The organism is Staphylococcus caprae (assembly GCF_002902725.1).
In the GTDB taxonomy this organism is placed as follows: domain Bacteria; phylum Bacillota; class Bacilli; order Staphylococcales; family Staphylococcaceae; genus Staphylococcus; species Staphylococcus caprae.
Window position 1 is genome coordinate 57,672 of record NZ_PPRT01000031.1, and the last position, 48,293, is coordinate 105,964.

The 48,293-nt window shown below is 33.9% G+C and carries 45 protein-coding genes and 3 pseudogenes (1 of these 48 only partly in view); 25 read left to right on the top strand and 23 right to left on the bottom strand.

The features are described 5' to 3' along the window. Positions 1-243 carry the 5' end (the start) of an FAD-binding dehydrogenase gene (locus tag CD155_RS06750; protein ID WP_103212874.1) on the bottom strand. 1,416 nt of this gene lie to the left of the window's left edge, so only the first 243 of its 1,659 coding nucleotides appear in the window; its start codon is at positions 241-243; its stop codon lies beyond the left edge, outside the window. Positions 244-470: 227 nt separating this feature from the next. On the opposite strand from CD155_RS06750, the gene CD155_RS06755 reads away from it, so the two are divergent. The 3 genes and pseudogenes from CD155_RS06755 to CD155_RS06765 all read left to right on the top strand — a co-directional run bounded on the left by CD155_RS06755 (position 471) and on the right by CD155_RS06765 (position 2,957). Next, positions 471-893: a MarR family winged helix-turn-helix transcriptional regulator gene (locus CD155_RS06755; protein ID WP_002444802.1), complete on the top strand. Its 423-nt coding sequence runs from the start codon at positions 471-473 to the stop codon at positions 891-893. A 69-nt stretch (positions 894-962) separates the two neighbouring features. Next, a pseudogene (locus CD155_RS06760) lies at positions 963-2,346 on the top strand (NAD-dependent succinate-semialdehyde dehydrogenase). 122 nt (positions 2,347-2,468) lie between these two features. Then, positions 2,469-2,957 (top strand): MepB family protein, encoded by a 489-nt coding sequence (locus CD155_RS06765; protein ID WP_103212875.1) that lies wholly within the window; start codon positions 2,469-2,471, stop codon positions 2,955-2,957. Between the two features lie 8 nt (positions 2,958-2,965). Here CD155_RS06765 and CD155_RS06770 read toward each other — a convergent pair whose 3' ends face one another. Beyond that, the gene (locus tag CD155_RS06770; protein WP_103212876.1) at positions 2,966-4,114 is read right to left on the bottom strand and encodes an MFS transporter; all 1,149 of its coding nucleotides are present in this window, start codon (positions 4,112-4,114) and stop codon (positions 2,966-2,968) included. A 127-nt stretch (positions 4,115-4,241) separates the two neighbouring features. Between CD155_RS06770 and CD155_RS06775 the strand changes: the two genes are divergently transcribed. The 4 genes and pseudogenes from CD155_RS06775 (at position 4,242) to rarD (ending at position 7,247) form a co-directional block, all read left to right on the top strand. Further along, entirely contained in the window at positions 4,242-5,093 is an 852-nt protein-coding gene (locus CD155_RS06775; RefSeq protein ID WP_103212877.1) for a LysR family transcriptional regulator, read from the top strand. Between the two features lie 98 nt (positions 5,094-5,191). Beyond that, the gene (locus CD155_RS06780; protein ID WP_103212878.1) at positions 5,192-5,701 is read left to right on the top strand and encodes a YfiT family bacillithiol transferase; all 510 of its coding nucleotides are present in this window, start codon (positions 5,192-5,194) and stop codon (positions 5,699-5,701) included. 257 nt (positions 5,702-5,958) lie between these two features. Then, positions 5,959-6,168 carry a zinc ribbon domain-containing protein gene (locus CD155_RS06785; protein ID WP_002444793.1) on the top strand — a complete coding sequence of 70 codons (210 nt, stop codon included), beginning with the start codon at positions 5,959-5,961 and terminating at the stop codon, positions 6,166-6,168. A gap of 180 nt (positions 6,169-6,348) precedes the next feature. Then, positions 6,349-7,247: pseudogene (gene rarD / locus CD155_RS06790) on the top strand (EamA family transporter RarD). Between the two features lie 102 nt (positions 7,248-7,349). Here rarD and CD155_RS06795 read toward each other — a convergent pair. Together CD155_RS06795 and CD155_RS06800 are read right to left on the bottom strand one after the other, a co-directional pair. Next, the gene (locus CD155_RS06795; protein ID WP_103212879.1) at positions 7,350-9,827 is read right to left on the bottom strand and encodes an MMPL family transporter; all 2,478 of its coding nucleotides are present in this window, start codon (positions 9,825-9,827) and stop codon (positions 7,350-7,352) included. 12 nt (positions 9,828-9,839) lie between these two features. Beyond that, entirely contained in the window at positions 9,840-10,919 is a 1,080-nt protein-coding gene (locus tag CD155_RS06800; RefSeq protein ID WP_103212880.1) for an amidohydrolase family protein, read from the bottom strand. A 203-nt stretch (positions 10,920-11,122) separates the two neighbouring features. Between CD155_RS06800 and CD155_RS06805 the strand changes: the two genes are divergently transcribed. After that, positions 11,123-11,848, top strand: a complete 726-nt coding sequence (locus CD155_RS06805) for a TetR/AcrR family transcriptional regulator (protein ID WP_256605022.1) — start codon at positions 11,123-11,125, stop codon at positions 11,846-11,848. On the opposite strand, the gene CD155_RS06810 is transcribed toward CD155_RS06805, so the two are convergent. Together CD155_RS06810 and CD155_RS06815 are read right to left on the bottom strand one after the other, a co-directional pair. Further along, on the bottom strand, positions 11,746-13,164 hold the full coding sequence (locus CD155_RS06810) for an anion permease (RefSeq protein WP_070873472.1): 1,419 nt from the start codon (positions 13,162-13,164) through the stop codon (positions 11,746-11,748). The genes CD155_RS06805 and CD155_RS06810 overlap by 103 nt on opposite strands. A 179-nt stretch (positions 13,165-13,343) precedes the next feature. Next, positions 13,344-13,808 carry a DinB family protein gene (locus CD155_RS06815; protein WP_103212881.1) on the bottom strand — a complete coding sequence of 155 codons (465 nt, stop codon included), beginning with the start codon at positions 13,806-13,808 and terminating at the stop codon, positions 13,344-13,346. Between the two features lie 157 nt (positions 13,809-13,965). Between CD155_RS06815 and CD155_RS06820 the strand changes: the two genes are divergently transcribed. Continuing rightward, positions 13,966-14,535: a tubby C-terminal domain-like protein gene (locus tag CD155_RS06820; protein ID WP_103212882.1), complete on the top strand. Its 570-nt coding sequence runs from the start codon at positions 13,966-13,968 to the stop codon at positions 14,533-14,535. Between the two features lie 209 nt (positions 14,536-14,744). On the opposite strand, the gene pcp is transcribed toward CD155_RS06820, so the two are convergent. The 4 genes from pcp to trhO form a co-directional block, all read right to left on the bottom strand. Further along, positions 14,745-15,383 (bottom strand): pyroglutamyl-peptidase I, encoded by a 639-nt coding sequence (gene pcp, locus CD155_RS06825; protein WP_103212883.1) that lies wholly within the window; start codon positions 15,381-15,383, stop codon positions 14,745-14,747. A 22-nt stretch (positions 15,384-15,405) separates the two neighbouring features. After that, the gene (locus CD155_RS06830) at positions 15,406-16,332 is read right to left on the bottom strand and encodes a DUF979 domain-containing protein (protein WP_103212884.1); all 927 of its coding nucleotides are present in this window, start codon (positions 16,330-16,332) and stop codon (positions 15,406-15,408) included. Beyond that, positions 16,325-17,029, bottom strand: coding sequence for a DUF969 domain-containing protein (locus CD155_RS06835; RefSeq protein WP_103212885.1), 705 nt, complete (start codon positions 17,027-17,029; stop codon positions 16,325-16,327). Before CD155_RS06835 ends, CD155_RS06830 begins: the two co-directional genes overlap by 8 nt. Before the next feature lie 354 nt (positions 17,030-17,383). After that, positions 17,384-18,346, bottom strand: a complete 963-nt coding sequence (gene trhO, locus CD155_RS06840; protein ID WP_103212886.1) for an oxygen-dependent tRNA uridine(34) hydroxylase TrhO — start codon at positions 18,344-18,346, stop codon at positions 17,384-17,386. Between the two features lie 315 nt (positions 18,347-18,661). Between trhO and CD155_RS06845 the strand changes: the two genes are divergently transcribed. Beyond that, complete coding sequence (locus tag CD155_RS06845) at positions 18,662-19,639, top strand: SMP-30/gluconolactonase/LRE family protein (protein ID WP_103212887.1); 978 nt, start codon at positions 18,662-18,664, stop codon at positions 19,637-19,639. A 59-nt stretch (positions 19,640-19,698) separates the two neighbouring features. Then, the gene (locus CD155_RS12795; RefSeq protein ID WP_256605086.1) at positions 19,699-19,755 is read left to right on the top strand and encodes a type I toxin-antitoxin system Fst family toxin; all 57 of its coding nucleotides are present in this window, start codon (positions 19,699-19,701) and stop codon (positions 19,753-19,755) included. A gap of 147 nt (positions 19,756-19,902) precedes the next feature. Here the strand turns inward: CD155_RS12795 and CD155_RS06850 are convergent, their stop codons facing one another. Next, positions 19,903-20,418, bottom strand: a complete 516-nt coding sequence (locus tag CD155_RS06850; protein ID WP_044466649.1) for a YceI family protein — start codon at positions 20,416-20,418, stop codon at positions 19,903-19,905. A gap of 261 nt (positions 20,419-20,679) precedes the next feature. Here CD155_RS06850 and CD155_RS06855 point away from each other — a divergent pair, with 261 nt between their 5' ends. Next, complete coding sequence (locus tag CD155_RS06855; RefSeq protein WP_037541758.1) at positions 20,680-21,204, top strand: VOC family protein; 525 nt, start codon at positions 20,680-20,682, stop codon at positions 21,202-21,204. A gap of 984 nt (positions 21,205-22,188) precedes the next feature. On the opposite strand, the gene lqo is transcribed toward CD155_RS06855, so the two are convergent. The 4 genes from lqo to CD155_RS06875 form a co-directional block, all read right to left on the bottom strand. Further along, positions 22,189-23,682: an L-lactate dehydrogenase (quinone) gene (gene lqo, locus CD155_RS06860; protein WP_103212888.1), complete on the bottom strand. Its 1,494-nt coding sequence runs from the start codon at positions 23,680-23,682 to the stop codon at positions 22,189-22,191. A gap of 192 nt (positions 23,683-23,874) precedes the next feature. After that, positions 23,875-24,369, bottom strand: coding sequence for a tubby C-terminal domain-like protein (locus tag CD155_RS06865; RefSeq protein WP_232019002.1), 495 nt, complete (start codon positions 24,367-24,369; stop codon positions 23,875-23,877). A 259-nt stretch (positions 24,370-24,628) separates the two neighbouring features. Beyond that, positions 24,629-25,219, bottom strand: coding sequence for a DJ-1/PfpI family protein (locus CD155_RS06870; RefSeq protein WP_103212889.1), 591 nt, complete (start codon positions 25,217-25,219; stop codon positions 24,629-24,631). A 16-nt stretch (positions 25,220-25,235) separates the two neighbouring features. Beyond that, on the bottom strand, positions 25,236-25,643 hold the full coding sequence (locus CD155_RS06875; protein ID WP_103212890.1) for a YjdF family protein: 408 nt from the start codon (positions 25,641-25,643) through the stop codon (positions 25,236-25,238). Positions 25,644-25,974: 331 nt separating this feature from the next. Here CD155_RS06875 and pbp4 point away from each other — a divergent pair, with 331 nt between their 5' ends. The 3 genes from pbp4 to CD155_RS06890 all read left to right on the top strand — a co-directional run bounded on the left by pbp4 (position 25,975) and on the right by CD155_RS06890 (position 28,748). Next, a complete protein-coding gene (gene pbp4, locus CD155_RS06880) occupies positions 25,975-27,153 on the top strand; it encodes a penicillin-binding protein PBP4 (protein WP_103212891.1) in 1,179 nt (392 codons plus the stop codon). A gap of 135 nt (positions 27,154-27,288) precedes the next feature. Further along, positions 27,289-28,482 carry a formamidase gene (gene fmdA / locus CD155_RS06885; RefSeq protein WP_044466642.1) on the top strand — a complete coding sequence of 398 codons (1,194 nt, stop codon included), beginning with the start codon at positions 27,289-27,291 and terminating at the stop codon, positions 28,480-28,482. Then, a complete protein-coding gene (locus CD155_RS06890) occupies positions 28,482-28,748 on the top strand; it encodes an FmdB family zinc ribbon protein (RefSeq protein WP_002444755.1) in 267 nt (88 codons plus the stop codon). Before fmdA ends, CD155_RS06890 begins: the two co-directional genes overlap by 1 nt. 85 nt (positions 28,749-28,833) lie before the next feature. On the opposite strand, the gene CD155_RS06895 is transcribed toward CD155_RS06890, so the two are convergent. Together CD155_RS06895 and CD155_RS06900 are read right to left on the bottom strand one after the other, a co-directional pair. After that, positions 28,834-29,421: a TetR/AcrR family transcriptional regulator gene (locus CD155_RS06895; protein WP_103212892.1), complete on the bottom strand. Its 588-nt coding sequence runs from the start codon at positions 29,419-29,421 to the stop codon at positions 28,834-28,836. A 212-nt stretch (positions 29,422-29,633) separates the two neighbouring features. Then, positions 29,634-30,218: a TetR/AcrR family transcriptional regulator gene (locus CD155_RS06900; RefSeq protein ID WP_103212893.1), complete on the bottom strand. Its 585-nt coding sequence runs from the start codon at positions 30,216-30,218 to the stop codon at positions 29,634-29,636. A gap of 658 nt (positions 30,219-30,876) precedes the next feature. On the opposite strand from CD155_RS06900, the gene CD155_RS06905 reads away from it, so the two are divergent. The 8 genes and pseudogenes from CD155_RS06905 to hisF all read left to right on the top strand — a co-directional run bounded on the left by CD155_RS06905 (position 30,877) and on the right by hisF (position 37,799). Continuing rightward, a complete protein-coding gene (locus CD155_RS06905) occupies positions 30,877-31,692 on the top strand; it encodes an ATP phosphoribosyltransferase regulatory subunit (RefSeq protein WP_103212894.1) in 816 nt (271 codons plus the stop codon). A gap of 28 nt (positions 31,693-31,720) precedes the next feature. Next, positions 31,721-32,335 carry an ATP phosphoribosyltransferase gene (gene hisG, locus CD155_RS06910; protein ID WP_103212895.1) on the top strand — a complete coding sequence of 205 codons (615 nt, stop codon included), beginning with the start codon at positions 31,721-31,723 and terminating at the stop codon, positions 32,333-32,335. Then, a complete protein-coding gene (gene hisD / locus CD155_RS06915) occupies positions 32,328-33,572 on the top strand; it encodes a histidinol dehydrogenase (protein WP_103212896.1) in 1,245 nt (414 codons plus the stop codon). The genes hisG and hisD overlap by 8 nt, the downstream gene beginning before the upstream one ends. 13 nt (positions 33,573-33,585) lie before the next feature. After that, on the top strand, positions 33,586-34,590 hold the full coding sequence (locus tag CD155_RS06920; RefSeq protein WP_172605798.1) for a pyridoxal phosphate-dependent aminotransferase: 1,005 nt from the start codon (positions 33,586-33,588) through the stop codon (positions 34,588-34,590). Continuing rightward, a complete protein-coding gene (hisB, locus tag CD155_RS06925; RefSeq protein WP_103212897.1) occupies positions 34,568-35,146 on the top strand; it encodes an imidazoleglycerol-phosphate dehydratase HisB in 579 nt (192 codons plus the stop codon). The genes CD155_RS06920 and hisB overlap by 23 nt, the downstream gene beginning before the upstream one ends. Beyond that, the gene (hisH, locus tag CD155_RS06930) at positions 35,143-35,721 is read left to right on the top strand and encodes an imidazole glycerol phosphate synthase subunit HisH (RefSeq protein ID WP_103212898.1); all 579 of its coding nucleotides are present in this window, start codon (positions 35,143-35,145) and stop codon (positions 35,719-35,721) included. The genes hisB and hisH overlap by 4 nt, the downstream gene beginning before the upstream one ends. Beyond that, positions 35,714-36,418, top strand: coding sequence for a 1-(5-phosphoribosyl)-5-((5-phosphoribosylamino)methylideneamino)imidazole-4-carboxamide isomerase (gene hisA, locus CD155_RS06935; RefSeq protein WP_044466635.1), 705 nt, complete (start codon positions 35,714-35,716; stop codon positions 36,416-36,418). Before hisH ends, hisA begins: the two co-directional genes overlap by 8 nt. Next, positions 36,415-37,799, top strand: a pseudogene (hisF, locus tag CD155_RS13100) (imidazole glycerol phosphate synthase subunit HisF). Before hisA ends, hisF begins: the two are co-directional and overlap by 4 nt. A gap of 89 nt (positions 37,800-37,888) precedes the next feature. Here hisF and CD155_RS06950 read toward each other — a convergent pair. Then, entirely contained in the window at positions 37,889-40,147 is a 2,259-nt protein-coding gene (locus tag CD155_RS06950) for an ATP-binding cassette domain-containing protein (RefSeq protein WP_103212901.1), read from the bottom strand. Between the two features lie 49 nt (positions 40,148-40,196). Next, on the bottom strand, positions 40,197-40,982 hold the full coding sequence (locus tag CD155_RS06955; RefSeq protein WP_172605799.1) for an arylamine N-acetyltransferase family protein: 786 nt from the start codon (positions 40,980-40,982) through the stop codon (positions 40,197-40,199). A 404-nt stretch (positions 40,983-41,386) separates the two neighbouring features. Between CD155_RS06955 and lip the strand changes: the two genes are divergently transcribed. Further along, complete coding sequence (gene lip, locus CD155_RS06960; RefSeq protein WP_103212903.1) at positions 41,387-43,609, top strand: YSIRK-targeted triacylglycerol lipase; 2,223 nt, start codon at positions 41,387-41,389, stop codon at positions 43,607-43,609. A 204-nt stretch (positions 43,610-43,813) separates the two neighbouring features. Here lip and icaC read toward each other — a convergent pair whose 3' ends face one another. The 4 genes from icaC to icaA are packed head-to-tail and all read right to left on the bottom strand — an operon-like array spanning position 43,814 to position 47,244. Then, positions 43,814-44,887, bottom strand: a complete 1,074-nt coding sequence (icaC, locus tag CD155_RS06965; protein WP_103212904.1) for a polysaccharide intercellular adhesin biosynthesis/export protein IcaC — start codon at positions 44,885-44,887, stop codon at positions 43,814-43,816. Next, positions 44,874-45,743 (bottom strand): intercellular adhesin biosynthesis polysaccharide N-deacetylase, encoded by an 870-nt coding sequence (gene icaB / locus CD155_RS06970; RefSeq protein WP_103212905.1) that lies wholly within the window; start codon positions 45,741-45,743, stop codon positions 44,874-44,876. The genes icaC and icaB overlap by 14 nt, the downstream gene beginning before the upstream one ends. Further along, positions 45,740-46,045 (bottom strand): intracellular adhesion protein IcaD, encoded by a 306-nt coding sequence (gene icaD / locus CD155_RS06975; protein WP_037541753.1) that lies wholly within the window; start codon positions 46,043-46,045, stop codon positions 45,740-45,742. The genes icaB and icaD overlap by 4 nt, the downstream gene beginning before the upstream one ends. After that, complete coding sequence (gene icaA, locus CD155_RS06980) at positions 46,009-47,244, bottom strand: poly-beta-1,6 N-acetyl-D-glucosamine synthase IcaA (RefSeq protein WP_103212906.1); 1,236 nt, start codon at positions 47,242-47,244, stop codon at positions 46,009-46,011. The genes icaD and icaA overlap by 37 nt, the downstream gene beginning before the upstream one ends. A gap of 165 nt (positions 47,245-47,409) precedes the next feature. On the opposite strand from icaA, the gene CD155_RS06985 reads away from it, so the two are divergent. Next, positions 47,410-47,982, top strand: coding sequence for a TetR/AcrR family transcriptional regulator (locus CD155_RS06985; RefSeq protein WP_002444719.1), 573 nt, complete (start codon positions 47,410-47,412; stop codon positions 47,980-47,982). The last annotated feature ends 311 nt before the right edge of the window (positions 47,983-48,293 follow it).

Sequence of the window (48,293 nt, forward strand, 5' to 3'; positions counted from 1 at the left end):
GTCAAATTGTGCAGATCCCATCCAGTCATTAAGTGCTAAATCATATGAATCTTTAACACCATATCGACGTTGTACCTTCGAATTAACTAAGAATAGACCTCCAAACGACCAGTAAGCCTGTCCTCCAATCGCTTGTCTAGGTTCTTGATCGATTACAGTAACGTGGAACCCTTTCTTAAGCAGTTCCGTAGCCGCTACAAGACCACTTAAACCTGCACCGATAATATGCACTGTTTTATTCATGAATATACTCCCTTTTTATTTTGCTAAATTTTTATATGTAAAATGCTAACAAACCGCTATATATTTTATCATTAACTTCAATTCAGCGCATGAGTCATTTTATGATATTAAATAAACATAATCTCATAATTCATTTTCAAAAACAGAAATAAATGCTGTATATTTCTACAAAACGAGCATCAATGTATAATAATAAGTGAGAATAAGTCAGCTGAGGAGGTGCAAGAATGACACAACAGAATGGTATAGATGAATGGATTGAGGTTACAGAATATTTCAGATATATAGAAGATATGATTGAACGTAATTTTAAACAGAACTATGGCATAAGTTTAAGAGAATTCTATGTGCTTTATGAGTTATATAAGGCGAAAGATAAGAAATATAAAATTAATGACTTAATTAAAGAAGTGAAATTGAGTCAGAGTGCTATGTCTCGTCTTATAGACCGACTGAGATCTCCAAAGAAAGCATTCATTTGTAAGGATATGAGTAAAGAAGATCAACGTGCGACATATATTTATTTAACGGAAAAGGGTAACAATATCATACAAACGTTAATGAGTGATTATAGAAAGTTAATTGGTAAAGTAAATATTGAAGACATCGAAATGCTTGTACGAAAGGTGAAGGATGCCAATCCATCTTAAAAGTTAGCGAATGAAGATAGAGTGGTATACAATCGGAAGTGTAAAATATTACCAAAGGGGTGGATTTAAATGACAAAATTAGATGTTTTGAATCCAGCAACAAATGAAGTGATTAAGATTTTAGAATATACTGACGAACAAACCGCACATCGTCAAATTGAACGTGCACATGAAGCATTTCAATCATGGAAACAAGTGGATGCACATGAACGTTCAGCAAAGTTATTTGAATGGGCACGTTTAGTTGATGAACATAAAAATGAATTAGCAAAATTGATTACACAAGAAGGTGGCAAACCTTATAAAGAAGCACAAGGCGAGGTCGATTATGCTAATTCTTATATTAAATGGTATGCAGAAGAAGCAAAACGTATCTATGGTCGTACAATTCCTGCCAATTCATCATCTAAAAAGATTATTGTACAGCAATTCCCAGTAGGTGTCGTAGGTGCAATTACACCTTGGAATTTCCCAGCAGCAATGATTACACGTAAAATGGCGCCTGCTTTAGCCGCAGGTTGCACGATTGTTTGTAAACCAGCAACGCAAACACCTCTAACGACAATTCGATTAGTTGAATTAGCACATGAAGCGGGTATTCCAGAAGATGCGATTCAATATGTGATTTTATCCGGTAAAGATGCTGGAGAAATCTTTAATGAGAGTCCAATCATTCAAAAAGTTACATTTACTGGTTCAACTCAAGTTGGTAAAAAATTAATTGAGCAGGCATCTCAATCTGTTAAAAATGTGACGATGGAATTAGGTGGCTTAGCACCTCTAATCGTACATGAAGATGCGAATGTGGATTTAGCAGTTGATCAAACGATTGCTACTAAATTCCGTAACGCAGGCCAAACTTGTATTTGCGCAAATAGAATTTATGTTCACGAATCAATTGAACAAGAGTATATTGAAAAGTTAACAGAAAAAGTTCATGCATTGAAAGTAGGTAACGGCATGGATGAGGATGTCGTTGTGGGTCCACTTATTAATCAAGAAGGTGTTAATAAAGTAATTGACCAGATTAAAGACGGCAGAAGATAAGGGTGGCCAATTATCGCGTTCATTATCAGACATTCAAGAATTAGGTGGTAATTTCTTAAAACCTGTAGTTATTTCAAATGCTAACCAAGAAATGAAAGCCATGCATGAAGAAACATTTGGCCCTATTGCACCAGTAATGACATATTCAGATTTAGAAGATGCGATTCAAATGGCGAATGACACTGAATTTGGACTCGCAGCCTATTTCTTCACTAACGATTATCATACAGGATTCCACTTATACGAATCTTTAGATTATGGCGTTATTGGTTGGAATGATGGAGGACCATCAGCTGCACACGCACCATTTGGTGGCATGAAACAAAGTGGTTACGGTCGAGAAGGTGGCATCGAAGGCATAGAACCATACCTTGAAACGAAATATTTATCAATTGGAGATATGTAGATTAAGAATAAAAAGAAAATTCCTATGGCTCAAATACATGATTGTAATGAAGTGTCATAGGAATTTTTATTGTATTGAGACGTGATGTTCTTATAAAAATAAATTTAAAGGTGCTAATAAAAATGAAATGGAAATCAGTTGAAATTTTGAATCACTTATCAAAGTGTATGGATTTAAACTATAACATCATCTCCGAAGAACAATGGAATACAGAGTATGAAGCAATGGATCTTAAGTTAAATCATACATGTTGTAAAAGTAGATTAGCTAAAAGTACGCCTAAAAAATCAGGATACTTTGTAACACTCTGGATTAAAGATAAAACTCACATCAATCAACCGTTTGATTATCAAAACTTTCCCGAGAAATTAATTGTCAATGTCATCGATAATGATAAACGTGGTCAATTTGTATTTTCTAAGGATCTCTTGTTGAAAAAAGGTATCTTAAGTCATGATGAAAAGAAAGGCAAAATGGCATTTAGAGTTTATCCAGTTTGGGAAACAAATTTGAATACTACTGCGCTTAAAACTCAAAAATGGCAATGTAATCATTTTATAGATTTAACGAAAAACATCAAAAAGGAACTTGTATTAAGTCTATATGAATAAAGATAACTTTATTGCGTTTTCTTTACGTTTAAAATTGTATTTATTAATTGTACCAATACCCCCATGCTACAAAACAAAATAGACAGAATTATAAGTGCGTTGATATTCCGAGTTATCAATAATAGAGAACCATATAAGGCTGAGCCAATACTACTTCCTAAATAGTTAATCGAACTATTTAAGGCAACAGCAGTACTTCCATAATCTTGATGTTGCTTAATTAATATATGTTGTTGAGGTGCTTGTGTTGCCCACCCCATAGCTCCCCATATTAAAAAAGGAACGCTACTCAACAGAGGTATTTGAATAATAAACGGTAAAAGTATAAAACTGATAAGAAGGAAAACCATTATACTTAACATAATTAAATTAGTAGATTTAAATTTATCTAAAATAAAGCCAATACCAAAACTCCCAATTAAGCCTCCAATACCCCATATTGTTAAATAAATAGGTATTGAGTAGACACTAGGATATTGATCAACTAAGTTACTTAAATAGGTATAAAGCCCTAAGCTAGATATTGCTGCACAAACCGTAACTGTTATCACTCTAATAATATTGGGATTTATAAATAAATTAAAACGCGCTTTAATGCTTGGAGGAGAAGGTACAAATATTTGTTTGAAATGAATAGATATGAGCAACAGAGCCACACTACTTAATAAAGCTATACATACCAGAGTGAATCTCCATGAACTTATATTAGATATTTGAATACCTAGTGGTACGCCTACTACAGTTCCTACGCTCATGCCTCCAACAATAGTTGCTAAAGCCTTTCCTTTATGACTATTCTCTACCAATTGACTACTTGTGCTTACAGCCATGGGTGAAAATATACCAGCGCCTAAGCCAGCAATAGCTCTAGCAATCAAATAAAAAGGTAAGCTAAATGATAATGCTGTTAAGATGTTCGCTATAATAAAAATGAATAATGCTACCATAAGCGTATACTTCACATTAATTTTTGATAAAAATATTGAAAACAACGGAGCAGAAATTGCAAAAACTAGTGTAAAGACTGTTACGCCTTGTCCGATAGCTGTACTTGTATGATTTAAGCTTTTACTTATTTCTGGGATTAATCCAGCTACGATGTATGTATCCATTCCTAGAGCAAACATACCTAAAGCTAAAATAAGAATTCTTTTCATAATAACCTCCATTTAACTGGTTCAAATAGTTTTTAATGTTGTAAATTAAGGTTAATATTTAAATAGATTACTTTGAATAATGAATACGTTTCAAGACGTGTGAACTAAAAGTTTCAAGGAGAACGAAATGGAAACGGATTATATTAAAGATGTACTAGAAGTTGCTAAATATAAAAGCTTTAATAAAGCTTCTGAAGTAATGAATATAAGTACCCCAGCGATTAGAAAAAGAATTACAGCAATTGAAAATGAATTAAATCAAAAAATTTTTGTTAGAAATAGCAAGGGGGCTTTTTTAACAAAAGAAGGGCGATTAATTTTAGAAAAACTAAAATTAGTTTATGAAAAAATTGAAAGTATAAAGGTATCTGAATCTAATCTAAACGGCAATACTATTAGACTGGGGATATTACCTAGCTTTTATCCTATTAACATTAAGGAAATTCAAAATAGTGATTGTTATAACTTTCAGATTTTAATTAACGACAATACTATTAGTTTGATAGATGCGTTAAAAGATAAAAAAATAGATGTAGCTATTGGCGATATTACTAACTTGAGAATCGATGATTTTTATACTGAAGAATTATATGGTGAAGATTATTTTGTCATTTACTCTAAGGAGAGAGGAGAGTTGAATAATTCGGACATAAATATTTCAGCAGAACAGATTTATGTCCAAACACCTCCATGTGATACCCTACGATTTATAAAAAGTAATTTCAAAAATACAAGAGAACATTTGGTTTATAATAATTACTTTGAAACAATTTTAGCTAATGTTGCTACGAATAAAGGTATTACTCTTTTGCCATATTCTTATTTAGATAAGATAAATTTAAAGCTTAATTATACTAGACTTGAAAATCACGTGCGTAAAGTGGGACTAATTTCTTCAAGTAAATCACTGAATTCACGTGTATATGACATACTTAATAATCTAACTAAGACAACTCCCTCCTCTAAATATATGAATTGAAGTAGAATGACTACTCAAATTATAAATGTGTAAGTTTTTCATTCTCTGAAAATTAAATTATACTGAAGTTGTATTGATAAAATGTGGGGGTGGATAAAATGGATGTAAGATTTCCTATAGGAGAATTGGAATTACCTAACCAAGTGAGTTTAGTCGACGTGAAACGATGGATGAGTGAGGTAGAAAGATATATTGACCAACTCAAAAACGTCGTAAATGGAATTTCAGAGGAAGAGTTGAAGAAAAGATATCGTGAGGGTAGTTGGACGGTGAGACAACTTGTCCATCATATTGCAGATTCTCAGTTACAGTTATTCAGCCGTTTGAAATTAGCGTTAACTGAAGAAAATCCGTCAGCACCTGAGTTTGATCAAAATCAATGGGTAGATTTGGCGGATTCAGAATTACCAATTGAAGTATCTATTCAATTGCTTGAGGGGTTAAACAAACGTGTAGTAGCAATTGGAGAAAATGTCACAGAAGAACAACTTGATAGACAAGTTAATTTAGTAGGAACAGGTGAGCTCACAGTTGGATTCTTATTAGCTAAATTATCTTGGCATGAACGTCATCATCTTGAACATATTAAAATTGCGCTATCTCAATAAACAAGAGGGTAGGCAGTCTAAAATTGAAGAACTTGATTTAAGCATTGGTAAATTTTCATCTTTATCAATGCTTTTTCACTTTGAACGAAATACCCTCATTAGATGCAATTATTTTACGCTTTAATCATAGAAATGCCTATAATTTGTAAGAAAAAGTGACAACACTGTTATACCTAATTGTGTTTCATTCAGTATCCAATGTGTAATAGTTGAGTGTGTAATCAATGAAAAGAAGGTAATTGTAAGGAGGAAAATATATGTCTGAAGAAAAAGGTTGCGTAAAGTGCGGTCACACTGAAATCGAGGAAGGAACACTTTCGGCGACTGGATCAGGTTTATCGAAAATGTTCGACATTCAACATAATAATTTTAAAACAATTACATGTACAAATTGTGGTTATACTGAGTTTTATAAAGAAAGTGCAAATCGTACAAGTGACTTTATAGATTTATTCTTTGGAGGATAAAACTTCATGGTTTAGATAATCGTATTCATTTATGACGAATAAAAATTTAATCACTCAGTCTGTACTCACAAACAGATTTGTATCATTCATTGAGTAGAATTAGTAAACTAAATAAGCATACTATCAAATGAGCTGAAATAATGCTCATTTTTTATTTTACATAGAGTGAGGGGGCTTATCATGGCATCTGAGTATAAAAAGGGAATATTTTTTGCATTAGGCGCGTATGTATTATGGGGTATTCTTCCTATGTACTGGGAGCTCATCAATCATATTGGCGCTTTCGAAATACTTGCTTTTAGAATCATTTTCTCAATGATTTTTATGATTCTTGTACTTATCGTAGGACGCAATCAACGACAAGCGTTCATCAGAGATGTGAATCAGTTATTTTCACATCCTATACAACTCATCGCAATTATTGTGGCTGGATATGTGATTACGATTAATTGGGGAACCTTTATCTGGGCCGTAACGAATGGTCATGTACTTCAAGTCTAGGTTATTATATTAATCCTCTAGTCAGTATTGTGCTTGCACTTATTTTCTTAAAAGAGAGATTCAACAAATTTGAATGGCTAGCAATTATCTTTGCATTAATCGGTGTACTCTATATGACAATTAAAATTGGAGAATTTCCATTCGTATCTATCATGCTTGCACTATCGTTTGGCGTCTATGGTCTCCTTAAGAAGGTTGTTCACATTGATGCGATTAGTAGTATAGCTATCGAATGCATTGTAACTGCACCAGCGGGTATTATATATGTCATTTATTTATGGCAACAACATCATATGACATTTGGTTTCAACATGTCATCGTTTTGGCTTATCTTTTTAGGGGCAGTCACAGCGATTCCATTAATACTGTTCTCTGCAGGAGCGAAACGTATACCTTTATCACTGACAGGATTTATTCAATATGTAGGACCAACGATTATGTTTATACTTGGTATCTTTGTATTTAAAGAAAAATTCGATATCAATCAACTTATTACATTTATCTTTATCTGGATAGGAATTATTTTATACAGCATTTCTCAATATATGAATATTAAAAGAAATCCAATTGCAAAATAATGACTTCATTATATTTTCTCAGTAAAAGGCACATATATTTAAAAAACAGCACCCTCACATTCATTTGAAGTGTAGGGTGCTATTTCTATATCTAGCGATCATTTATTTTTCTTTGTTATTCATCTTAAATGGCCACCAATTTCCTTTACCAAATGTAGCCACCATAGACGGAATGAATAAAGGTAAGATGAGTAAGTTATAAATAAGCAATCCAATAATTAATACGGTAGCGATTTGCATTAATGTGAGCGCACCAGATGTATAAAGTGCTGCCACCGTTCCGATAATAATGACACATGCTGTAATAATAACTGTACCCATTTTCTTCATAGCAGTAATCAGTGCAGTATGAATATCATCGTTTTGAACCTCTTCGTTAAATCGATTGAGTAAGAAAATAGCATAATCGATACCCAGTGAGAAGAGAGTAACTAAACTAAAGAATGGTACGACAAGTAATACGCCATTACCACCGAATGCATGATCGAATATGAGATTAGCAATACTCATTGATACATAGTATGTGAGGAGTATTGAGAACATCATATATAGTGGCATAATAATTGAGCGTTTAAATATAACGAGTACGATAAATGTGATTAATGACATGAGTATAATCACTTTTTGCATATCTGAATTAATTGTGTGGTCTAAATCAGAGTTTTGTGACGTAATCCCACCATATTCAATTTTACTGTGATCAAAGCTTGTATCATTCGTTTGATTTGAAACTGTATCCTTAATGTCATTTAATGTTTTAAACGCAGACTTAGAATAAGGATTTTTATCAAGCTCTACGTTGAGCAGTACAACTTTTCCATTATCATCACTGTACTGATGAATGGCTTGTTTCATATCTTTGTTTTTCATCATGTCATCAGAGATATACATACCAGATTGATTCACGCTCTTATCGTTGGCCATACCGTCTAAGTAAGATTGAATCTCTTTTTGACCGTTCATTACTTTTTGGTTACCTTGTTGGGCTTGTTGTAAGCCTTGAGATAATTGACCAGCTTGTTGCGTGATACTTTGTGATGCAGCTTGTGGATTTTGAGAACCTTGTTGCATTTGTTGTTGAACCTTTTCAGAGTTAGTATAAGGCTCAACTTTACTTTGCATATCTCCTAAGCCACTATTCACTTGTCCTAAGCCATTATTAGCTTTATTTAATTTCTTCTGAATCGTATCAAGTTGATTTGTTGCTGAAAGTTGTTTGATTGGTGTACCTGTAGGACGAGTGACTGTGTTTACGCCTTTCACACCATCTATTTTATTAATACTTTTAGAAAGTGATTCGAGATCTCCTAATCCCTTGCTCGTTGTTAATTTGTGGTCGTCTTTAATGGCAATAGTGACAGGGAAGGCTTCACCAAGTTCAAATTTATCTTTAATGATGTTGATGGCTTTAACTGAGTGATAGCTATCACTAATTTCATTTGTGTTATCGTAAGTGATTTTATTAGGTGTAAAGTAAATTAATGGGATAAATACTGCGAGTATCACTAAGATAGTGAGGAATGCATTTTTAATTGAAAATGAACCCAACTTACCCCAGAACTTGTTATCTTTGTGGCTTGTAGATTTCTTACTAGGCCAAAAGATTTTTTCACCTAACAATGACATAATCAATGGTAATAATGTGTAAATAACGAGCATTAAACAAATAACACCAATACCAATGCCAATGGCAGATTTAAATAAGTCGAATTTAGCAAATAAAATGACTAAGAAACTTACGAAAATTGTAAGTCCACATAATAAGATGGTTTTACCACCACTTACAAACGTGTTATAAACAGCAGTTATTTTATCATTTTTACCTAGTTCTTCTTTGAAGCGGTTGAGTAATAAAATACAATAATCTGTGCCAATACCGAATAGTAAAGCTACGAGGAACGGCTGAATATATACGGACACTGGGAAATCAAAGTATTTTACTAATATCGCTACAATTGCAGAACTAAATACATATGAAATACCCACAATAAATAATGGGATGAATGGTGTGACTACTGAGCGGAACACCGCAAATAAAATAATTAAAATGAGAATGACCGTAACAATTTCAGTTTTTTGTAAGCCTGCATCAGCACTTTTATTAATATCTTTGGTCATTAAATCATTATTTGTTAAATACACACCTTTGAAATGTTGGTCGATTTTGTTGATATTGTTTGCGACTTTTTCAGAGTTACTAGATTTTAACTCTATCGGAAGCATGACCGTTTTCTTATCTTTAGAAACGACTTTATTGAATGTTTCTTTATTAGTATATGGTGAGATGACGTTATCAACGTTATCTACTTTTTTAATTTTTTTAATATAAGATTCTAATTGGTCGTTTCCATTACTGTTAATCGGTTTCTTCAAGTCGATGACAGCGACCATAGAATTAGAGTTTGCACCGACATCTTTTAACATTTGTTCATATTTTTGTGATGTAGTATCACTCGGAGGCTTAATTTCACCTTTCTCTTTTGCAAGTTGAGATAAATTAGGTGAGAAAATAAGGGATAGAGCGATAACAATAATCACTAATATGGATATCGGCCATTTAAATTTTAATAAAGCCTTCATCATTTTTTCCTCCTATTTCAAAATTTGAGCAGTATTTCCTTGGAAAATATTTTGTTTATCATTTTCATTAAAATACCTAGATTCTTCAATATTTTTCTCCATTTTGGCAATCCAATCATTTGGGGCATAATGTGCATCTGAACCAAATAAAATATGTGATTTGTCCGTTACTTCATTTAAACTGGCGAATGCCGATTCACCTGTTGATAGTGCTGTATCATAATAAAATTGACGCATATAATCTTCAGCAGATTGTGATAAAGTGCTCCAACGATCCAACCCTTTTTTATATGTTTTGAACATTTTAGCGTATCGAATTGGATGTTTGGCAACTTCTTTAGCTAAATCTGATTTTTTACCAGTAATAAATGATTTAAGTCTATTTTTAGGATCTTCCATTACATATTTTTGAGTATTTAACGTTTCATTAATACGCCATTTCAAATACGGTAAGGTTCCACCAGCATGCGCTAAGATAAATTTAATATTTGAATAGCGCTCCATCGTTCCACTGAAAATTAAATTCGAAGCAGCACGTGTTGTATTAAAAGTAAATTCTTCAATAAAGTCAGCAAATACAAATTGAGGTGCTTTAAACCGAGATGATGCAGAACTTGGATGGACGAATACAATGGCATCACGTTGATTCAAGTTAGCCATCACTTTATCAAATTCATCGTCACCTAAATAAGATTGATCATAGTTTGAAAGCAAACCTACACCATCTAGTTTTAAAACATCTAAAGCATATTCGATTTCTTTAATCGTTTCTTTAACGTGAGGCATAGGAAGTAATGCTAAACATTTAAATCTTCCTGGATAGGTGCGCTTAAGTTCAGCTTGATACTCATTAACTTCACGTGCGACTTTCGCTGCTTGTTTTCTTTTAAAAGGTAATGTCGCTGGTTCTGAGATAGATGTGACACCAACTTGAATGTTCAATGCATCCATCATTTGAATACTATCTTGAGGTTCCCAATTTTTGATAGGGTAGCCACCCGCAGTGGTAACGCCAATTTTCTTTAATGCATCTTTATAAATTTTGGGAATAATATGGTGATGAATATCTATAATCTCTCGTTTATTATTCATAATAAGAACCTCCCTTTATTAATTACCGTTGATTTCTGATACAATATAATCAAACTTAATAGACGATGTGTCTATTAGATAAAATAGCACAGAAGAATAAGAATGTCCTCCTTAAAATTTTGAGGAAAACGACTTAATAAACAAATTAGGATGAAATGTTAATTAAATTAGATTTAATAGACTTAAGTTAGGAGTTGTCTAGAATGGATAAACGTCAAATTAGAACAAATAAGTATTTGAAAAAGGGATTAACACAACTAATGAATGAGGAAAGTTATTCAAAAATTACGATTCAGCAACTTGCGAATGCAGCAAATATCAACAGAAGTACTTTTTATTTGCATTATAAAAGTAAAGATGACTTCCTTAACTCAATTATTGAAGAAACAATCAATGAAATGATTGAATATGTGAAAAGTAATCCAATGAATGAAGATGAGATTTTCAACATTGATTTTGAAATTTCATTTTATAGATTATTAGAATTTATTGAACTTAACTTTGAATTTATCAAAGTGCTAATTATGAATATGAATAATACGTATTTCAGGGCTTTACTTGTTCAAAAAGTAAGAGAGGAAATCTATTACCCTTTACTGGAGAAAAACAATGTGAACATTGACTTTAAAAAGGATATTATATTGAACCATACAATATATGGACATTTAGGGGTTATTGAACGCTGGATGAATAGTGAAGTGGAATATGGATCACATTATATAGCTAAAGTACTCGTGGAAATTTCAAACCATCCCGTCCACCAAATGTTAGGAATAGAAGCCGAGTGTAATGAAAAAAGAATCGCCCTAAAAAGAGCGATTCAAAACTACATAATACCAATTAATTTCATCCATAGCGAACCTAAACCAATCCAAATGATAAAGTACACGATACCGAGTACGAGGTTCATCAGCCACCAACGTTTCTGAGATACATAACCTGATGCATAAAGGATTGGTGCCGGACCACTACTATAATGCGTTGTTGAAGCAAGTAAGTTACCAAAGAAACCTAACATTAATGCGCTAAATAATGGTGGTGCTCCAGCTGCTACGGCTACACCTAGGAGTGCGGCATACATTGCACTGACGTGTGCCGTTGCACTTGCGAATAAATAGTGTGAATAGAAGAAGAATAAGATAAGTAAAATAAGTACGATTGGCCAACTAAATCCACCTAAACTATGTGCGATGATTTTACTTAACCAAGGAATAAATCCTAGTTTATTTAACTGATCAGCCATAAGTACAAGAACTGAGAACCATACAAGTGTATTCCACGCCCCAGTTTCATTTAAAATATCTTTCCAATTTAATACACCAGTAAGTAATAGAAGTGATAACGCAATAAATGCTGTGAGCGTTGCGTCAACATTGATAAAGCTTCCTGTTACCCATAGTGCTAATGCGATGATAAAAATCGCAATCATAAATTTCTCCGCTAAAGATATTTTGCCCATTTCATCTAATTGTTCGTTTGCCCATTTTCTAGCGTTAGGCGTTTCTTTAACAGTTGGAGGGTACATCTTATAAATAATGAATGGAACAACAATAAGTGAAATAAGACCAGGCACGATAGCTGCAATAAACCAATTCATCCATGTGATGTGAACATGTGCAGTCTTCTCTGCTAAACTTTGAGCAATAGGGTTACCAGCCATTGCCGTTAAGAACATGGCTGCAGTAATTAAGTTGCCTTGGAATTCTGTGAAAATTAAAAAGGCACCCATCTTTCTTTCAGTACCATCTTTAGGTGTTGAACCAAATGATTCTGAAAGAGATTTGATAATAGGGAACATAATTCCGCCTGCACGTGCAGTGTTACTAGGTGTTGCTGGTGCTAAAATTAAATCAACACCAACGAGTGAATATGCTAGTCCTAACGTTTTCTTACCGAATAATTTAACGAATTGGAGTGCAATCCGTCGTCCAAGACCAGTTTTAACAAACCCTCTTGAAATGAAAAAGGCCATAGCGATTAGCCAGATACTACTATTACCAAATCCTTGAACAGCCGATTTAGTATCCATAATGCCAACGAGTACCATAATCGTAAAGCCAATGATAGATACAGCACCGATGGTCATAGGTTGTGTAATACATGCGATAATCGTAGCAACAAAGATTGCGAACATGTACCAAGCTTGATCATTTAAGGCATCAGGTTTAAAAGGGGTAAGCGCCCAAATAATCAAACCTACGACAATTGGTAGGATGAATTTACGATATTTTACCGTATTCTCCATAATAACTTTCCTTCTTTCTTTTAATGTTCTTTTTTACATTTCAATCATAGTCTTCTGAAAATGATATGTACAGACCTAAAAGAATTTTAATGATAAAGATTATCAATAAAGGTGCTACACTTTTGAAAACATAAAAATTCCGACAGCTTAATCATAAGCCATCGGAATAATCAAACGGTTTATTGTGCAGATATTAACACACGTGTCATTTCTTCGATTTTACCCGCATGTAATGGGATGTGTAATGCGTTCAGTACAAGAAATTCTTCTAAAGTTTTACATCCTGCGACAGGTTGATCTACTTCTTTTTCAAGGTCCTTATCAGTTAAATGTCTCGCACGTTCAGGTAATGTTTTAATATCATTTAAAATACTTTCAATGGAAGGAACATCTTCATTTCCCCAGTCAGCAGGCTTTGTGCCAGTACCAAATAATCGGCCATACTTTTCAACATCTACAACTTCTTGGTTACCCATAGATAACGCTTCTTCGAACACAGTTAACACATGTCCATATTGCCAATGCAATGTATTTGGAAATACGCTATCATCTTTATCTAATACTTCCACCACATCCCAGTCGTCATAAACACTTCTGATATAATTCACACCGAAATCTATAACATCATAAACTGTTTTAGTCATTCTCTATAACACCCTTTCAAGTGATTACTTAATCATTCTTACAGGACTTGTCTACCCGCTTTGGAAAATGACTACTCATATAGGATAGAAACGATTTGAATTCATTATAAAGGTTTGTTTATCATAAAAGTAAGACATATTGAATATAGGTGAAAGCATGTATAAATACTTTAAGCGAAATCGATTTTCTACAAAATCTTCCGACATTAAAGGGAATTCAGAAAAACATATTGGTACGATACAGAAAAAATATAGTAATGTTTTCCAACGTATCATTAGCTTCTTCACTATGGGCTTTAAATTTAATCAATTCACGATTTATGATAACCAACAACATTTGATAGCGCATGTTAAAGTAAAGACCCAAATGACACAAAAGCATTTCGAGGTAACCTACTATTCGAGTAGCGGGGAATCTCAAATTCTATTCGACAAACAAAGTAATGGTCGGGAAGAAACATATGGAATAATGAAATATAATGGAGTCATTTACAATATTCATTCAGATGAAAATAGATATACGGTAATTAAAGATACGAAAAGAGAAAATGAAATAGCAAGTTGGAAACAAATTGGTGACTATGCACACGTGGGAGGGAAACATGAAGTATTTAATGAGAATCAATTATTATTTATACTGATTTTACATTCCTTCGCAAATGTTCATGTGACACGAAATGTATGGAATCCATTTAGTCCAGACACCACAGGGCCACCAATCATTTAAAAACAAATAGTAATTTTTAAAATAAGAAGAGGTTGGGAACATTATAGTTTATGCTCTGGGAAACCGATTAACGGCGTCCCAAAAGCAGGATTTTCGGCAGTAACACTCACAATTCGACAAAATTTGAAAATCAATTTTGCTCATCGTTCGGTTCTGCTCAAATCCTAAACACTTTTGTCCCGACCTCTTGTTTGTTGTTGAAAATATAATTAATGTGTTTCTCCTAATGCGACTTTTTTATCTTCAAGGGTATCAATTGCTTTGATTGCAGCTGTTAATCCTTTAACAATTGTATGAATAGATATTGAAGGTTTGTCCGGTTTATTAATCGTTTGTTCTGGAATAAATGGTACATGAATGAAACCAAATCGCAAACCTGGATATGATTTGTCAGCTAAATAACCTAATTGATATAGAACATGATTACATACAAATGTTCCTGCAGTATTTGATAATCTACCTGGTACACCGGCATTTTTAATTGCTTCTGTCATCTTTTTTACAGGTAAATTTGAGAAGTAAGCTGGTGGGCCATCTCTTTGAATGACTTCATCAATAGGTTGATTTTCTTTATTATCTGCAATACGTGCATCATCAATGTTAATACCAATACGTTCAGGTGTGATTTCAAATCGACCTCCCGCTTGGCCAATTGCTAAGACGACATCGAAATCATTTTCAGCTAAGGCTTTAGAAATGACCTCTTTCGATTCATGAAAGACTGTCGGGATTTCTAACTTTGTGATGCTATGATCGCCGATAGTTTCGTCTAATTGTTTGACTGCTTCTAAAGCTGGATTCATCTTTTCTCCTCCGAAAGGGTCAAATGCTGTAACTAGAATTTTCATAATTTGTGACCTCCTTTAATATTTAAAATGCCCAAAAATACATCAATGCAATATGAATGACAATTAATGCGAGCGCGATAGGGGCTTGTGCTTTAATGACGCCAAACTCTTGTTTCATCTCTAATAATGCAACGGGTAAGGTGTTAAAATTTGCGGCCATAGGTGTGAGTAGTGTTCCACAGAAACCAGCTGTCATTGCGAGTGCACCAGCAACAATTGGGTCGCCACCTTGTGATATAACGAATGGAATACCGATACTTGCGGTAATCACTGTAAAAGCAGCAAAGGCATTACCCATCAACATTGTAAAGAGTACCATACCCAGAATATAGGCAATGGCACCGATAAGATGATTGCCTTCAGGTAAGAATGATGAAATTCCTTTTGAAATTACTTGTCCCACACCGCTTGCAGTAAAGAGCACACCAAGCGCTGCTAAGAACTGAGGTAGGATGCCAGTTGTACCAACTTGTTGGGTTAAACGATCACTATCATATAATGTGAATGAAAGCTTGGGCTTAATAATCAATAACGCTGTAATCAATCCAACTACAGATGACACGCCAAGACCAATGGCTCCACCTAGTGGCGTCCAGTTCGAGACGATGACCGCTACCACTGCTAAGACAACCGCAGGAATAAAGAGTTTATTGCCATACTTGGCAGATCCCTTTTCTGCTTCCTTATCTGTGACGTCGATAATATTTTTAATTTTTACTTGCTTGAAAAGGGTCAACACGCCCATAGATAGAACGAGCATACCGTTAATCACGTTTGGAATATAAGGACCACCTATGAAAAGTACAGCCAGTATCGTCCAGAATGCTGCAGTACCTAAACTTTTAGATTTATCAGTTGAGCGTAAAGAACGATAAGCAGTATATAAAAATTGTAGCCCGATAAGGATGTAGAAGATTTCTAAAATATGATTTAAAGTTGTTTCACTCATGATCTTTTACCTCTTTATGTCCATATTTTTTATTGAAATAGCGATCGAGCAGAATATTTTTAATCCACACGAGAATCAAAGTGATAATAGCAATTGGAATTGACGCGAGTACTAAGCTCAACGCGTTGACTTTGATGTTGAGTGTTTGGAATGTGCCAACCATAAGTAAAACACCAGCAGCTCCCACGAATAAGTTTTGTCCGAAGAAGTTACCATAGTTCTCCATTGCCGAAGCTTCAGCTTTTAACTTTTCAATGTCTTTATTATCAACGTCTTTGTCGGATAGGTTGTAACGCGTACGAAGGGCACCTTGAACCATTGGGTTAATTAAAGGTCTAACGAATTGAGGATGACCTCCGACACGAATTGAAGCAACACCAGCAATTTCACGAATAATTAAATATAAAGTAAGAAGTCGCCCGGTGGTAATTTTCTTGACGTTACTAATGAGTTTTGATGCTTGTTGTTTTAATCCAAAACGCTCAATCAAACCAACCATCGGGAGAGTAAGTATAAATAGCGTTACGAGACGTTGATCGACAAAGGCTTTGCCAAGTGTATATAGCACTTCGACTATATCCATACCAGCAACAAGACCTGTCGTTACAGCTGCAATTAAAATAATAGCGATAGTGTCGAACTTAAGGATAAAGCCAATAATAATGATTAAAATACCAATTAATTTAATCCATTCCATAAAAACGCTCCTTTGTTACGATGATCTCTTTCCGCTTTTATACATTATTTAAAACAAAAGCTACGGAAAGAAATTAATAAATAAGTTTTAATTTTCTTAATATTAGCATAGCTATATTTATTGAAAAAGAGAAGATAAAACAAATTAGAAAAAGTGTAATAATTTGTGACAAATTAAAGTAATAAAACTTTCAAATTATAAATAACAAGAGGGCGAAATATCGAATTCTTGGATTAATGTAAAAAATTTATGACGAAATGTTTAATTCTAAATAGCGCATCGGAATATGGTTATAAAATAAGCCCTTAAAATGAATTCTAGTCAACTCATTTTAAGGGCTAAAGTAATTATCACTTAAGCATGTGCATGTTCTGGAACATCTTTAAAGTTTTCTAAACGACGGTTCCATTCTTCATCACTAATATCATGTTTTGCAACATAACGATTACGTTCATGTTTTGCGCAGTCATATGAGCATGCGCCTAAGTATTTTTCCTCGTTTTCTTCTGAAACAAGAATTTGTTTATTACATTCTGGGTTTGCACAGTTAATATAACGCTCACAAGGTGTGCCATCGAAGTGTTCTTTACCGATAACAGTTTTTTCAACTTGGTTCACATCAACACTAATACGTTCATCGAAAACGTACATTTTGCCATCCCAGTATTCACCTTTAGTCTCAGGGTCTTTACCGTAAGTTGCAATACCACCATGTAATTGTCCTACATTTTCGAAACCTTCCTTAACTAACCAACCTGAGAATTTTTCGCAACGGATACCGCCAGTGCAATATGTCACAATATTTTTACCATCTAATTGATCTTTATTATTACGGATCCATTCAGGTAAGTCGCGGAAACGTGTGATGTCAGGACGAACTGCGCCACGGAAATGGCCTAAATCGAATTCATAGTCATTACGTACATCTAAGATAATTGTATCTTCATCTTCTAAAGCTTCTTTAAATTCTTTAGGTGAATAGTATTTACCTGTTGTTACGCGAGGGTCTACATCATCTTCTAAACCTAACGCAACGATTTCTGTTCTTGGTCGAACGTGCATTTTTTTGAATGCATGACCTTCAGCTTCGTCAATTTTGAAAGTTAAATCAGCGAAACGTTCATCTGCATGCATATGTTCAATATATTTATCTGTATCTTCTTTTGTACCAGATAAAGTACCATTAATGCCTTCTGTAGAAACTAAGATTCTACCTTTTAAATTATTTTCTTTGCAGAATTCTAAGTGTTCTGCAGCAAAAGTTTCGGGGTCATCGATAGTTACGTATTTATAGTATAAAAGTACTCTATAATCCATTCTTACATTCTCCTCTTTCAATTCTTCTCTATATAGGGACGATGATTTATATAAATGTCATAAGCTTATAAATATTGATGCTGTTTACATTTTTACCATTATAATATTGTACCAAAATGATAAAGAGTTTCAATATACTAGCACATAAATCATTCTTAAAGACGATATTTTTTGAAAATGTAAGCCTATATTGCACGTCATTTTCAGAGAGAATATATTTAAATGTAAGCGATATCATGTCGCTGTAATGACAATTAGCATAAGTTCTTATAAAATAGTAACAAAGTGTTAAAAAGAGAAAGAGGGGTTTGAATAATGAATAATCAAGACTTGCCTACATTAAAATATATTGGGAAATCTGCAAGTGTTGCGCCAATTGTATCTGAAAATGAGTTGCAAACCGTTACAGCAGAGCCTTGGGTGAAAATTTCAGATAGAGGGTTACAGTTAGAGGGATTAAACTTTAATCGCGAAGGCCATTTATTTTTATTAGATGTCTTTGAAGGAAATATTTTTAAGGTAGATCCTTCTACGAAAGAGGTTTCACGTTCATTTGTATCTGAAAAAACAAATCCTGCAGCAATCAAATTTCATAAAGACGGGCGTTTATTTGTATGTTATTTAGGCGATTTTAAAACTACTGGGGGCATCTTTGCGACTAATGAGGAAGGAGAACAATTTGAAGAAATCGTTTCTGAATTGAATACAGAATATTGTATTGATGATATGGTCTTCGATAGTAAAGGCGGCTTTTATTTCACTGACTTCAGAGGATACTCTACGAAGCCTCTTGGGGGCGTATATTATGTCTCTCCGGACTTTAAGTCAATCACACCAGTGATTCAAAATATTTCCGTAGCAAATGGTGTAGCGCTAAGTACTGATGAACGCGTACTATGGGTTACTGAAACAACTACCAATCGTCTACATCGTATTGAATTAGAAGAAGATGGAGTGACTATCGCACCGTTTGGAGCGACGATTCCATATTATTTCACAGGACACGAAGGTCCAGATTCATGCTGTATCGATAGTGATGACAACCTTTATGTAGCAATGTATGGTCAAGGACGTGTCTTAGTCTTTAATAAAAAAGGTTACCTGATTGGTCAAATTCTAATGCCAGGCCGTGATGAAGGTAAAATGCTACGTTCAACACATCCACAATTTATTCCTGGTACGAATCAATTGTTAATTTGTACGAATGATATTGAGAATGGTTCTGAAGGTGGTTCAATGATTTACACAGTAAATGGATTTGCCAAAGGACATCAGAGTTACCAATTTCAGTAGGCCTAGATTTGTTTGAAAGAAAAAGTAAATTAAAAAAGGCGTAAATTAAAAATTGGGCTATAGGATGCATTGTTACGATGTTTAAGTTTTGGCTAGACAATCGTAATAAAAAATAGGCGACATGCTATAGCCCACCACTAAATAACCCCTCACTAGATGCAATATTGAGGGGTTTGGTGTTGCTAATGGAACTAATTTATAAATGTATTATAACACCGTGTGTAACATATTGCAATGTAAAATGATAGTGATGTTGTATTCTATTAATCTTCTAAACTGAATTCAGCAGATGCTTCGAATTTTACGTCTTTACCTAACATTACGCCACCAGTTTCTAAAGCTTGGTTGAAGCTGATGCCATATTTTTCACGATCGATTGTACCAGTAACGATGAATCCAGTTACTTGCGCACCATTCATAGGATTTTTGCTTACGCCATTAAATTCAACGTCAAATGTTTCTTCATGTGTTTCACCTTTAATAGTTAAATCGCCAGTTACTTTATTTTCTGATATTTCCTTAGTTTCAAATGTCCATTTATCATTTTCATCTGTAGCGAAGAAGTCTCCAGATCTTAAGTGATTGTCTCTATCTTCATTTTGAGTATCGATTGAGCTTGGAACGATAGTTGCAGTTGCTTTTAGTGAACTTAAGTCATTAATGTCTCCATCTAATTGAACATCGAATTGCGTGAATGTACCTTTTACTTTAGAAACCATTAAGTGTTTGATTTGGAATTGAATGTCGCTGTGTACTGGATCAAATGTAAATTGTGTCATAAAATAATTGCCCCTTTTTTTATTATATATAGGTATAATTTTTATACCTGATATAAATATTATAATGATCGGATGGTCAAGTTGCAATAGATAAGTATGATGTTGGATAAATTTTTTTAATGTCTTCTATTTATTAATTACCCTTTTTGGATATAAATTATCAATTGTGTTCAAATGTAACTATGTGTGGGGATGATTGATGTAGGGAATAATCGTTGTGATAAATGATTTCTAAATTGAACTATAGAGAGGTGAATGGGTATGAAAGATATCTCAAGAGGTATCAATCATATTGGTTTAACAGTACCTGATATAGAAGAGGCTACGGAATTTTTCAAAAAAGGTTTAGATGGGAAAATTGCATATGATAGTCAAAGAAAAGACGAAGAACCGCGTGGAGGTAAGCATGTCGAACACATCCTTGGCATAGGTAAAGGTGTTCAAATCGTTCACAAACGGATGATGGTATTTGGGAATGGGCCTAATATAGAAATGTTTGAATTTGAAAATGCAAAACAACGAGGGCCTGAATCGTTACAAGATGTGGGTTATACTCATATTTCATTTTATGTGGATGATTTCGAAGCGGCTGTCGCAAAAGTAAGATCGGCAGGCGGGGAGCCTATATCTGAGTCACATAGCAATACAAGATATGAAGATACTGATGGAAACCAAACAGTTTATGTTAAAACGCCTTGGGGAAGTCTTATCGAATTACAAACTGTTCCTAATGGATTTTATTATCCTCCAGACAGTGAGGCGGAAGTGTTTACGCCAGAGGAATAAAAGATTTAAACAGAAATGACATTTTAGAGACCAAACAAGTTTTTAATTGACTTTAAAGATAAGAGGAAGTAATATAATTTTAAATCGTAATTATTACGATTTTAGAACGATAGATAATGAGTGGTTTGCATATAGATAAATGTACATATTCGTCCATGGACATTTATTCTTTATGCATTCAAAGACTATTCTTCATTACCTCAGACATAAAAGCAACTTTCCACTTTTATCTTATCGTTCTTTTTTATAATTTAATTCTCTTGAAATTTCCAATTTATTCACTCGTCATACGATGAGTGAATTTTTTGTCTTTAGATTAGTTTTATTTCATTCATTAAAATGATACGTTCTTAATAAATGGAGGTGTGTTTCAATAATATCGATTAAACGTGGCATATGGATCATCTTAAGTTTAATACCGATTGAATTCATAGGCATGATTGTAGATTATAAGACGTATACAATGTGGGGTTACATACCATTTATTATTTTGATTATTTTGGGTTGTTTTTCATTCAACCTGAAGAGCTATTTCATCATTTTAATAAGTAGACTTTTAGGGATTTTAATATCGTGGAAATGTAGTGACTATTTTATAAATTGGAAAGTGGCAGTAGACTATTTTAAGCCTTTTGATAACCTTTCATTTATTGTATTTTTAGGAATAATAGGTTTTGGGCTTCTTCATATTGTGATGCTTGTCTTTTATACATTAAGACGCAGTTAAAATGAGACTGAAATCAACACGTCGTTAAAATAAGCGACCCTCTTACTTAATTTTACTTTGTTGCCAAGTTTATATAAAATAATCCCTTTCGAAGTTGGCTCTCTCCGAAAGGGATATAGGGAATAAGGTTAAATTAATTTCAACTTTTGTTAGTTTAAAAGTTACTTCAAAATTTTACAATATTTATTAAAGGTTTTGGGTTAAGGGGGGATAACCCGTTATAGAATCTTAATATTTTGTAGGGAAAGGGTTAATTATTAAGATTCATAATAATTTAATTCTAAATCTTTTGATGTTTGTTTACGTGTTTCTCTCATTAATTGAATATCATTGATAAGAGATTGTCCATATGATGGAATCATTTTTTGTATTTTAGGTTTCCATTCATTTTCATAATCAGCGAAGTTTCTTTCTAAAACTTCTAACGCTACTGAAACTGAAGTTGAGGCTCCTGGTGATTCACCTAATAATGCAATGACAGAGTGGTCTTCAGAGTTAACAACTTCTGTACCAAATTGAATGAATCCTTTACCGTGCTCAGGTGTATCTTTAATAACTTGAACACGTTTACCTGCAGTGTATAATTGCCAATCTTCGTCACGTGCTTCAGGGTAGAACGTGCGTAGATGGTTTATACAACCTTCTTTAGTCATCAATACTTGATCGATTGAATACTTAATTAAAGGTAAATTTTTAGCTGCAGCTGCAAGTAAAGTTGTGATGTTGTATGGTTTAACAGATTTAAATAAATCTAAGTTAGAACCATTTTTTAAGAATTTAGGCCCAACGTTCGCAAAAGGCCCAAATAATAATGTTCTTTCACCATCAATATAACGTGTATCGAGATGAGGTACAGTCATTGGCGGTGTGCCAGGTGGTTCTTTACCGTAAACTTTAACGTCATGTTCATTAATAACTGCAGGGTTGGTACATATTAAGAACTGACCGCTAATAGGGAACCCGCCTAAGTGCTTACTTTCAGGGATACCAGTTTTTTGTAATAGTGGAATAGCGCCACCACCAGCACCAATAAAGACGTAATCCGCTAATACAGTTTCTTCAGAACCGTTATTGCGATTTCTTACTTTCACTTCCCATGTATCATCTTGACGTCGGTTAAAATCAATGACCTCATGATTATATTGAACTTCTGCATTAGGGTGCTGTTCAATACTTTTAGCCATCTTACGTGTTAACTCACCATAATTCACATCTGTACCTTCATCAATTTTACTGGCTGCCATAATCTCATTGCCTGTACGACCTTTCATCATTAATGGCATCCATTTTTTCATTTCTTCAATATCTTCTGTATATTCAATATTGTCGAACATTGGGAAGTTACGCATTGCTTCGTAACGATTTTTCAAGAATTGTACGTTATTCTTACCTCTTACGAAACTAATGTGAGGAAGGGGATTAATAAATTCTCTAGGATTATCAATGTTGCCACTTTTCACGAGGTGTCCCCAGAATTGCTTAGAAATTTCAAATTGTTCATTAATTTCTTTCGCTTTTTCGATATCAATTGAACCATCAGGTTGTTGAACTGTATAGTTCAGCTCACATAACGCAGCATGTCCTGTACCGGCATTGTTTCTTTCATTAGAACTCTCGATACCTGGACGATCTAAACGTTCAAAGAGTTTGATGTTCCAATTAGGTTCTAATTCTTTAATCATAGAACCAAATGTCGTACTTAAGACACCAGCGCCAATAATCACTATGTTTTTTGACTTGTTGTTAGGCATTTTTGCTCACCTTTCTAAAAAGATTTCGTGCAAAAATAATTAAATTATTGCGCTGACTCTTATTATAAGTGCTGTATTTCTATAACAAAAATACATATTTTCAATAACACCTATTCCATTTTGTAATAATTTGGACACAATATGACCATTGATTAGACAAAAAATAGTCTGTGCGTTCAGATAATGAATCGTCTAAATTTTATTCATCAATGTGTGTGACAGAATTAATAATAATTCTTCAATTGGTTTACTACGCTCATCTAAAATATGAAAACTTACTTGTCCCTCATTCTTAGCCCAATGTGATAGTTGTTCATTTTCATAATTTGTAATGATACAAGTTTCTGGGCTCATTTTTTTAATAAAATAGTCTTCATTATCATAAGTGAACTTAACCGGTTTATTAACCAACGTAAACTCTTTCATATCAATTTTTGTATTTCTATAATTACAATGAATTTCTCTGAAATTTCTAAAGTTTGGTATACATTTGGAAGTGAAAATAATATTTTTCTCCAAATCTCTAACAACATAAGACGTATAGATGCCTGCTTGAGGAATAATAATGTCTAAACCTTTGATAAATGGATTCGGATAAGCTTTTCTTATGTACAAATAAGGATCTCCATCGTTGTACATTGTCTTCCATCTTGTATCAAAGTAATTGCTGAGTGTGTAATTAATCATTCGTCATCAACCTTCGATTTTTAGAATTATCAATAAATGTATATTCCCTATTCCCATGGAAAATAAAACAACTAGCAGAAAGTTTAAAATTGATTTTATTTAAGAGAAAACAAAACGCTCTACGAAGTATTAAATACAGAAGTAGCAGTAAGACGACTCCTAATTGGAATCATCTTACTGCTATTATTTTTGGGGATTATGTTTCAGCTTGGCTTTACTTAAATGAGTAATCGGTATGTTTAAGAATTTTTATTTGTAATTACTCATATGGGTTTCCAAACTTTTTACAATACTCATACAAACCATACTTATTCATAAAAGATTGTTTTTCGATGTTTTCGTTCGTATCTAGTTCTATCATTTTGAGTACGTATTCAGAAAAATCAATTGTTGCAGTACCGTTAGCTGTTACGAGATTTCTATCACGTGTAGCCTGAGTTTTAATAAAAGATTCTTTATTATGATAGTTCCCAAATGAAGACCAAAGTTCAACTGAATTTCCAGTATGCTTAAAGTGATTTAAAAAACCATTTTTGGCCAAATAGTCAACTGCACCACAAATAGCGCCAATAGGTTTCGATTTATCAAAGAAATTATGAATATATTCTAGTAAAGTAGGCGAATCAATATTCCAGGTGTTTCCACCTACTAAGATAAGTAAATCTCCTTGAGGACGAAGAGTATTTAAATTATAGTCAATGGCGGTATGAATACCACCAATTGAAGTAACACTATCTTGCAAAGAAACTGTCTTCACTTGCCATTTTGTACTTTGATTAAGATATGGACTAAGAAATGCGATTTCCCAATCTGCATATTCATCTAGTAATAAAAATAGAGCAGTTTTCATAAATAGACTCCTTTGATTAATGGCCTTTATGTTTTTCTTTTGCTTTTTGTTTTTTGATTGAACGCTTATAAGCTTCATGCTTTTCTTTATTTTGTTTCTTACGCTTTTTCCGTCCTTTTTTCTTTAACTCTTGTTCTTTCTTCATAGCTTCTTGTGCAATAGTTGTAAATTTAGGCTTTTTTTGTTCTTTTGCTACTTTCCTTTGTAGTCTTTTAGGATTGACCTTTTTTGTTTGAGCCTTCAGTGTAGTTTGAGTCTGAGTGTTGTCTATCAAACGTTCTAATTCGTTGGTGATAAATCCAAGCACTTCTTCGTCACTAGGTTCTTGACCAAAAATATGTTTAGAAAATTTAACTGAATTGTTCATCGAGAATTTAACTAAACCTATAAAAAACTGACCATCATGAAATACTGATAATTTCATGTCTAGTCCCTCCTCTTAATTAAACTTGAAATGATGGACAACCTGAGGAGGAGGGTTACTGACAAATCCTATGAATTTGCATTGGGACTACCAACCCAATTGTGTTTTTACATTTCACTATTTAGTATTACATGAACTAAAAAATATACAAAACACCTATTTTTTAAAACTCACACATATTACCTATAAAAGTTTGTCACGTTGATGATTTTAGAACCTTTGTCATTGTGCATTCAGTATTTTTTGAAAAGTTGCGTTAAACTTGATATAAGTATTATATGCAAGGTACATACATAATTGGGAAATTTATAAAATAAAATCAGGTGATATGATGTTTCAAAGAATACTAAGCGTGACAGGCGTGTTATGTGTGGTCACATTATTATCAGCTTCTCCAAGTTTTGCAGTGGAAAAACCAACCTCTTTATTAAAGAACAAAGATAATACGAAAATTTCAAGCACATACGAACCTCAATCTTTAACACTCTCAACAGATCAAGGTCAAATACTTTATAGTTATCATGAAAATAAAAAAGTAGACCCTGCTTCTTTAACTAAAATGATGACAATGTATTTGACACTAGATGCTGTAAAATCTGGAAAACTACATATGAACGATAAAGTAAAAATTACTAACCAACAGGCGCAATTATCTCGAAAATCTAACCTATCCTCAGTTCCTTTAAAAGCTGGTCAAATCTATACAGTTAAAGAAATTTTAAGTCAAACTGCTTTAGCATCTAGTAATGCTGCAGCCTTAATTCTAGGAGAAAAGGTATCGAAATCGACGTCTACTTTTACAGATCAAATGAATCAACAAGCAAAGCAATTTCATATGAATCATACCCACTATACAAGTCCTACAGGGGCAGATACTCATTTATTAGGACCTAGTGCCCCTGAAAAGTATAAAAACCAAGGTAAGACGCAAAGTACATCCAAAGATATGAATATAATGATGTATGAAATGTTAAAAAATCATCCGGAAATACTGAAAATTACTAAGAAAACGTCAGAAACTCAAAAAGGACAAACGTTTAAATCTACAAACTTATCTTTAAAAGGGCAGCCTAAGTATTATAAAGGGACTGATGGTTTGAAAACAGGAACAAGTGATTCAGGATATAGTTTAGCTTTGACGAATAAACAACATCGTTTAAGGCTGAATGAAACGATTCTAGATGTGTCGCCTTATCCAAGTGAAACAGCTAAACTTACACGTAATGAAATTGCGAATGATATGATGAAGTACTATCGTAAACAATACGAGTATAAAAAAGTTTTATCCAAAGGAGAGCACAAGATTGATGGCACAACATATGATGTGAAGAAAGATTTATATGACGTTGTTCCTAAACATCAAAAATGGTATATCGCCATTAATAATAAAGGTAATGCATATGTTCACTATAAACGAAATTATCTCGAGGGTGCTTCATATCCTTCGGTCAAAGCTGATAAAAAAAGTAAAGGTATATTAAGTTGGTTATCGCATCTGTTTTTGCGATAACCTATTATTTTGAAGTTTAATGTAAGCGTTTTACCATATTTGTACTAATACTTACATGTAATATGTTAATATTCAATTGACAGAATGTTCCGACATAATCAAGCGTTATAACTTTCATACAAGGGGGTTAGGCCCATGCCTAAAAAGTTATTTAGTATTGATTTAAACAAGACAATGGATCAACAAGCGCATCCAGGACATAACAGATGGCATCCAGATATTCCGGCAGCATTTTCAGTAGAACCTGGAGAATCATTTAGAATGGAATGTTTAGACTGGACTGATGGACAAGTAGGAAATAATGATGACGCAAATGAAATTAAATATGTCAATTTGAATCGTGTCCATGTATTAAGTGGTCCTGTGTATGTGAATGGTGTCGAACCAGGAGATTTACTTGTCGTTGATATTCTAGACATCGGAACTTTTCCTGAACATGAATGGGGATTTAACGGTATCTTTGATAAAACGAATGGAGGCAGTTTCTTAGTGGACCATTATCCTAATGCGGCCAAGTCTATTTGGGATTTCAATGGAATCTATGCTACTAGTCGACATGTTCCAGGGGTCGAATTTGCAGGGGTTATTCATCCGGGGTTAATCGGAGTGGCACCATCCCAAGAAATGTTAGATGAATGGAATCGTCGTGAACGTGCGCTTGTCGATACAGACCCAGACCGTGAACCTGTGTTAGCGAATTTACCTACTGAGGATGCGGCAGTATTAGGTACGCTTAAAGGAAGAGACTTTGATCGTGTAGCTAAAGAAGGCGCACGTACAGTTCCGCCTCGTGAAAATGGGGGCAACTGTGATATCAAAGATTTATCAAAAGGGTCTCGAATTTACTTCCCAGTTCATGTTAAAGGTGCCAAATTATCTGTAGGTGATTTACATTTTTCTCAAGGTGATGGAGAAATTACATTCTGTGGTGGTATTGAAATGCCAGGATGGATTGAATTACGCGTGAATGTCATTAAAAATGGGATGGAAAAGTATCATATTAAGAAAAATCCAACATTCAAACCAGGTCCACTTCTACCAAATTATAATGATTATATTGTCTTCGAAGGTATTTCTGTAAATGAATTTACAGGTGAACAAAAATATAATGATGCGACCACTGCATACAGAAATGCGGTGCTTAATGCGATTGAATTCTTGAAAACACGAGGATTCACTGGAGAGCAAGCTTATATGCTACTAGGTACAGCGCCAGTGCAAGGCACAGTTGCCGGTATCGTAGATGTTCCGAATGCCTGCTGTACGATTGCGATTCCGAGAGAGATATTTAAAGACGATATTGTACCGAGTTTGGAGCCTGATGAATAATGCCAAAATATACTTATGATTGTTCAACGTGTGGGCCATTTACAATGAGACAATCCATGAATGAACAACATGAATATGCTTATTGTCCACATTGTGGCGACACATCTACACGTGTATTTAACGCTTTTCAAACTTATAAAATGGATGGGAAATTAAAGCAACGTATTGAAAAGGGACAACAACCTCGTGTTGTTACTAAAGATAAGTTGCCGACAAATAAACGTAAAAAAGCCACACAAGGAAGACCTTGGATGGCAGGACACTAAGCGCTAAAATAAGAACCTTCGCTAAATAATGACACAATTGGGGGTCATATCACTATCTAGCGAGGGTTTTCATCTATAATAGTTATTAAAATTTTTTAATGTGTGTTTCTCTAATGCCATTTATAATTTTGACGACTTCTAGTGTTAAATCTTCGACTGAACGCTTTTGTCCCTCTTTTAACCAAGCATAAATAATGCGCAAGATACCACCAGCCATGAATTCCATGTAAACTTCTAAATCAATATTAAATCGAATGCCATGACGGATGTCGAAATTAACCTGTCTTTCAACACCCTTATAAAGCTGGTTATATACAATGCGGGTAATTTCGTCATAATAGGCAATAGTAAAGACGCTTTGGATGGTATCTCTATTTTCTATTAAAAAATAAAGCGTCTCCCTAACTATATTTTCGAAATATGTTTTCGGTTCTTTCACCAATAAATTATCTAAATGAGATTCATGCAAACTGTTGAAAAAGTTAGCTAGAACTTGGTTTAATAAATCATATTTATCACTGTAATGACGATAGAAAGTTGAGCGACGTACCATAGCTCGATCACACAAATCTTGAACAGTAATTTGACTAAAATTCTTCGTCTTAAGTAGTTCTAAGAATGAATCCATAAGCGCACGCTGTGTCTTCTTAACACGTAAATCATTGTTATTCATTTTTTATTCACCTCATTAATCCGACACTTCAAAATCTGTGTGATTGATGCATATATTATTTGATGGTTGCTCTGTAAAATAATTTCTGAGCGTTGCAAATTAATAATTAACAGCATTTACTATAGTACTTCACTTATAGCACGAACACAATTGCATTGTACTACTTTTATCGTTGAAAATGGTGTTGAGGTGTATGGTCGAGATAGTACTTTTTAAAATTTAGCATGATAATTATGTACACCATTCAGAATAGTAACCACTTCTTTTGTTAAATCATCTATTGAACGTTCTTGGCCGTCTTGAATCCATGCATACATTGTACGTAATATGCCTCCTGCAATAAAGTCAGCAAGAATATCTATATCCACATTAAATTCAACCCCATGACGTATTTCAAACTGTATTTGAGCTTTCATACCTTCATACAATTGCTCATATATAATATCAGTCACTTCATCATAGAGTACCATAGTTAGTACGTTTTGAACAATGGGTTTATGTTCATATAAATAATCCAATGATTCACGAATCACTTTCTCGAAGTGGGGTCTAGGATCATCTGGATTTAAAGTTGTAGAATGTTTCTCTCTCACTCTAAAAATCAACTTTTGTATTAATAATTTAAGTAAATCATACTTATCGTCGAAACGTCTATAGAATGTTGAACGTCTGACTAAAGCTTTGTCACATAAATCTTGGACGGTAATTTGACCAAAATCTTTCGTTCTTAGCGTTTCAAATAAAGCATTTAATAATGCTTGTTCAGTTTTTTCTACACGCAGATCTTTATTTTTCATTATACACCTCTTAAAATGAGACATTTATTAAAATATGTCACATAAGTATCAGATGGCTTAATTTGCATTCACATTCTTTGATTTAAAATTGATATAATCCTAATTGTGATTACAATTGAATAAATCTTTTGAGTGGGCAATGATATTACTATATAAGCCATACTAACTCATTAAATTGGGCTTTATGGGTTAGTATGTTTTGTGTGGTAATTAGAGTATACTGTTAATTTTTTCTCAAAATCACTTACGCAGCTTCATGCTGCATCCCTAAATTTTTGTGTATTAATGTAGTCATAGTATCTCTAGTTATTGCGTGTGTTGAGCAAAATGCTAATCGTTATCGATTGGTATTTTGCTTTTTTTGTGGAGAATTTTAAAAATATGTGCAAGCAACAGAGTTTTAAATTTAAAATTGCTTAAAGATAATATGTATAACTACATTTTAGAATAATATATCTATTAGAGTTAAACAAGGTGTATATGAGATTAAAAGAAGATGATGTGTGGATGAGTTAAAATGCAAAGGTAAAACTGTGTTTATAATTGAAAGAATTTTCAGAAAAATACTTGTAATATTAATTTCGTCATGGTAGTTTAATACTACATTTTCACTTTAGTACAATATAGCATTAAAGTGTTTGGGCCGAGGTGACATCTTGTGAGTAAATTAGACATAATTTCGATTAAAGAAAAGGAATTAGCATTTCTAAAGTATTTCAAACAACAAGGTTATCAACTTGTTGATTTTAATTTAATAGAAAAGTTGAACTGGGGAAATCTTACGCATGAAGATTTACAACAAATGGAAGAACGTCATTTTTGGCAACATCATAAACACTTATATGCCTTAAGAAACGATTTTACTGATCAATTATTTAGATATTACTCAGCTTATCCTTCAAATCACCAACAAGTTGCGTATGCTGGTGACATTATTAGAAATAATAAAGTGATTAAACAAATAGGAATCGAAAATTATCATCCTTCACGTGAAGTCATTAAAAACAGTTTTATACATTTTCACAAATTCATTAAAAGCGGTCTTCATGATCGTATACAATTTGTGATTCTTGGACACTATCAATTGATCGATGCACTTCTAGACCAACAGTTTCAAACACCCGACGTAGTAGAAATGATTGAAGAAAGAAATATATCAGGTTTGGTTAACAAATTGGGTGTGCATCATCCGCTTATTCGAATATTGAAAGAGAACACATTAAATCAACTCCAGTTGCTTCCTAATTACCTCAGTGCTAACCATCCTGCGCTTCAAACATTGCAATTGTGGGAAGGATGGCTAAAATCATGGGGGTTAAAAGATATTCATCTGGATATTACTGCACAGCCGCCAAGGTCTTATTACAAGGGTGTATTTATCAAATGTCATTTAGAACACTCGCACGAAAGTGTGTTAACAGGCGGGTACTACCATGGTGAGTTAGAAGGATTTGGCTTAGGTTTGACGCTGTAATTTTATAAAAGGGGAAGGAGCGAATGTCATGTTACGTGTAGCATTAGCAAAAGGGCGATTATTAGACAGTTTCATAGACTATTTACAGCGAATAAAACAGATAGACATGTCTGAGGCTTTATTATCGAGAAAAAGGTTATTACTGCTTACTGTAGATAGCATTGAATTTATTCTAGTTAAAGGTAGCGATGTACCTACATATGTTGAGCAAGGTATTGCAGATGTTGGGATTGTCGGGAGTGATGTGCTAAACGAACACAAATTTAATATTAATAACTTATTAGATTTGCCATTTGGGAAATGTCACTTTGCTTTAGCTTCTAAACCTCAAACGACGGCGTACAAAAAAGTAGCGACGAGCTATATTCATACGGCCACACAGTACTTTGCCAACCAAGGAATGGATGTTGAACTCATTTATTTAAATGGTTCAGTCGAACTTTCATGTCTTGTTGACATGGTTGACGGGATTGTAGACATCGTACAAACAGGTACAACACTTAAGGCGAATGGTCTTGTTGAGAAGAGACATATTGGAGATATCAATGCCAAGTTAATTACGAATAAAGAGGCATATTTCAAGAAATCTACTGAAATAGAAAGGTTAATTAAGCAATTGGGGGTGTCTATTGACTATGCTTAAAGCACAACAATTTATAGAACAATTTGCTCAGAATGAAACATTAGACGAATCACTGTATCCGTTAGTACGAGATATATGTGAGGAAGTCAAATTAAAAGGGGACCGTGCACTAAAAAATTATAATTTAACATTTGACCATGTGAAAACAGATCAATTAGAAGTGGCTCAATCTAAACTCAAAGAAGCTTATGATAAATTAGATGAAACAACACGACATGCCCTTGAACAAAGTTATAGACGAATTAAAGCCTATCAAGAAAAGATTAAGACAAATATGACCCAACTTAAAAGCGAGGAATGCTACGAAATCTATCATCCTATTGAGCGCGTAGGGATTTATGTTCCAGGAGGTAAAGCGAGTTATCCTTCTACGGTACTAATGACGGCAATGCTTGCACAAGTAGCCGGGGTAGAGCATATTACCGTCGTTACACCACCTCAAGCGGACGGGATTTGTAAAGAAGTATTAGCAGCTTGTTACATTACTGGCGTGAACCATGTTTATCAGGTCGGTGGGGCTCAAAGTATTGCCGCGTTGACGTATGAAACAGACGCTATTGAGAAGGTCGATAAAATTGTAGGACCAGGCAATCAATTTGTAGCCTATGCTAAAAAGTATGTCTTCGGGCAGGTAGGTATCGATCAAATTGCCGGACCTACAGAGATTGCGTTAATTATAGACAACACTGCAGACTTAGATGCGATTACCTATGATGTCTTCGCACAAGCAGAACATGATGAAATGGCACGTACTTATGTAATTAGTGAAGATGAGCACGTATTAAACCAACTAAAAACTAAAATAACTAAAGCGCTCGCAGATGCGAAACGTAAAGATATTATTTCGAAAAGTATCGCTCAACATCATTATTTAATTTTAGCTTCAAATCATGACGAAGCATGCCAAGTTATGAACACGATTGCCCCAGAACACGCATCTATTCAAACAAAAGCACCAGAAACATACGTTGAAAAAATTAAATATGTAGGTGCGTTATTTTTAGGACATTATTCTCCTGAAGTGATCGGTGACTATGTAGCTGGACCTAGCCACGTCCTTCCAACAAACCAAACTGCTAGATTTTCAAATGGATTAACAGTAAATGATTTTATGACGCGCAATTCAGTGATTCAGTTAACGCAACAAACCTTTAAAGAGGTCGCGCATTCAGCAGAACACATTGCACATATTGAATCTTTATATAATCATGAAAAGTCTATTCAAATACGCAATTAAGGAGGGACACATATTGATACGTATAGATAAGAATGAAAGTCCCATTGCACCTTTATCACAGGTTCAACTTAATGAAATTTTGAAAGACATGCAATATAACTTATATCCTGACGAAGAATATCAACGATTTAGAGAAGCTTATGCTTCATTTTATAAATTAAAGCCAAATCAAGTGATTGCGGCAAATGGTTCAGATGAATTAATTCAAAAACTGATGTTGATTATGCCAGAAGGACCCGTACTCACGTTAAACCCTGACTTCTTCATGTATCAAGCGTATGCTGCACAAGTACAACGTCCTATTGAATTTGTAGAATCTGATCAAGATTTACAATTTAATTTGCAACACATTTTAGATCGGATTGAAGTGGTTCGCCCATCATTTTTCATTATGAGTAATCCACATAATCCGACTGGAAAGCAATTTGATATGACTTTCATTAACTCAATAAGTGAGAAATTGAATAAGATAGGTAGTTACTTTGTTATAGATGAAGCATATCTTGATTACGGTCAACCTTACGAGGTTCCGAATACCCCTCATGTTATTCGCATGCGTACACTTTCGAAAGCTTTTGGTATAGCAGGGTTACGCCTTGGTATCATCATCGGTCACGAAGCAACGATTCGTTTGATTCAACGTATAGAACATCCTTATCCACTTAATAGTTTCACATTGAAAGTGGCTACGTCACTTTTTATTTCTGAAAATGACACAACAGCATTTTTAAAGAGACAGCGTGCACTAGCGACACGATTGAAAGCGATTTTCACCAAGCATGTTGCAGACGTTATCAAAGTGTATCCTTCCTATACAAACTTTGTCTTAACTAAAGGCAAACTCGCGCATGATTTAGGGGAATTTATTTTCAAAAATGGGTTTAAACCACGAATTTATGAAGAAGAAAATATGAAGGATTATGTCCGTTATTCTATAGCCACTGAGGAACAGCTTGAGCAATTAGAAGGCATTGTTAAAGAATGGAGAGAGCGTTATGACTTATCGAAAAATACGTAACACCAATGAAACACAATTAAATATTGAACTTGCTAATAATGGTCAACCATCTCATATCGATACGGGCGTAGGTTTCTTAGATCATATGCTGACACTTTTTACGTTTCACAGTGGTTTAACTCTAAATATTGTAGCGAACGGTGATACATATGTAGATGATCATCATGTTACTGAAGATATTGGTATTGTCATAGGTCAATTGTTACAAGAACTGACACGTGACCAAAGAAGCTTCACTCGGTATGGAAGTGCCTATATACCAATGGATGAAACGCTCGCACGTACGATTGTAGATATTAGCGGTCGTCCTTATCTTTCTTTTAACGCCAATCTCAGTAAGGAAAAGGTAGGCACATTTGATACTGAACTAGTTGAAGAATTCTTTCGAGCGTTAGTGATTAATGCGCGTTTAACCGTTCATATTGATTTAATTCGAGGTGGCAATACGCATCATGAAATTGAAGCGATATTTAAATCATTTGCTAGAGCGTTAAAGGTAGCGCACATGCCTACTAAAGATGGTCTTATTCCTTCATCTAAAGGTGTGATTGAATGATTGCAGTTATAGATTACGGTTTAGGAAACATCAGTAACGTAACTAGAGCTATTAAACATTTAGGGTATGAAGTCGTTTTGACGTGTGAAGAAGCAGAAATGATGTCTGCTGATGCTATCGTTTTGCCAGGTGTAGGTCATTTCAAAGATGCAATGGTATCCATTCACTCTAAAGGGTTAGATCAAATCTTAAAAAAGATTGATGGCACACTGATTATTGGAATATGTCTAGGTATGCAGTTGTTATTTGAGCATAGTGCTGAAGGAGACGTCGATGGTTTAGGACTTGTCCCGGGAAATATTGTGCCGATTCAAACTTCGTATCCAGTACCTCATTTAGGATGGAATCAGTTACACAGTCAACATCCTTTATTACAAACCGATGTTTATTTTGTTCATTCGTATCAAGCAGAAATGTCTGAGCATGTTGTGGCGTATGCTAATTATGGTACTCAAGTTCCAGGCGTCATCCAATATCGTCATTACATTGGGATTCAATTTCACCCTGAGAAAAGCGGTGAACATGGCTTAGCCATTTTAAAGCAGGCATTGAAAGGCGGTTTTATTGATGATTGAATTATGGCCAGCAATCGATCTCATAAATTCAACAAGTGTTAGATTAACAGAAGGTAAATATGAGTCCGAAGAAAAGATGGAAAGATCTGTTGAAGACAGTATCGAATTTTATAGTCAGTTCGAGAGTGTGAAACGTATCCATATCGTCGATTTAATTGGTGCGAAAGCTAAAGAAGCGAGAGAACTGGATTATATTAAAACATTGAGAGGCCGTACACATAAGCCAATTGAAGTAGGAGGCGGCATTCGTACAATATCGACAATTGAAGACTATTTTAACGCTGGTATTGATTACTGCATCGTTGGCACGAAAGGTATTCAACATCCTCAATGGTTAAGTGAAATTGCCAATCATTTTCCAGGAAAAATTTATCTATCAGTGGATGCGTATCAAGAAGATATTAAGATCAATGGTTGGGAAGAAGATGCACAACTCAATTTGTTTGAATTCGTATCGCAAATAGAAGGATTACCGCTTGGTGGGATTATTTATACAGATATTTCAAAGGACGGAAAGTTATCAGGGCCAAACTTTGAGATCACAGGTCGACTAGCTGAGTTTACAAATTTACCTATCATTGCGTCTGGTGGCATAAGACATCAACATGATTTGAAACGTTTAGAGCAACTTAATGTACATGCGGCCATCATTGGTAAAGCTGCACATCATGCATCATTTTGGGAGGGGTTATCTTGATTAAGAAGAGAATTATTCCTTGTTTAGATGTGAAGGATGGTCGTGTAGTGAAAGGGGTTCAATTTAAAGGATTGAGAGATATTGGAAACCCTGTTGATTTAGCTTTGTATTATAACGATGCAGGTGCAGATGAACTTGTCTTTTTAGATATTTCAAGAACTGAGGCAGGACATGATTTAATGCTCGAAGTGATAGAGGAAACGGCTAACCAACTCTTTATTCCTCTTACAATAGGAGGCGGCATTCAAACATTGGATGATATCACACAATTACTTCATCACGGTGCGGATAAAGTGTCATTGAATTCAAGCGCCCTAAAAAATCCTGAACTCATACGACAGGCGAGTGAAAAGTTTGGAAGACAATGTATATGTATCGCAATAGATAGTTATTACGATGAGAATAGACACGATTATTTCTGTACGACGCATGGCGGTAAAAAATTAACAGATGTCCGTGTCTATGACTGGGTTCAACAAGTAGAACATTTAGGCGCAGGAGAACTTCTCGTTACAAGTATGCGTCATGATGGGATGAAACAAGGGTTTGATATTGAACATTTGTCCGAGATAAAGTCCTTAGTTAATCTCCCAATAATAGCTTCAGGAGGCGGAGGAAACGCTCAGCATTTTGTAGAATTGTTTCGAAAAACAGATGTATCTGCAGGTTTAGCAGCAAGTATTTTACATGATAAAGAGACATCGGTTGATCAGATTAAAGAAACATTGCGCCAAGGAGGTATACCTGTAAGATGAGAAAAGATGTAGATTTTTCAAAAGGATTAGTGCCAGCCATTTTACAAGATGCGATGACAAATCAAGTATTAATGCTTGGTTACATGAACGAAGAAGCTTATCAAAAAACTGTAGATGAAGGTGTAGTCACTTTCTACTCAAGGTCTAAAGAACGATTATGGACGAAAGGTGAGTCTTCAGGACATACGCAAAGCGTTGTAGATATTTATATAGACTGTGATAATGATACATTACTTATTAAGGTCAACCCTAATGGGCCTACATGTCATACGGGGAGCCAAAGTTGTTTTAATACTGAAGTTCCTTTTGTTGTTCAATCGCTTCAACAAACAGTGCGTGAAAGTGCTAAGTCGAATAAAAGCAAGTCTTACACACAATACTTACTTAAAGAAGGGATAGAGAAAATTTCTAAAAAGTTTGGAGAAGAAGCTTTTGAGGTGGTCATTGGTGCAATGAAGCACAATCAACAAGAAGTGGTTAATGAAACAGCTGATGTCATGTATCATTTATTCGTATTATTGCATGCATTAGACATTCCATTTTCAGAAGTGGAAAAAGTGTTAGCGCAACGACATCAGAAAAGTAATAACTTTAAAGGTGAGAGAAAAGATATCCAACAATGGTAAATGAATCATCTTAGAAGAAAAGCCTCTGAACTGAAATGATTTAAAATTTCAGTTTAGAGGCTTTTTAATAGTATCAATGTTTATATGGGTTATTTGTGAATATAGCGATTTAAATGCTTTGCGGTAACTGAATTCTTTATTTTTAGTAGTCCGGCAGGCTGACCGCTATATAATAATTGGCCACCTTTATCTCCAGCATAAGGTCCAATATCGATAAACCAATCGGCTTGAGTCATCATTGTTAAATTATGTTCAATAAGAATAACGGTATTACCTTGTTCAATCAAATGGTTAAAGCAATCGATAAGGACAGGTAAATCATCTTCATGAAGTCCAGTCGTTGGTTCATCGAAAATAAAGATTTGATCGTGTACATCTTCAGTGAGATATCGACTTAATTTAACACGTTGAATTTCTCCACCAGACAAAGTATCTAAAGATTGACCTAAAGTCATATAGTTAAGCCCAGTGTTCGCTAATGCTTGAAGCGGACGAGTGATACTTTCTTGTCCGTGAAACTGCGTAATGGCTTCACTGACAGTGAGTGCTAAGATATCCGCGATAGAGTTACCATCTACTGTTGCTTCTAGTACTTCAGGGCGGTATCTTGTGCCATTGCACATCTCACAAATTTGGGAAAAGTCTGGCATAAATGCAAGTTCAGTTTTAATAACACCTTTACCATGGCATTCAGGACATGCACCCTCAGAATTATAACTAAACATGCTTTTTTTCATGCCCGTGTGTTGACTAAAGAAACTTCGTACGTCATCAAAGATATTTAGATACGTCAGTAAGTTAGATCTATTAGACGCATGAGGTGGTTTCTGATCGATAAAAATAGCACGATCATCGTGTTCAAATGCCGCTGAAATAAGCGAACTCTTTCCAGAACCGGCCACACCTGTTACGACGGTCATAGCTTGTTTAGGTAATTGCGTTGAAATATGATTCAAATTATTTCGTGAGATATCTTTGATATGAAACATCTCTGAAGTAGTTCTAGGATTCTCTTTGAGATTATGCTTTTTATTTAAAGCTTTACCCGTGCTCGTTTGAGATTGAAGTAAATCATCATATGTCCCCTCGAACATAATCTCTCCGCCATCTTTCCCTGCATTAGGTCCAATATCAATCACATGATCGGCTGTTTGTATTACATCTGGGTCGTGTTCGACCACAAGCACTGTGTTTCCTTTCTCTTTAAGCGACTGAATCATATCATTAATTCTTTGAATATCTTCAGGATGTAGTCCAACGCTTGGCTCATCAATAATATAAACTAAATCACTTAGTGGACTATTTAAATGTCTGATCAGTTTAATACGTTGAGATTCGCCACCTGACAGTGAAGTTGTTTCTCGTGATAAAGTTAAATAATTTAAACCGATATAGCTCAATGCCTGTAGTTGTTGCTTTAATGGTTCAATAATCACTTTGGCTGTATTTGAATTGATATTTTCTAGAAAATGAACGGCATCATCAATAGGTAAATCGGTGAAATCAGCGATATTCACACCATTGATTTTACAACTTAAAACTTTATCATTGAGTCTTTTACCATGACATGATGGACATTCATGTTTTGACACAACACGATCAATATCAGCTTTAAAACGTTTCTTTTCAAAATTATCATTAAGCAAGAAAGAACGTCTAAAGCGATGAATTAAACCTTCAAATTTTGCTGTTCTTGGCCAATTTGATGGCGGATTTTTTAATTTTGTAGGTTCGGTATATAAAAATGTATCCATTTCTTCTTTAGTATAGTCTTTTAATTTCTTATCATTATCAAATAACCCGGTATAGAGGTAACGTTTACCACGCCAACTGTCAGGTCTAAAGGAAGGGAATTTAATCGCGTCTTCATTTAGGGATTTATCGAAATCTAGTAATTCGTTTAAATCAATATCCTCTAAATAACCGAGACCTGAACATGTATCACACATGCCTTTAGGATTATTAAAAGAGAAAATATCTGAATATCCTACAAAGGGTTCTCCAATTCTTGACCACAACAGTCTTACAGAAGCATAAATATCTGAAATAGTACCTACAGTAGAACGTGAATTTCCGCCAAGACGTTTTTGATTTATAATCATGGCAACAGGCAAATGATTGATTTGATCGACATTCGGTTTTTCGTATTGAGTTAATTGGTGTTGCACATAACTTGAATATGTTTCGTTTAATAGTCGTTCTGACTCAGCGGCTATCGTATTAAAGACTAATGAAGACTTACCTGAGCCCGACCTCCCTGTAAATACAGTTAATTGATGTTTGGGGATGCTGACATCAATATTTTTAAGATTATTTTGTTTAGCTCCTAATATTTCAATGTTTGACATTCTTTTCACCTCATTATTCAACAATACCCTTGGTTGTCTAAAGTAATGATTAGTCTTCAAGTCTATCAATCGTTTCGTTTAGATTAAAATATTTTTTTAGAAAATGTTTGTAATTGTGAGCTGTAACATCATATTTTTCTTTAGAATCTCCATAGCTTAACGTGAGTGTGCGATGTGTCATTGTAGCCCGACCAAATGTTTGTGGCTGTGTGACAAGTAATTGTTTTACAAAAATAGAGTTCGGATTACTTTGGTTATAAACAATCTTATCATCAAAATCATGAATGAATTGAGGTTTTAATAGTGCATGGTACAACGTAACCCATTCGTTGTTTTTAAGTTTTTGAACATGATAGTAGTCTTCTGTATCTAAAATTGCACGAAATTCTCCATTAATATCAGAGATAACAGTAGGTTGGGAAACATGAGTAATTGGAATTGCATGTAACGGTAAATCACCAAAACCTACATCCGTAACGTAATATATACCGTCTATTTTCGTATATAAAGACATATGTGAACCTTCTAGAGAACGGCCACCATCAGGGGTATGAATGGTAGCTGAAGCACGATGAACATCAAACCCTTTCTCCTCTAAGTATGTTCCAAATAGATGATTCATTTCATAACAGAATCCACCTCGATGATTTAGGACGATTTTTCTGAAAAGATCTTCAATGTTAACAGAAATAGGAACTTGATTTTGAACACTAATATTTTCAAAGGGAACAGTCAGCATATAACGTTCCATCATATGATTAAGTGTTTCCACATTAAGGTTTTGATATTGAGATGTATTAATATTTAAATAGTTTTCAAATTGCAAACAATCCATAATTTTCATCCTCTTTATATAGTGATATTTAGCTATATTCATTTTAAAATATATCTTCTAGCTTGTAATTCCATGAGAATTCTTTTATATAATTGGTCAATTTAATTGCATGTAATTATTGACAATTTTTCAATATTACAGTATGATATGTTTTAAATTTAATCGAAAAAGATAAGTGTTTTATATTTTATATGCAACTCAAGAGTTTTGTATATACAAAAATTTTTTATATTAAATGTAAGCGTTTTCTTTTCGATAGAAAGGATGGTCATTATGGAAGCTATTAAAGCGGTTTTTAGTAAGCTATTCGAGTTACTACCACGCGCAATTATTAATTTATTCATTTAATCATTTATAATTGCGAAGTTCATTTTTAAAAAATTAAATAAATAGAGGTGCTACTAATGGAGACAAGAAAAAACAAGTATAGTATTCGCAAGTTTAGTGTGGGGACATCATCAATCTTGATAGCAGCATTATTATTTATCGGGGGTAATTCAGCTCAGGCTGCCGAGGAAAATCACAATCAGGGAACTTCGGACAATGAGATATCACAATCTATTGGGGCAAATAAAGAAAATGTGAATGAGCATCAGACAACGAAAAATGAGGAAACTCAATCAACGTCTGAACAACCGAATGTTAAAAATGATACGAATGATAAGACGAATCAACAAAATAGCTTACATAATGAGAATAACCAAAAAGACGTACATCAAAACACTGACAATGAAGAAAGTGCAACATCTCAAAACCAAGCACAAGAACAGTCAACAGGAAATCAAGGTCATCAACAAAGTGATTCAAAAGAAGATGTAAAACAACCTTCAACAACAGATGATGCACGTAAAACAGATCAAACATCAACTGAAAATACTAAAGAAAAGACACAGAACCAAAATGCTAAAACAGAAGCTGAAGATGCAGCACCAATGGAAAAAGCAGAGCATCACGAATCAACTGACAATCAAACTCAAATACCATCAAAAACTGAAAACAAATCAGACAATCAAGGTAACCAAGTGAGTGAGTCTGAAACACAAGATAAACAACAGACAAAAGAAAACGCACAAAATAGTAAAGATGAAGATGCGCAAACACTTACAAAAGAAAACACTGATGAAACAAAATCATCAAAAGATACAGATGACACAACAGCGACAGTGAAATCGCCTAAAGCTACATCGCAAAAAGATAATCAACCAGAGGCAGATAACCATCAAAAGGTGACAGCTCAAGATGACGCAACTTCAGAAGCTACACTAGCTACAACAAAGGATAGCGACGAATCCAAATCTTTAACTGTTGGCGATAAGGCAAATCCAACTTCGAACAAAGATGATTCTTCTGATAAAGATAAAGACTCTAAAGACGGATTAGGTACACTAAAAAATAATGCCGTCGCTACAACTAAAAAAAAATCCAAACAGCAAACAACACAACAAAATAAAGATCAAACAAATAAAAAGGCGAAACATAGTCAATATAAAAATCATGATCCAATTATCTTAGTTCACGGTTTCAATGGATTTACTGACGATATCAACCCTACGGTGCTATCACATTACTGGGGTGGCGATAAGATGAATATTCGTCAAGATTTAGAAGAAAATGGTTATGAAGCATATGAAGCAAGCATTAGTGCATTTAGTAGTAACTATGACCGTGCCGTAGAACTTTACTATTATATTAAAGGTGGAAGAGTAGACTATGGTGCAGCACATGCCGCAAGATATGGTCACAAACGTTACGGTAAAACATACGAAGGTGTCTACAAAGACTGGAAACCAGGTCAGAAAGTTCATCTTGTAGGACATAGTATGGGCGGACAAACAATTCGACAACTAGAAGAATTATTAAGACATGGTAACCCTGAAGAAGTAGAATACCAAAAAGAACATGGGGGTACCATTTCACCTTTATATAAAGGAAACAACGACAATATGGTATCTTCTATCACGACTTTAGCTTCACCGCATAATGGTACACACGCTTCAGATGAACTAGGTAACGAAGCCTTAGTACGCCAAGTGGTATTCGATGTAGGTAAGGCATTCGGTAGAAAAAATTCACGTGTAGACTTTGGCTTAGCGCAATGGGGTCTTAAACAAAAACCAAATGAATCATACATCGATTACGCGAAAAGAGTTCAAAATTCTAAATTATGGAAATCTCAAGATAATGGTTTCTATGATCTCACACGTGATGGTGCCACAGATCTGAATCGTAAAACATCATTAAATCCTAATATCGTTTATAAAACATATACAGGTGAATCAACGCATGCATCATTATTCGGTAGACAAAAAGCAGATTACAATCTATTCTTCCCATTCACGATAACTGCCAATGTAATTGGTAAAGCGACTGAAAAAGAGTGGAGAGAAAACGACGGTCTAGTATCGGTGATTTCAGCACAACATCCATTCAATCAAAAATATGTAAAAGCAACAGATAAAAATCAAAAAGGTGTATGGCAAGTCACACCAGTCAAACATGATTGGGACCATGTAGACTTTGTTGGACAAGACAGTTCAGATACAGTACGCACAAGAGAAGAACTACAACAATTTTGGCACAACCTTGCAGATGATTTAGTTCAAAGTGAACAATTAACTTCAAATTAATAAATAAGTCATTGAGAGTTGATAAGTAAAATCTATAAAGTGAAAGGGGTGAAATCCAATGTCAGGTACATTATTCCAATTAATCGGTTCATTCTTTAGAGTATTGAAAGTATTATTCTCATAAAAAAGTAATCCACCACAAACCCAAAGCGCCACCCGCAGAGATCCATCTATTTTATCTCTGCGGGTGGCGCTTTTCCAACATTAGTGTGATTTCCAACTAGGTTGATAATGATTAAACTGTAGCTTATACGGCTGTTTGCCAATAACGAACCTAAAAATATAAAATTCTCTCAATATCATACCAACACCAATGCAGATGCCGAGAATCATCAGCAAGGAAACGGCTAAGAAGACAACCGTGTTATCCTCAAAGATATTGGTATACGCAAATAGCGAATCCAAAATAATTGGATGTAGCAAATAAATAAAGAATGAAAATGCACTAATCATCTGAATCGTGTTAAGTAACATGGTTTTAAAGTGTGCGCAAATACCTACAAGTACAAAAAACATCACACTGTTATAAAGCGTGAGTGAATACGTAAAACTGGTTACATTCCAATAATCGTCCCCAGATATAGCAATAAATAGTACATATGAACCCAATGCTAGCATAATCATGATGACGAGATATTTTTCTAAGAATGATAGCACGCGTCCATAGTTGTACCCGATATAGCCACCTAAAAAGAAATAGAAAATCCATCCAAGTATCATCGTATTCTCACTTAATGGATAATAATGTTTTACAAATCCATGAAAAGCATCGCTATGATTAAAATAATATAAAAAAGCTTGTTGTATGACAAAGGCTAGCAATAATAAAAGCTTACTATTAAAAAGTTTATAATTAATCTTATAAATTACGTACGATAAAATGAAGAATTGCATGATAATAATGATGAAATAACCATACCATTGTCCCAAAATCACATTTTCAATAAATTGTTTTTTGAAAGACGAAGCGGTTAACAATGATTCACTATAACTATAAAATAGTCCCACTAATATATAAGGAATAAAGATATACTTAAAGCGAGAAAACAAATATTGCATGCTAACAGATTTATAATTTAATGTAGTTAACAACTGTGATAAAACGATAAAACTAGGTGTCCCAAATATGACTATATTTCTTATATAAAATTGCAGAATAAGCGAACTTCCTGAAAGATGTTCATGTTCTAAAGTGATTTGTGTTAATAAATGAGTGACAATAATGATGATATATATAAAAGTACGTAAGTATACTAATTCAAGTCTATTTTTCTTCATTGAAACCGTCCCATTTCTTAATTAAAGTTTCGAATGCATCGTTACTTACTAGAATACGAAGTATTTTGTAATTATTTACATTTGGAGTGACAGCTCTTTCACTTAATGTAAATCCGTATTTCATACCTGCATCTTTAGAAGCTTGAATTTTACTATTGTTGATTAGACCATAAGGGTAAGCGATGGCATGTTGATTTTTGCCAAATTTAGAATTTAACACATCTTCACTATCTTCAATATCCTTAGTAGCAGCAGGATTAGATGCTTCTAGAAACTTTGACTTATTTCCTTTCTTTAACGAATGTAGATTATTCGTGTGTGTTTCGAAATCCCAAAGGCCTGTACGATACATTTCTGATAATTGAGACTGAGTCATCATATCTAAATTATGGAAGTTTTGTTGACCAATATGTCCAGTAATCACAAATCCAGTTGCTGGAATTTTATATTTTTTTAATATTGGAAAGGCATTTTGATAAATAGTTTGATCCATATCATCGAAATTAATCCACACACTACGTTTTGGAAACTTACCTTTCTTTTTATACTTCAGAAACTCTTTTAAAGTAAGGAACTTTGCATCATGTTCCTTCAGCCATTTGATTTGTGACTCAAATTCTTTATCCGTCACACTATAATTCTTAATTTCCTTACTACTTGAAAATAAAGTTATAAAATCATTCAAGGGGTCATTTTTTCTAACTCTGTGATAGTTTAACGCTAAAGCGCTATTCTTGTGATACTTTAACTTCTTGTTGTCTTCATCAGCTTTTGCATTATGATGAAAGATTGGTGTTACATTCGTCATTACTAACATCATAATTAAGCTAATCAAGATAAATTTGAAAGGCTTCATGCTTCACGACCTTTCTTAATTTTTTGAAAAATCATACTAAAAGTAAAGAATATGAAAATAATGATTGAGAAAATCAGCATCAATTCAAATATCTTATAAATTTCTACGTTCTCCACATTGAGTGCAATACGTATCGTAATCACACTTTCAACTTGTGAATTGATAAGCGTCCCTATATATACAATCATGACAACGACACAATAAATCCAAAATGCGCAAGATATCGCGATGAATAAGCTCTCCCTAACTAAATTCAAAGACGATTTTACCGTTGGATATTTCCTCTGTCTGGGCTTGACCATGTAGCATAGCCACCTTTCTTTCTTTTTAATGCTTTAGGAAATGCGAAAATGACTACGGCGGCGTTGATAATCCAATAAACTGTTGGGTACCAACTCACAAAAATTAAACCAACTATATTTTTCTTTTCGTAGCGACTGTCTATAAATAAAGCAACTGTAAACTGAATGATGTTGATAAATGTCATCGTAAATGATGAAAGGAAAAAAATTGAAAAGCTATATTTCAAATATGTGTAATCTAAAAAGTTAGCAGTCATCAACAAAAATGCCAGGTATAACAGAATGATATAAACCCAAGTGATAGAGATGATTTGTTCAAACATGAGGATATAAAGTGACAATTTCTTAGATTTCATCGTTGCCCAAAAATCTCTAAGAAGTACTTCATGTCCACCTTGAGCCCATCTCACACGTTGTTTCCATAGACCACCAACTGTTTCAGGCACAAGCATCCAACATAATGCGCGTGGTTCATATAAGATATGAAACCCCGCTAGGTGTAATTTCCACGATACTGCTATATCTTCGGTAATCATATCAGTATCCCAATAGCCGACTTCTTTCAGTGCGCTTTTCTTAAATAATGTAAACACACCTGAAATGGTGTTAATCGCGCCAGCCAGTGATTGACTGCGTTTAATACATCCGATTAAGCTCGCATATTCTATCGTTTGTATCTTGCCTAAAATTGAACTCTTGTTGCGAATACGTGGGTTACCTGTGACAGCACCTAGTTTAGGATTTTTCTTGAAGTTGTCCATCATATAATACGGGGCATCTTGATCCACAATCGTATCTGCATCTAAGCACATCACGTAGTCATATGAAGCTTGCTTCACACCTTCGTTTAAAGCATTTGCTTTACCTCTATTAACTTGTAAATCTACAAACTTAAAGTCGTGATGTTTCTTCATATCATAAATAATGTCAGCAGTATTATCAGAACTGCCATCATTAATGATAATAATTTCCTTTTTTGCGTAATTAAGTGACAGGACATTCGATAGCGTATCTCTTACAGTTTCACTTTCGTTGTAACATGCTAGTAAGAAAGTGATGCCTTCAATTTGTTCATTGTTGTTGACTATATCTCGCTTATTAAAGGGCGATTCTTTAGTGAAAAAGTAATAAATTGAACCAACTATCCAGTAAATTGACATGAAAATAGGGTAAAAAAGCAAAAAGTTAAAAAATTGCATTTTATTTAACTACCTTTCGTTAGTTAGGTTGCATCGAATATATTAATCGAAAGTATTTCAATTTGCAATAGAATGTTGTTATACTTGAAAAGTAATATTTGTAATTTTAACTTAATTTTTCTGTAATATAACGATTAAAAATTAAATAAGGGGGAGATTTTAGAATTGAAGAATAAGATTATTGATAATGCAATAACCTTATTTTCTGAAAAGGGATATTACGGTACTACACTTGATGATATTGCTAAAAGTGTAAACATCAAAAAAGCAAGTTTATATTATCATTACAGCAATAAAGAAGAGATTTATCGTAAAAGTGTAGAAAACTGTTTTAACTACTTTAAAACGTTTATACTCGAAAACAACAGTGATTCTAACTACTCAATTGATGGGCTTTACCAGTTTTTATTTGAATTTATATTTGATATCGATGAAAGGTATATCAGGTTATATGTCCAATTATCCAGTGCACCAGACGAGTTAACACCAGAGATTCACAATCATCTCAAAGAAGTCAATGAAGTGCTAGATAGTGAAATTATAAGATATTATGATCCCTCCGAAATGTCTATGGGTAAAGAAGATTTTCAAAATTTGATACTCCTTTTTTTAGAGAGTTGGTATTTGCGAGCATCCTTTTCACAGAAATTCGGGGTTATTGAAGAAAATAAGAATTGCTATAAAGACCAAGTATATTCTTTATTAAATGTGTTTGTAAAAAATAATTTTGGTAACTAGTGTGTAATAAATTTCTTGTTTTTACATGAAATTGCATTGCATATTTTTTTGAAATCAAAAAATAGTTGACAACATTTATGAAAATTGAGATTCTTAAAGTATAGTTTATAAAATTTGAATTTTATGCAATTTCTTAGAAAAGTGAATAATTCAAATGTAATAAGAATTATTCATAAAAATGATTTACTTATGTATATAATTTTTGGCAGATGCTAAAATTTACAATAATAAAAAATGATAGCTTGATCATAATTGTTAAATTCACTTATACAATTGTTGATAGCCTTTCAACATGAGAGATAGTTACTAAT

Bases quoted from the DNA above. Each gene is read 5' to 3' on its own strand.
- pbp4 (WP_103212891.1), top strand. From the start codon at position 25,975: ATGTTTCAAAGAATACTAAGCGTGACAGGCGTGTTATGTGTGGTCACA.
- lip (WP_103212903.1), top strand. From the start codon at position 41,387: ATGGAGACAAGAAAAAACAAGTATAGTATTCGCAAGTTTAGTGTGGGG.
- icaC (WP_103212904.1), bottom strand. From the start codon at position 44,887: ATGAAGAAAAATAGACTTGAATTAGTATACTTACGTACTTTTATATAT.
- CD155_RS06845 (WP_103212887.1), top strand. From the start codon at position 18,662: ATGAATAATCAAGACTTGCCTACATTAAAATATATTGGGAAATCTGCA.
- CD155_RS06895 (WP_103212892.1), bottom strand. From the start codon at position 29,421: ATGAATAACAATGATTTACGTGTTAAGAAGACACAGCGTGCGCTTATG.
- icaB (WP_103212905.1), bottom strand. From the start codon at position 45,743: ATGAAGCCTTTCAAATTTATCTTGATTAGCTTAATTATGATGTTAGTA.
- CD155_RS06900 (WP_103212893.1), bottom strand. From the start codon at position 30,218: ATGAAAAATAAAGATCTGCGTGTAGAAAAAACTGAACAAGCATTATTA.
- hisB (WP_103212897.1), top strand. From the start codon at position 34,568: ATGACTTATCGAAAAATACGTAACACCAATGAAACACAATTAAATATT.
- CD155_RS06775 (WP_103212877.1), top strand. From the start codon at position 4,242: ATGGAAACGGATTATATTAAAGATGTACTAGAAGTTGCTAAATATAAA.
- fmdA (WP_044466642.1), top strand. From the start codon at position 27,289: ATGCCTAAAAAGTTATTTAGTATTGATTTAAACAAGACAATGGATCAA.
- CD155_RS06820 (WP_103212882.1), top strand. From the start codon at position 13,966: ATGTATAAATACTTTAAGCGAAATCGATTTTCTACAAAATCTTCCGAC.
- CD155_RS06865 (WP_232019002.1), bottom strand. From the start codon at position 24,369: ATGATTAATTACACACTCAGCAATTACTTTGATACAAGATGGAAGACA.
- CD155_RS06765 (WP_103212875.1), top strand. From the start codon at position 2,469: ATGAAATGGAAATCAGTTGAAATTTTGAATCACTTATCAAAGTGTATG.
- CD155_RS06755 (WP_002444802.1), top strand. From the start codon at position 471: ATGACACAACAGAATGGTATAGATGAATGGATTGAGGTTACAGAATAT.
- CD155_RS06770 (WP_103212876.1), bottom strand. From the start codon at position 4,114: ATGAAAAGAATTCTTATTTTAGCTTTAGGTATGTTTGCTCTAGGAATG.
- CD155_RS06795 (WP_103212879.1), bottom strand. From the start codon at position 9,827: ATGAAGGCTTTATTAAAATTTAAATGGCCGATATCCATATTAGTGATT.
- CD155_RS06855 (WP_037541758.1), top strand. From the start codon at position 20,680: ATGAAAGATATCTCAAGAGGTATCAATCATATTGGTTTAACAGTACCT.
- hisA (WP_044466635.1), top strand. From the start codon at position 35,714: ATGATTGAATTATGGCCAGCAATCGATCTCATAAATTCAACAAGTGTT.
- CD155_RS06875 (WP_103212890.1), bottom strand. From the start codon at position 25,643: ATGAAATTATCAGTATTTCATGATGGTCAGTTTTTTATAGGTTTAGTT.
- CD155_RS06780 (WP_103212878.1), top strand. From the start codon at position 5,192: ATGGATGTAAGATTTCCTATAGGAGAATTGGAATTACCTAACCAAGTG.
- CD155_RS06835 (WP_103212885.1), bottom strand. From the start codon at position 17,029: ATGGAATGGATTAAATTAATTGGTATTTTAATCATTATTATTGGCTTT.
- CD155_RS06815 (WP_103212881.1), bottom strand. From the start codon at position 13,808: ATGACTAAAACAGTTTATGATGTTATAGATTTCGGTGTGAATTATATC.
- CD155_RS06800 (WP_103212880.1), bottom strand. From the start codon at position 10,919: ATGAATAATAAACGAGAGATTATAGATATTCATCACCATATTATTCCC.
- CD155_RS06850 (WP_044466649.1), bottom strand. From the start codon at position 20,418: ATGACACAATTTACATTTGATCCAGTACACAGCGACATTCAATTCCAA.
- hisD (WP_103212896.1), top strand. From the start codon at position 32,328: ATGCTTAAAGCACAACAATTTATAGAACAATTTGCTCAGAATGAAACA.
- CD155_RS06805 (WP_256605022.1), top strand. From the start codon at position 11,123: ATGGATAAACGTCAAATTAGAACAAATAAGTATTTGAAAAAGGGATTA.
- CD155_RS06955 (WP_172605799.1), bottom strand. From the start codon at position 40,982: ATGGATTGTTTGCAATTTGAAAACTATTTAAATATTAATACATCTCAA.
- CD155_RS06890 (WP_002444755.1), top strand. From the start codon at position 28,482: ATGCCAAAATATACTTATGATTGTTCAACGTGTGGGCCATTTACAATG.
- CD155_RS06830 (WP_103212884.1), bottom strand. From the start codon at position 16,332: ATGAGTGAAACAACTTTAAATCATATTTTAGAAATCTTCTACATCCTT.
- icaA (WP_103212906.1), bottom strand. From the start codon at position 47,244: ATGCAATTTTTTAACTTTTTGCTTTTTTACCCTATTTTCATGTCAATT.
- CD155_RS06785 (WP_002444793.1), top strand. From the start codon at position 5,959: ATGTCTGAAGAAAAAGGTTGCGTAAAGTGCGGTCACACTGAAATCGAG.
- CD155_RS06810 (WP_070873472.1), bottom strand. From the start codon at position 13,164: ATGGAGAATACGGTAAAATATCGTAAATTCATCCTACCAATTGTCGTA.
- icaD (WP_037541753.1), bottom strand. From the start codon at position 46,045: ATGGTCAAGCCCAGACAGAGGAAATATCCAACGGTAAAATCGTCTTTG.
- CD155_RS06950 (WP_103212901.1), bottom strand. From the start codon at position 40,147: ATGTCAAACATTGAAATATTAGGAGCTAAACAAAATAATCTTAAAAAT.
- hisH (WP_103212898.1), top strand. From the start codon at position 35,143: ATGATTGCAGTTATAGATTACGGTTTAGGAAACATCAGTAACGTAACT.
- lqo (WP_103212888.1), bottom strand. From the start codon at position 23,682: ATGCCTAACAACAAGTCAAAAAACATAGTGATTATTGGCGCTGGTGTC.
- hisG (WP_103212895.1), top strand. From the start codon at position 31,721: ATGTTACGTGTAGCATTAGCAAAAGGGCGATTATTAGACAGTTTCATA.
- trhO (WP_103212886.1), bottom strand. From the start codon at position 18,346: ATGGATTATAGAGTACTTTTATACTATAAATACGTAACTATCGATGAC.
- pcp (WP_103212883.1), bottom strand. From the start codon at position 15,383: ATGAAAATTCTAGTTACAGCATTTGACCCTTTCGGAGGAGAAAAGATG.
- CD155_RS06870 (WP_103212889.1), bottom strand. From the start codon at position 25,219: ATGAAAACTGCTCTATTTTTATTACTAGATGAATATGCAGATTGGGAA.